The organism is Kitasatospora sp. NPDC088391, assembly GCF_044753345.1.
Lineage (GTDB): Bacteria > Actinomycetota > Actinomycetes > Streptomycetales > Streptomycetaceae > Kitasatospora.
Genome location: NZ_JBIVNB010000001.1, coordinates 847,718 through 897,729, shown reverse-complemented (window position 1 = coordinate 897,729; position 50,012 = coordinate 847,718). Strand labels below are relative to the sequence as shown.

The 50,012-nt window shown below is 76.0% G+C and carries 40 protein-coding genes (1 of these 40 cut by a window edge); 23 read left to right on the top strand and 17 right to left on the bottom strand.

What is annotated here, in order from left to right; all coding sequences use genetic code 11:
• Nucleotides 1-143 precede the first annotated feature (143 nt).
• Complete coding sequence (locus ACIQBJ_RS03830) at nucleotides 144-1,781, bottom strand: ABC transporter substrate-binding protein (protein WP_400703489.1); 1,638 nt, start codon at nucleotides 1,779-1,781, stop codon at nucleotides 144-146.
• A 202-nt stretch (nucleotides 1,782-1,983) separates the two neighbouring features.
• Here ACIQBJ_RS03830 and ACIQBJ_RS03825 point away from each other — a divergent pair, with 202 nt between their 5' ends.
• Both ACIQBJ_RS03825 and ACIQBJ_RS03820 read left to right on the top strand, forming a co-directional pair.
• A complete protein-coding gene (locus tag ACIQBJ_RS03825) occupies nucleotides 1,984-2,844 on the top strand; it encodes a FadR/GntR family transcriptional regulator (protein ID WP_400702902.1) in 861 nt (286 codons plus the stop codon).
• A 46-nt stretch (nucleotides 2,845-2,890) separates the two neighbouring features.
• Entirely contained in the window at nucleotides 2,891-3,862 is a 972-nt protein-coding gene (locus ACIQBJ_RS03820; protein ID WP_400702899.1) for an acetylxylan esterase, read from the top strand.
• Between the two features lie 76 nt (nucleotides 3,863-3,938).
• Here ACIQBJ_RS03820 and ACIQBJ_RS03815 read toward each other — a convergent pair whose 3' ends face one another.
• On the bottom strand, nucleotides 3,939-6,773 hold the full coding sequence (locus tag ACIQBJ_RS03815; protein WP_400702896.1) for a cellulose binding domain-containing protein: 2,835 nt from the start codon (nucleotides 6,771-6,773) through the stop codon (nucleotides 3,939-3,941).
• Between the two features lie 754 nt (nucleotides 6,774-7,527).
• A complete protein-coding gene (locus ACIQBJ_RS03810) occupies nucleotides 7,528-8,586 on the bottom strand; it encodes a LacI family DNA-binding transcriptional regulator (protein ID WP_400702893.1) in 1,059 nt (352 codons plus the stop codon).
• 483 nt (nucleotides 8,587-9,069) lie between these two features.
• Between ACIQBJ_RS03810 and ACIQBJ_RS03805 the strand changes: the two genes are divergently transcribed.
• Nucleotides 9,070-10,650, top strand: a complete 1,581-nt coding sequence (locus ACIQBJ_RS03805) for an MFS transporter (RefSeq protein WP_400702890.1) — start codon at nucleotides 9,070-9,072, stop codon at nucleotides 10,648-10,650.
• A 135-nt stretch (nucleotides 10,651-10,785) separates the two neighbouring features.
• Here ACIQBJ_RS03805 and ACIQBJ_RS03800 read toward each other — a convergent pair whose 3' ends face one another.
• From ACIQBJ_RS03800 to ACIQBJ_RS03790, 3 genes are all read right to left on the bottom strand, one after another.
• Nucleotides 10,786-14,157, bottom strand: coding sequence for an AfsR/SARP family transcriptional regulator (locus ACIQBJ_RS03800; RefSeq protein WP_400702887.1), 3,372 nt, complete (start codon nucleotides 14,155-14,157; stop codon nucleotides 10,786-10,788).
• A 185-nt stretch (nucleotides 14,158-14,342) separates the two neighbouring features.
• Nucleotides 14,343-16,913, bottom strand: a complete 2,571-nt coding sequence (locus ACIQBJ_RS03795) for an ATP-binding protein (RefSeq protein WP_400702884.1) — start codon at nucleotides 16,911-16,913, stop codon at nucleotides 14,343-14,345.
• 166 nt (nucleotides 16,914-17,079) lie between these two features.
• Nucleotides 17,080-18,036, bottom strand: coding sequence for a helix-turn-helix transcriptional regulator (locus tag ACIQBJ_RS03790; protein ID WP_400702881.1), 957 nt, complete (start codon nucleotides 18,034-18,036; stop codon nucleotides 17,080-17,082).
• Nucleotides 18,037-18,085: 49 nt separating this feature from the next.
• On the opposite strand from ACIQBJ_RS03790, the gene ACIQBJ_RS03785 reads away from it, so the two are divergent.
• Together ACIQBJ_RS03785 and ACIQBJ_RS03780 are read left to right on the top strand one after the other, a co-directional pair.
• Nucleotides 18,086-18,859, top strand: a complete 774-nt coding sequence (locus ACIQBJ_RS03785; RefSeq protein WP_400702878.1) for an SDR family NAD(P)-dependent oxidoreductase — start codon at nucleotides 18,086-18,088, stop codon at nucleotides 18,857-18,859.
• A 192-nt stretch (nucleotides 18,860-19,051) separates the two neighbouring features.
• Nucleotides 19,052-20,884: a SpoIIE family protein phosphatase gene (locus ACIQBJ_RS03780; protein WP_400702875.1), complete on the top strand. Its 1,833-nt coding sequence runs from the start codon at nucleotides 19,052-19,054 to the stop codon at nucleotides 20,882-20,884.
• A 24-nt stretch (nucleotides 20,885-20,908) separates the two neighbouring features.
• On the opposite strand, the gene ACIQBJ_RS03775 is transcribed toward ACIQBJ_RS03780, so the two are convergent.
• Nucleotides 20,909-21,481, bottom strand: coding sequence for a DUF4240 domain-containing protein (locus ACIQBJ_RS03775; RefSeq protein WP_400702873.1), 573 nt, complete (start codon nucleotides 21,479-21,481; stop codon nucleotides 20,909-20,911).
• A gap of 94 nt (nucleotides 21,482-21,575) precedes the next feature.
• Entirely contained in the window at nucleotides 21,576-22,439 is an 864-nt protein-coding gene (locus tag ACIQBJ_RS03770) for a universal stress protein (RefSeq protein ID WP_400702870.1), read from the bottom strand.
• A 230-nt stretch (nucleotides 22,440-22,669) separates the two neighbouring features.
• Between ACIQBJ_RS03770 and ACIQBJ_RS03765 the strand changes: the two genes are divergently transcribed.
• The 7 genes from ACIQBJ_RS03765 to ACIQBJ_RS03735 all read left to right on the top strand — a co-directional run bounded on the left by ACIQBJ_RS03765 (nucleotide 22,670) and on the right by ACIQBJ_RS03735 (nucleotide 30,592).
• Nucleotides 22,670-23,473 (top strand): pyridoxamine 5'-phosphate oxidase family protein, encoded by an 804-nt coding sequence (locus tag ACIQBJ_RS03765; protein ID WP_400702867.1) that lies wholly within the window; start codon nucleotides 22,670-22,672, stop codon nucleotides 23,471-23,473.
• Nucleotides 23,474-23,857: 384 nt separating this feature from the next.
• The gene (locus tag ACIQBJ_RS03760) at nucleotides 23,858-25,372 is read left to right on the top strand and encodes an SDR family oxidoreductase (RefSeq protein ID WP_400702864.1); all 1,515 of its coding nucleotides are present in this window, start codon (nucleotides 23,858-23,860) and stop codon (nucleotides 25,370-25,372) included.
• A 298-nt stretch (nucleotides 25,373-25,670) separates the two neighbouring features.
• Nucleotides 25,671-26,165, top strand: coding sequence for a hypothetical protein (locus ACIQBJ_RS03755; protein WP_400702861.1), 495 nt, complete (start codon nucleotides 25,671-25,673; stop codon nucleotides 26,163-26,165).
• Nucleotides 26,166-26,362: 197 nt separating this feature from the next.
• Complete coding sequence (locus tag ACIQBJ_RS03750) at nucleotides 26,363-28,582, top strand: NADP-dependent isocitrate dehydrogenase (RefSeq protein ID WP_400702858.1); 2,220 nt, start codon at nucleotides 26,363-26,365, stop codon at nucleotides 28,580-28,582.
• A gap of 174 nt (nucleotides 28,583-28,756) precedes the next feature.
• A complete protein-coding gene (locus ACIQBJ_RS03745; protein ID WP_400702855.1) occupies nucleotides 28,757-29,227 on the top strand; it encodes an NUDIX hydrolase in 471 nt (156 codons plus the stop codon).
• A 59-nt stretch (nucleotides 29,228-29,286) separates the two neighbouring features.
• Complete coding sequence (locus tag ACIQBJ_RS03740) at nucleotides 29,287-30,252, top strand: CehA/McbA family metallohydrolase (RefSeq protein WP_400702852.1); 966 nt, start codon at nucleotides 29,287-29,289, stop codon at nucleotides 30,250-30,252.
• Nucleotides 30,253-30,304: 52 nt separating this feature from the next.
• Nucleotides 30,305-30,592, top strand: coding sequence for a hypothetical protein (locus ACIQBJ_RS03735; protein ID WP_400702849.1), 288 nt, complete (start codon nucleotides 30,305-30,307; stop codon nucleotides 30,590-30,592).
• A 63-nt stretch (nucleotides 30,593-30,655) separates the two neighbouring features.
• Here the strand turns inward: ACIQBJ_RS03735 and ACIQBJ_RS03730 are convergent, their stop codons facing one another.
• Entirely contained in the window at nucleotides 30,656-32,413 is a 1,758-nt protein-coding gene (locus tag ACIQBJ_RS03730; protein ID WP_400702846.1) for a cation:proton antiporter, read from the bottom strand.
• Between the two features lie 186 nt (nucleotides 32,414-32,599).
• On the opposite strand from ACIQBJ_RS03730, the gene ACIQBJ_RS03725 reads away from it, so the two are divergent.
• Entirely contained in the window at nucleotides 32,600-33,943 is a 1,344-nt protein-coding gene (locus ACIQBJ_RS03725) for an NAD(P)/FAD-dependent oxidoreductase (protein WP_400702843.1), read from the top strand.
• Nucleotides 33,944-34,073: 130 nt separating this feature from the next.
• Nucleotides 34,074-34,733 (top strand): zinc ribbon domain-containing protein, encoded by a 660-nt coding sequence (locus tag ACIQBJ_RS03720; protein WP_400702840.1) that lies wholly within the window; start codon nucleotides 34,074-34,076, stop codon nucleotides 34,731-34,733.
• 72 nt (nucleotides 34,734-34,805) lie between these two features.
• Here the strand turns inward: ACIQBJ_RS03720 and ACIQBJ_RS03715 are convergent, their stop codons facing one another.
• Entirely contained in the window at nucleotides 34,806-35,258 is a 453-nt protein-coding gene (locus ACIQBJ_RS03715; protein ID WP_400702837.1) for a hypothetical protein, read from the bottom strand.
• Between the two features lie 194 nt (nucleotides 35,259-35,452).
• On the opposite strand from ACIQBJ_RS03715, the gene ACIQBJ_RS03710 reads away from it, so the two are divergent.
• Entirely contained in the window at nucleotides 35,453-37,885 is a 2,433-nt protein-coding gene (locus tag ACIQBJ_RS03710; RefSeq protein ID WP_400702834.1) for an ATP-binding protein, read from the top strand.
• Here the strand turns inward: ACIQBJ_RS03710 and ACIQBJ_RS03705 are convergent.
• Nucleotides 37,842-38,663, bottom strand: a complete 822-nt coding sequence (locus tag ACIQBJ_RS03705) for a hypothetical protein (protein WP_400702831.1) — start codon at nucleotides 38,661-38,663, stop codon at nucleotides 37,842-37,844. The two genes, ACIQBJ_RS03710 and ACIQBJ_RS03705, sit on opposite strands and share 44 nt — an antisense overlap.
• Nucleotides 38,664-38,772: 109 nt before the next feature.
• Here ACIQBJ_RS03705 and ACIQBJ_RS03700 point away from each other — a divergent pair, with 109 nt between their 5' ends.
• Nucleotides 38,773-38,994, top strand: a complete 222-nt coding sequence (locus tag ACIQBJ_RS03700; RefSeq protein ID WP_400702828.1) for a hypothetical protein — start codon at nucleotides 38,773-38,775, stop codon at nucleotides 38,992-38,994.
• Between the two features lie 19 nt (nucleotides 38,995-39,013).
• Here the strand turns inward: ACIQBJ_RS03700 and ACIQBJ_RS03695 are convergent, their stop codons facing one another.
• On the bottom strand, nucleotides 39,014-39,265 hold the full coding sequence (locus tag ACIQBJ_RS03695; protein WP_400702825.1) for a hypothetical protein: 252 nt from the start codon (nucleotides 39,263-39,265) through the stop codon (nucleotides 39,014-39,016).
• Nucleotides 39,266-39,539: 274 nt separating this feature from the next.
• Between ACIQBJ_RS03695 and ACIQBJ_RS03690 the strand changes: the two genes are divergently transcribed.
• The 5 genes from ACIQBJ_RS03690 (at nucleotide 39,540) to ACIQBJ_RS03670 (ending at nucleotide 43,791) form a co-directional block, all read left to right on the top strand.
• Nucleotides 39,540-40,205 carry a helix-turn-helix transcriptional regulator gene (locus ACIQBJ_RS03690; protein ID WP_400703486.1) on the top strand — a complete coding sequence of 222 codons (666 nt, stop codon included), beginning with the start codon at nucleotides 39,540-39,542 and terminating at the stop codon, nucleotides 40,203-40,205.
• Between the two features lie 32 nt (nucleotides 40,206-40,237).
• Nucleotides 40,238-40,711 carry a DUF3291 domain-containing protein gene (locus ACIQBJ_RS03685; protein WP_400702823.1) on the top strand — a complete coding sequence of 158 codons (474 nt, stop codon included), beginning with the start codon at nucleotides 40,238-40,240 and terminating at the stop codon, nucleotides 40,709-40,711.
• 108 nt (nucleotides 40,712-40,819) lie between these two features.
• Nucleotides 40,820-41,572: a phosphotransferase gene (locus ACIQBJ_RS03680; protein ID WP_400702821.1), complete on the top strand. Its 753-nt coding sequence runs from the start codon at nucleotides 40,820-40,822 to the stop codon at nucleotides 41,570-41,572.
• Nucleotides 41,573-41,616: 44 nt separating this feature from the next.
• Nucleotides 41,617-42,558, top strand: a complete 942-nt coding sequence (locus tag ACIQBJ_RS03675; RefSeq protein ID WP_400702818.1) for a serine hydrolase — start codon at nucleotides 41,617-41,619, stop codon at nucleotides 42,556-42,558.
• 225 nt (nucleotides 42,559-42,783) lie between these two features.
• Nucleotides 42,784-43,791: an NADP-dependent oxidoreductase gene (locus tag ACIQBJ_RS03670; RefSeq protein WP_400702815.1), complete on the top strand. Its 1,008-nt coding sequence runs from the start codon at nucleotides 42,784-42,786 to the stop codon at nucleotides 43,789-43,791.
• Between the two features lie 13 nt (nucleotides 43,792-43,804).
• On the opposite strand, the gene ACIQBJ_RS03665 is transcribed toward ACIQBJ_RS03670, so the two are convergent.
• Complete coding sequence (locus ACIQBJ_RS03665) at nucleotides 43,805-45,682, bottom strand: hypothetical protein (protein WP_400702812.1); 1,878 nt, start codon at nucleotides 45,680-45,682, stop codon at nucleotides 43,805-43,807.
• Nucleotides 45,683-45,869: 187 nt separating this feature from the next.
• On the opposite strand from ACIQBJ_RS03665, the gene ACIQBJ_RS03660 reads away from it, so the two are divergent.
• Nucleotides 45,870-46,184 carry a hypothetical protein gene (locus tag ACIQBJ_RS03660; RefSeq protein WP_400702809.1) on the top strand — a complete coding sequence of 105 codons (315 nt, stop codon included), beginning with the start codon at nucleotides 45,870-45,872 and terminating at the stop codon, nucleotides 46,182-46,184.
• 30 nt (nucleotides 46,185-46,214) lie between these two features.
• On the opposite strand, the gene ACIQBJ_RS03655 is transcribed toward ACIQBJ_RS03660, so the two are convergent.
• From ACIQBJ_RS03655 to ACIQBJ_RS03640, 4 genes are all read right to left on the bottom strand, one after another.
• Nucleotides 46,215-46,886 carry a hypothetical protein gene (locus ACIQBJ_RS03655; protein WP_400702806.1) on the bottom strand — a complete coding sequence of 224 codons (672 nt, stop codon included), beginning with the start codon at nucleotides 46,884-46,886 and terminating at the stop codon, nucleotides 46,215-46,217.
• 39 nt (nucleotides 46,887-46,925) lie between these two features.
• Nucleotides 46,926-47,585, bottom strand: coding sequence for a class I SAM-dependent DNA methyltransferase (locus tag ACIQBJ_RS03650; RefSeq protein WP_400702803.1), 660 nt, complete (start codon nucleotides 47,583-47,585; stop codon nucleotides 46,926-46,928).
• 29 nt (nucleotides 47,586-47,614) lie between these two features.
• Nucleotides 47,615-48,211 carry an SMI1/KNR4 family protein gene (locus ACIQBJ_RS03645; RefSeq protein ID WP_400702800.1) on the bottom strand — a complete coding sequence of 199 codons (597 nt, stop codon included), beginning with the start codon at nucleotides 48,209-48,211 and terminating at the stop codon, nucleotides 47,615-47,617.
• Between the two features lie 97 nt (nucleotides 48,212-48,308).
• A complete protein-coding gene (locus ACIQBJ_RS03640; RefSeq protein ID WP_400702797.1) occupies nucleotides 48,309-49,253 on the bottom strand; it encodes a serine/threonine dehydratase in 945 nt (314 codons plus the stop codon).
• Nucleotides 49,254-49,514: 261 nt separating this feature from the next.
• On the opposite strand from ACIQBJ_RS03640, the gene ACIQBJ_RS03635 reads away from it, so the two are divergent.
• On the top strand, nucleotides 49,515-50,012 hold the beginning of the coding sequence (locus ACIQBJ_RS03635) for a cryptochrome/photolyase family protein (RefSeq protein WP_400702795.1). Its footprint extends 873 nt past the window's final position; 498 of the gene's 1,371 nt are visible here — the first part of the coding sequence; the start codon lies at nucleotides 49,515-49,517; its stop codon lies off the right edge, out of view.

Genomic DNA, 50,012 nt, shown 5'->3' with positions numbered 1-50,012 from the left:
CCGCGGGTTCCGGCGGCGCACCACCCCGGGCACCCGCGCGCGCCGCCGCCGGGCGCGCGGGAGTTAACGGCCATTGCGGTGCCCCACCCCGGGGGGGGGGGGGGGGGCCCGGGCCCCCGACGCCGGTCGAGCGGGCCGGTCGGCTAGGCGGCGGAGACGCCGAGGAAGGACAGGCCGGTGGTCGGCAGCGGCGTGAAGCCGGCCAGCTTCTGGTCGTTCCACGCGGTGGGCAGCTTGCGGTGCACCACCGGGTACAGCACGGCCTGCTCGGCGACCAGGTCGATGGCCTGGTTCCACAGCGCGGACCGGGCCGCCGGGTCCGCGCTCCGCGCGGCCCGGTCGAGCAGGTCGCGGACCTGCTGGTCCTCGGGCGAACCCGCCCAGCGGAAGCGCTTGGTGCTCCACACGCCCGCGCCGTAGAACCAGCGCAGCAGCAGGTCGACGTCGTTGCCGAACACCGACGGGTCGCCGGGCGCCGCCATCACGCCGAAGTCGCCCGCGTCGACCTTCTTGTACTGGCCGGAGGAGTCGCCGATGTCCAGCGTGGTCCTCACGCCGACCGCGTCCCAGCTCTCCTTGATCAGCGGCGCGATGTCGTTGACCCAGCCGGTGTTGGTGGTCAGCAGGGTGACGGCCAGTCCGCCCGCCCCGGCCTCCGCGAGCAGCGCCCTGGCCTTCTCCGGGTCGTGCCCGTAGACGGTGGCGGCCTTGTGGTAGTCGGGGTGGCTGGGCTGCAGGTAGGAGGTGGAGGGGATGCCGTTGCCGTACATCGCGGTGGCGACGATCTTCTCCACGTCCAGCGCGTAGTGCAGCGCCTGCCGGACCCGCTTGTCGTCGAACGGCTTGCGGGCGAAGTTGAACATCAGGAACAGGTTGCCGAAGCTCTCCACCGACCGGGTGACGGCCTTGCCCTTCAGCCCGGCCACGTCGACGTACGGCACGTCCTCGATCGCCTGCACCCGGCCCGACACCAGCGAGGACACCCGCGCGGTCGGGTCCGAGGTCAGCCGCCACACCATCGCCGCGGCCTTCGCCGGGCGCGGCCCGTTGTAGGCGTCGTGCCGCTGGAAGGCGATCTTGTCCTGCCGGGTCGCCTCGACCACCTTGTACGGGCCCGAGCCGGTCGGCTTGGCGTCGAACGCCTTCTGGTCCGCCTCGACGATCTTCTTCGGGACGACCTTCACCACCGAGATCCGGCTCGCGAACAGCGGGAACGCGTACTTCAGCCCGAACTCCACGGTGTTCGCGTCCACCGCCGTCACCTTGTCCAGGAACGGCAGGAACTGCACGATCAGCGAGGAGTTCGCCGGGTCGAGGACCCGGGCGAAGGAGAACACCACGTCCTCGGCGGTGACCGGCGAGCCGTCGTGGAAGGTCGCACCGGAGCGCAGCTGCGCCCGCCAGGTGGTGTCGTCGACCTGCTGCGGCATCGCGGTGGCGAGCGCCGCGTACGGCTGCCGGGTGGCCGGGTCGAGGTCGACCAGGCCCTCGAAGACGTGCAGGTTGGCGGCGACCGGGGTGGCGCCCGAGGAGGTCATCGGGTCGAAGCCGGTGGACAGCGCGTAGGAGATGCCGGCCTCGATGGTGCCGTCGCTCCCCCCGGCGGCGCCGCCGGCGGAGCCCGCCGCGGTGGAGGACGGGCCGCCGCAGGCGGCGACCGAGCCGGCGATCGCGGTGGCGGCGCCGAGCGCGCCGACCAGCCGCAGGAAGCCGCGGCGGTCGACCGCCGCGGCCGTGCGCGGCACTGCGGACTCCTGGGCTGCGGGGGACTCCTGGGACATCCGTTCCAGCACGGGAACTCCTTGTGGGGGAAGGCGGAGTGAGGGGGTGTCAGCACGCGGACCGGTCGGGCGGGCCGCGCGGGGTGCCGGGGTCGGAGGCCCGGACGGTGAGGCAGAAGAGTGGCAGTTCATCCGTCGTCAGACGTCTGATGTCTGCTGTTAGGGTGTGAACGTAGCCGCCACCGCAGGGGAGGGTCAAGGGATGACGACCACCGCAGGTTCACGATTCGGCAACGGACCCGAACGGCGCTCCGGCCCGCCGACCTGGGCATTCCGCCCCGGGCCCGCGCCCGCCCGGCCCTCGGTGGTCGAGCAGATCAAGGCGCTGATCCTGCACCACCGCCTCCGCCCCGGCGACCCGCTGCCCAGCGAGGCCGAACTCTGCGAGACCTTCGGCGCCGGGCGCTCCAGCGTCCGCGAGGCGATCAAGGTGCTGGACGCGCTCGACATCGTCCAGGTCCGGCACGGCCACGGCACCTTCGTCGGCCGGCTCAGCCTCTCCGCCCTGGTGGAGAGCCTGAGCTTCCGCGGCCTGCTCAGCCCCGACGACGACTTCCGGGTGCTCGCCGACCTGGTCGACGTCCGGGAGCTGTTCGAACGCGCCATGGCGGGCCGGATCATCGACGCCCTGCTGCCCGTCCACCTGGAGCAACTCGCCGAACTGGTGGGCGAGATGGAGCTCCAGCTGCAGCACGGCCGGGACATCGTGGCGGCCGACCGGAGCTTCCACGCGCTGCTGCTGCAACCCCTGGCCAACGAGCTGGTCGCCCAACTCTCCTCGGCCTGCTGGGAGGTGCACGCCGTGGTCGCCCCGCACCTGAACATCGTCACCGCGCAGGACGAGGCCGACACCGTCGAGGCCCACCGCGCCATGGTCGAGGCGCTGCGGATCGGTGACCCGCACCGCTTCACCGAGGCCGTCCGGCGGCACTACGTCCCGGTCCGCCGCCGGATCGCCGCCGCCCGCGCGGAGGGGGTCGCCGCCCGGGTGGGGGGCGTCGTGGAGGGTGCCACCGCCCGGGATCGGGCCGCTTCCTCGGGTCGACAGACATCTGATGTCTGACCTACGATCCGGGGGCTTCCACCCCCGCGCCCCCACGGAGACACCCGTGCCGCTGACCGACCTCACCCTCGACGAGTGCCTCGCCTACCGCCCCCACCTCCCCGAACCCGCCGACCTGGACGCCTTCTGGCGGCGCACCCTCGCCGAGGCCGGCCCCGCCGTCGAACGCCCCGCCCTCACCCCCGTCCCCAGCGGCCTCACCCTGGTCGACACCTACGACCTCACCGTCCCCGGCTTCGGCGGCCACCCCGTCCACGGCCGCCTCCACCTCCCCGCCCGAGCGGACGGCCCGCTCGGCTGCGTCGTCGAGTACCTCGGCTACGGCCGCGGCACCGGACTCCCGCACGAGAACCTCACCTACGCCTGCGCCGGCTACGCCCACCTGGTCATGGACACCCGCGGCCAGGGCTGGTCCGCCGCCCCCGGCCGCACCCACGACCCCGCGCCCCAACGCGCGGGCACCGTCCCCGGGTTCCTCACCCGCGGCCTCGACCACCCCGACGACCACTACTACCGCCGGGTCTACACCGACGCCGTCCGCTTCCTGGCCGCCGCCCGCACCCTCCCGCAGGTCGACCCCGCCCGGATCGCCGCCACCGGCATCAGCCAGGGCGGCGGCATCGCCCTCGCTGCGGCGGCGCTCACCGACGGCCCGCTCGCCGGCGTCCTGCCCGACGTCCCGTTCCTGTGCGACTTCCCGCGCGGCGTCCGCACCGCCTCCCGGCCCCCGTTCACCGAGATCGCCGAGTACCTGCGCCTGCACCGCGACCGCACCACCAGCGCCTTCGCCACCCTCGCCTACTTCGACGCCGCCCTGCTCGCCGGCCGGGTCCGGGCCCCCGCCCTGTTCTCCATCGCCATGATGGACCCGATCTGCCCGCCCTCCGGCCCGTTCGCCGCCTACCACGCCCACCCCGGCGAAAAGGCCCTCCGCGTCTACGAGTTCAACGGCCACGAGGGCGGCGGCGAAGTCCACCTGGCCGCCAAGCTCGCCTGGCTGCGCGAACGGATCGGCTGACGGCACCGAACGAGGCACCCGCCACCCGCACGCACGGGGGCGACGACGGGGGCGGGTGCCGGGAGCTGTCGGTCCGTCAGCCGGTCCTCACCGTGCACGCGGTGCCGTTCAGGGTGAACGCGGTCGGTGCCGTGTTGGCCGCGCTCCAGCTGCCGTTGAAGCCGAAGGAGGTCGAACTCCCGGGGGCGATGGCCTTGTTGTAGCCCGCGTCGGTGACGGTGACCTGTGCGCCGCTCTGGGTGACGCTGCCGTTCCAGAGCGAGGTGACGGTCTGCCCGCTCGGGAAGGCCCACTTCACCGTCCAGCCGTTGACCGCCGCGGTGCCCTTGTTCGCGACCGTCACGTTGGCGCCGAAGCCGCCGCCCCACTGGCTGCTCACCGCGTAGGTGATCTCGCAGGAGGAGGAGCCACCGGGGGAGGACGAAGCCGAAGCCGAAGCCGAGGGCGAGGGCGAGGACGAGGTCGAAGCGGACGGGGAGGGGGACGGGGACGGCGAGTTGGAGGCCGAGGCGCTCGTGCTCGGGGAGGGCGAGGCGCCGCCCGCGACGTCGCCGTACAGGATGCCGCGGCCGTTGGTGCCGACGTACACCCGGCCGTAGATCCGCGGGTCGCCGGTGATCGCGCCGCCGGTCCAACCCCACTGGTGCGCGTCGTCGTTGATCCGGACCCAGCTCGCGCCCGCGTCGTCCGAGCGGAACAGGCCGCGCACGCCGCCGATCTTCGCGGAGGTGTACATCGCCGGGTAGCTCTTGCCGGGGGCGGCCTTGCCGAAGCCGATGTTGTCGGCCTGGTCGACGCCCGCCTGCTTGCCGAAGGTCGCGCCGCCGTCGGTCGAGTGCCAGAGGCCGTACGAGGTGGTGGCGGTGCCGCCGGCCAGCCAGACGTCGCCCTTCACGCCCGGGACGGCCTTGAAGCGGACCGACTCGGTGGGCAGGCCGCCGGCCTTCGCGGTGAAGGTGGCACCCGCGTCGGTGGACACGTAGAAGGTGCCGCCGGACCAGCCGTAGAAGGTCTTCGGGTCGACCCGGTCGGCCTGCACGCCCGCGCCCGCCGGGAGGCCGGCGGCCGCCGTCCAGGAGCTGCCCGTCCCGGCCGAGCGGTACACGCCGGTGCCCTTCGGGCTCCACACCGTGGCCGAGCCGTCGGCCGCGATCGCGACCTGCCCGCCGCCGGTCACCCCGGCCGGCTCGGCCGAGGCCGCGAACCAGTTGGCGCCGCCGTCCGTCGAGTAGCCGATGTGCTTCTCGGTCGAGCCCGACGCCGTCTCGCCGACCCGCACCATGGTGGCGGGCGCGGCCTGCGCGAAGTCCATCGAGGTGCCGGAGGTCAGGTTCGGCTGCGAGAAGATCTTCGCCGGGACCTTCGTCGGGTCGTCGTGCCGGAACCCGCCGAGGTCGCCCAGCGAGCTGAGCAGCGGCGCGCCGGTCGGCGGCGAGACCAGGTCGTTGACCGCGGTCTCCTCCAGCCCCTTGACCACGGGGGCGATCGAGACCTTGGCGCCCTTGTCGAAGTCGGTCAGGTTCGAGGAGCCGTACAGCGTCGCGCCGGTGCCGTACATCATCCGGTTCGAGTCGAACGGGTCGATCTCCAGCGACTCGGTCATCCAGCCGAGCTTCGGCGACTCCTCCGGCGCGGACACGTTCGCGTGGAAGGTCAGCCACGGCACCGAGGAGATGTCGATCGAATACCGGTCGGCCCGGGTCGGGTACCCGTTGTACGACCAGAACGGCTTCCAGGTCGCGCCCGAGTCGGTCGACCGCCAGATCTGGGTGTCCGGCCACCACGAGCTGTAGCCCGTCACCATCAGCACGTTCGGGTGCTCGCGGTCGATCGTCAGACCCGAGTAGCCGAAGAAGTTGTTGCCGCCGTCCGAGGACGGCACCGGGCTGACGTTCGTCCAACTCCCGGTGCCCGTCGCGTACTTCCACACGTCGCCGTGCGCGCCGTCGTACGGGCCGCCGGTGTCCGAGTACGAGACGAACAGGTTGCCGCCGGACGCGTCCAGCACCGCCTTGTGCGGGACGAAGCCGGTCGGCTGCCCGCCGATCCGGGTCCAGGTCGAACCGCCGTCGTCCGAGCGGTAGACGCTGTTCTGCTTGTCCGCGACGCCGACGTACATCGTCTTCGTCACGCCGTTGACGGTGCCGCCGCCCTGGTCGAACACCTCCCACAGCACGCCCAGCGGGTCGCTCTGGTAGCCCGAGCTGTCGGACGGGTCCGGCGCGTACGTGCCGGTCACCGGGAAAGCGCTTACCTGCGACCAGGTCACGCCGTAGTCGGCGCTCCGCCACAGGCCCTTGCCGCTCGGGGCGCCGAACCAGAGCACCGCGCTGTTGTTCGGGTCGATGGTCAGCCGCTCGCCCATGCCCCGGCCCGGCATGTTCCCGCCGACCTTGAACGGCAGGGTGGTGCGCTGCCACGTCCGACCCTGGTCGGCGGAGCGCAGGATCGCCCCGTTCGCCGGGTCCCAGCTGTTGGTGTACGTGCCCGCCGCCAGGTACACCCGGTTCGGGTTCTTCGCGTCGGTGGCCACACTGGCCACCCCGGTCAGCCCCCAGTCGTCCCAGCCCAGCGAGTCCAGCAGCGGAATCCACTGCTTGGTCGCCGGGTCCTGCCGGTACGCGCCGCCGATGTCCGTCCGGGCGTACACCAGCCCCTGCTGCCCCTGGTTGAAGACGATCCCCGGAACGAACCCGCCGCCACCGATCTGCGCGTTGCTCCAGCTGTACGGCTGCGACGCGACGGCCGGCGCGGCCACCGACTCCGCCGCACTGGCGCTCAGCTGGGGCAGCACGACGCTCGCGGCACAGGCCGCCAGGGCAGCCGCGGCGGCCACCGCCGCCAGCACCGGCCGACGCCGCCGCTCCGGCGGCCGCGCCGCGACCCGGCGCTCGAAGGGCACAGGGGACATGGGGACTCTCCTAGCTCACAGGTGGGGAGCACCAGCTAGCGGGCGCTCCCCGCCGAGCGACAACGAACACGTTCGACAACCCGGGAACCCCCAGCTCAAGCCCCGAAAGCCGATGAAACTTACACCCCGCCCACCCCCCGTTCGACCGCCATTCGACAGTCCGCCGCCCCGGCGTCCGCGCCGCCTTCCCGGTCGCACTCGACGGCTGCCCGCCGAGCGACAGCGAGAGGTGCGGCCCGGACAACCCCGCCCCCTGCAATCCTGTTTTCGGCCCGTGGGGGGAGAGAGGAACTTCATGGACTGGGAGCAGCGCGCCGCCGCCCTGGCGGGACGCGTCACCGACCCGGACTCGCGGTGGCGCGACGCCGTGGCGGGTCTCCCCCGGCACACGCTCGTCCCGAACCGGTGGGAGCAGGGCCCCGAGGGCCGGACGCTGCGCCGTGGTCGAGGGCGGCCTGCCGCTGTACGGGTGCGACGCCGCGGTGAGCCCGGACGGCACGATCCACCTGTCGCGCGGACGGTGGGCAGCCGCACTCACCTGATCGGCGACCTGGGGCGGAGTACCGGGCCTGTCCCGCCCGGGCGCCCGCTGCAGCGCTTCCCGTCAGTCCTGGCCGTACGCGAAACGCCCCGCCCGGGACCTCTCCGGCGGGACGTTTCCGCTGTTCGAAGGGCATGTGCAGAAGGAGTGTCAAGGGTGCGGGGTCCATTCCCGGGCCCCTGAACGCCCACGCGGGTGCCTGCCTCCCGACTGTCAGCAGGACTCGCGGACGACCAGGTGGGTCGGCAGGACCACGGAGCGGGACGGGGACGGGTCGCGGAGGAGTTCGACGGCGCGGGCGCCCAGGTCCTCGACGGGTTGGCGGACGGTGGTGAGGCCCGGGCGGGCGGTCGCGGCGGCGGGGGAGTCGTCGAAGCCGATGACGGCGACGTCCTCGGGAACCCGGCGGCCGAGCCGTCTGAGGGCGCGGAGGGCGCCGACCGCCATCGCGTCGGAGGCGGCGAACACCGCGTCCACGTCCGGGTGCTGGCCCAGGAGCTTGAGCATCGCGTGCTCGCCCGAACGCGACCCGAAGTCGCCGTAGGCGACCGCGCAGCGGGTCGGGTCGGCGTGGTCCGCGAGGGCCCGCCGGTACCCGGCCAGCCGGTCCGCGCCCGCGGCGGTGTCGGGCGGGCCCGCGATGGTGGCGATCCGGCGCCGCCCGGCCCGGTGCAGCAGGTGGACGGCGGCCCGGGCCCCGCTCAGGTTGTCGGCGTCCACGTGCGCGAGCCGCTGGGGCTGCGGCGGCCGTCCGAGCGAGACCACCGGTACGCCCGCGGCCTGCAGCAGGCCGGGCAGTGCCGGGTCGCCCCAGCGTCCGACCAGCAGCACCCCGTCGACGTGCCCGCCGCACAGGTAGCGCACCAGGGACGGCCGGGCCGGTCCGGGGCCGGCCGTGAGCACCACCAGTTCCCGGTCCGGGGCGAAGCGTTGGGCGCCCGCGAGGAGCCGGACGGGGAACGGGTCGGCATGGAAGCGCAGCACGTCGGCGAAGGCCACCACGGCGATCGCCCCGGTGTCGCGGGCGGCCGCGGCGGGGGCCCGGCGGCGCACGTAGCGGAGTTCGCGGGCGGCGCACTCGACCCGCGCGGCAATCTCGGCGGAGACCGGCGCGGAGCGGTTCAGCACCCGGGACGCGGTGGCGCTGGAGACGCCCGCGCGGGCGGCTACCTGGGCGAGCGTCGGTCCGGGCGCGGACTCCGCCGACTCGCCGGACGCGGGCGCGTGGACGGCCCCGGGAACGGGCGCCGGGACGGAGGCGGACGCGGGCACGTGGACGGGACCGCCGGGCTCTCGGGCGGTGCCGCTCGGGTGGGGGAGCGGGTGAACGGGCAACGCGGTCGCCCTTCCTGGCGCGGGGTGGGGGAGGCCGTGGCCACCCGCCCGGGGCCGTCGGCTCCCGCACCGTAGGTGCGTCGTCGGTGGACCGTCAAGGGGCGCGACGGCACGGATTTCCCGGCCGACCCGAACCGTCCGCCACCGTCCTTGCGGGCGGCGGAGGTTGGCGCAAGCACCGCTGACGGGCCGTCGGACGGCCCCGCCCCGGCCGACCGGAGGCCGCCGCCGTACGGAAGCCGCGCCGGAGCCCTGCCGGAGGCCGCGCCGGAGCCGTACCAGCGCGGTGCCAGGGCGGTGCCAGCGCCGTGCGGGTGCCGCCCGCGAGCCTGGGGCGGTCGGGGACGCCGGCGGGCGGTCCGCCCCCGGTGCCGGAGCCCCGCGCACCCCTGTCGTCCCCGACCGCCTGGAGGCCGTCCCGTGACAACCCCCGTACTCCCGCCCCGCCGCTGGTGGGCGCTCGGCGCCCTGGTCCTGAGCGTGCTGGTGGTCGGCCTGGACGGCACGATCGTCAATGTCGCCCTGCCCACCCTGGCCGGTGAGTTGGGCGCCGACAGCGGCCAACTCCTGTGGATCGGCGGCGGTTACCTGCTCGCGTTCAGCGTGGCGATGCTCCCCGTCGGCCGGATCGGCGACCGCCGCGGCCACCGCAGGCTGCTGCTCGCCGGGCTCGCCCTGTTCGGACTGGCCTCGCTGGCCGGGGCGTTCGTCGACAGCCCCGGCGCGGTGATCGCGGTCCGGGCGGTGCTCGGCCTCGGGGCCGCACTGATCATGCCGATCTCGATGGCCCTGCTGCCGCGGATCTTCCCCGCCGGGGAACTCTCCCGGGCGCTCGCCGTCTGGACCGCGGCCGCGGCCCTCGGCATGCCCGCCGGGCCGGTGATCGGCGGCTGGCTGCTCGACCACTTCTGGTGGGGCTCGGTGTTCCTGTTCAACGTCCCCGTGGTGGCGCTCGCCCTGCTCGCCGCCGGCCTGCTGCTGCCCGCCGACCCGACGCCCGCCGACCGGGCCGCCGACCGGCCCGCCGCCGAACTCGCCGCCCCCGCCGCCCCGTTCGACCTCCGGGGCACGGTGCTGAGCACGGTCGGCATCACCGCGCTGGTGCACGGCGCGATCCTGGTGCCCACCGAGGGCTGGGGCGATCCCGTCGTGCTGCTCACCCTGGGCGCCGGGGCGGTCCTGCTCGCGGTCTTCGTCCGGCAGCAGCGCCGCACCCCCGGCGCGCTGGTGGACCTGCGGCTGTTCGCCGACCGCGGCTTCGCCTGGGGCACCCTGACCGCGGTCTTCGGCAACTTCACGATCATGGGCATCCTGTTCTTGGTGCCGCAGTACCTGGAGTCGGTGCAGGGCTTCGACGCGTTCGGCACCGGCCTGCGGGTGCTCCCGCTGATCGGCGGGCTGATGCTGTCCGCCGCCGCCGGGGAGGCCCTGCTGCCCCGGCTCGGCGCCCGGACGGTGGTGCCGGCCGGCCTGCTGGTGCTGGCCGCCGGCGTGCTGCTCGGCGCGGACGCCGGGCCCGGCACCGGCTACGGGTACACGGCGCTCTGGCTGTCCGTCGTCGGCGTCGGCTTCGGCCTGGCGATCGTGCCGTCCACCGGCCTGGTGCTCGCCACCCTGCCCAAGGACGACGCCGGGGCGGGCACCAGCGTGCTGGAGACCCTCCAGCAGGTCGGCGGCGTCCTCGGCGTGGCCGGACTCGGCAGCATCCTCGGCGCGGGCTACCTGGCCCGGATCGACACCTCCGGCCTGCCCGCCCCGGCCGCCGCCGCGGCCCGCGACTCGATCGCCGCCGCGGACGCCCTCGCCCGCCAACTCCCCGACCCGGCCCTGCTGTCCTCCGCCCACAACGCCTTCGTCCACGGCATGAGCACCGTCCTCACCGTCTGCGGCGCGATCGCCGTCCTGGCCGCCGCCCTCGCCGCGCTCTTCCTCCCGAGCCGCCCGAAGCCCGACCGAGCCGCCGCCGTCGAACCCGAGCACCCGGCAGAGGCGTTGATCTGATGCCGCATCGGTTGCCGCAGGAGCCCGCTGGCCCGCGGGGCGGGGCAGCGATGCGCAGGGGTGGGCACCCACCTGCGGCAGCGACCTGATGCCGCGTCAATTCCGTTGGGGAAAAGGGGTATCCGGGCGCGCGGGTCAGGGCAGCAGCGCGTACGGGTGGGCGCCGTAGGGGGCCGCGTGGCCCCGCTCGTACGCGGCGGCGAAGGCCGCCGGGCCGAGGGCGGCGGTGGCGGCGGTGGCCGCCCGGGCCGCCTCCGGGGTGGAGGTGGCCGGGTGGCCGCGCAATCCGCTTGCCGCGCCGAGGAGTTCGGCGGCCCGGACCGGTTCGTCGCGGGCGGCGCAGAGCGCGGCCAGGCCCTCCGCGACGGTCGCCAGGACGGCGCGGTCGGTGATCCGGTGCTCGCGCACCGCGGACAGCGCCCGGCCGTGCCGGTCGTCCGCCGCGGCCAGGTCGCCGCCCTGTTCGGCGAGCACGCCGAGCCCGCTGTGGGCCAGGGCCGTCAGGCGGCGCCGGTCGGCCCGGTCCGGCATGGCGGCGAGGAGGTCCAGGGCCCGCCGCAGCTCCTCGCACGATCCCGCCGGATCGCCCGTCCGCCGGGCCAGTTCGGCCAGGGCCAGCCGGGCGGCGACGGCGTTCGCGGGCTCGCCGAGGCGTTCGGCCTCCGCCACCGCGCGCCGCAGGTCCGCCCGGCCGCCGTCCGAGTCGCCCGCCTCGATCCGGGCCCGGCCCAACTGCACCAGCAGCAGGGCGCACTGCTCCAGCCCGGCCCCGGCGGTCGCCGCGCCGTACGCCTCCTCGCCGAGCCGGACGGCCTCCCGGCCGTCGCCCCGGAGCAGGGCCAGTTCCAACAGCCCGCCGATCGCCGCGTTCCGCCCCCACCGCTCGCCCAGCAGGCCGAACTCCCGGTAGCCGGAGTCGAGACGACCGGCCGCCTGCTCCCACCGCCCGTCCGCCAGGTCGAGTCGGCCGAGCCCGGTGCGGGCCGCCGCCCGCACCCACGGGTCCTCGTGCCCGGCCAGCGCCAGCAGCCCGCGCCGGGCGGCCGCCGCCTCGCCCAGCAGCAGCGCACAGGCCGGGCCCGCGAGCAACAGCGCCGGGTGGCGCGGCCGTTCGGGCACGCACGCCAGCGCTTCCGCCACCGCCCGCCGCACCGCGTCCCCGCCACTGTCCCCGCCACTGTCCCCGACACCGTCCCCGGTGCCGTCCTCGCTCAGCGCGGGCACCAGCACCGCCAGGAACGTGCACAGCGCGTAGGCGTCCTCCTGGCCCGCCGGGGCCCGTCCGTCGACGAGCCGGTGCACCGCGACCGCCCAGCCGCCCGCCTCGGTCGCGTGGTCGCCGAGCAGCCAGAACCAGACCAGCGCCCCCAGCAGGCGCAGCGCCGCGACCCGGTCGCCGCACTCGACCAGGTGCCCCAACGCCGCGCCCAGGTTGCCGCGTTCGGCCTCCAGTCGGGCCGCCCAGCGCAGCTGGTCCCGGCGGCGCAGCTCGGGCTCGGCCCGCTCGGCGAGGGCGAGGAACGCGGCGGCGTGCGCGTCCCGGACCCGTCGCGTCTCGCCGGACTCCGCCAACTTCTCGGCCGCGTAGGCCCGGACGGTCTCCAGCAGCTGGTACCGCACCCCGCCGTCACCCGCGCCGGCGCCGTCGCCCGCGCCCGCGCCGCCGCCCGCGCCGCCTCCACCGGTGTCGCCGCTCCGGCCCGCGTCGTCGCCCTCCGTGCGGGACGCCGCCACCAGCGACTTGTCGATCAGCGCGGCGATGACGTCCACCACCTCGTCCGGGTCGACCCGGACTCCGCCGCCGTCCGGACCGGCATCGCCCTCACCACCCGACGCGCAGACCTGTTCGGCGAGTTCGGGCGTCGCGCCGCCCGCGAACACGGCGAGCCGGCGCAGCACCGCGCGCTCCGGGCCGGTCAGCAGCTCCCAGCTCCAGTCGACGACCGCCCGCAGGGTCCGGTGGCGGGGGAGCGCCGTCCGGTCGCCGCCGCGGCCGAGCAGGCGGAAGCGGTCGTCCAGGCGGGCCGCGATCTGCCGGAGCGTCAGCGCCCGGGTGCGGGCGGCCGCGAGTTCGATCGCCAGCGGAATGCCGTCCAGCGCACGGCAGATGGCCACCACCGGGCCGGTGGAGGCCGCGTCCAGCCGGAAGCCGGGGCGGACCGCGGCCGCCCGTTCGACGAACAGCCGGACCGCGCCGTGCGCCAGGGCCTCGTCCGGGCCCGGGGTTCCGTCCGCGGCGGGCAGCGGCAGCGAGGGCACCGGGCAGAGCGCCTCGCCGGTGACGCCGAGCGGCTCGCGGCTGGTGGCCAGCACCCGGACCTGCGGCGCCCCGGCCAGCACCCGGACCGTCAACTCGGCCACCGCGTCCAGCAGATGCTCGCAGTTGTCCAGGACGAGCAGCAGCCGCCGGTGCTCCAGCGCCTCCACCAGCCGTTCGGCGGCCGGTCGCAGCACGCCGCCCGGCTCGCCCGTCCGCAGCACCTCGGAGACCCCGACCGCGGCCAGCACCGCCTGCGGGACGTCCGCGCCCGCGCCGACGGCCGCCAGCGGCACCAGCCACACGCCGTCCGGGTGACGGTCCGCCGACTCGCGCCCGAGCTCCACCGCCAGCCGGGTCTTGCCCGCCCCGCCGGGCCCGGTCAGCGTCACCAGCCGTCCGGTGCGCAGCAGTTCGCCGACCGCCGCGCGCTCCTCCTCCCGCCCGACGAAACTGCTCAGCGCGTTCGGCAGGTTGCCGCGCCGGACGCCGGAAGGGCCTCCCGCCGGAGCCGTCACGGGTGCCAGCTCGCCGCGCAGGAGCGCGAGATGGAGCGCGGCCAGCTCCGCCGACGGGTCCGCGCCGAGGTGCTCGGCGAGCGCGCGGCGGGTGCGCTCGTACGCCGCCAGGGCGTCGGCCGGGCGGCCCGCCGCGGCCAGGGCGCGGACCAGCTGCCCGCGCAGCCGCTCGCGGAGCGGGTGCGCCGCCGCCAGTTCCTCCAACTCGGCGACCAGGTGCGGCCCTTCGCCGAGCGCCAGCTCGGCCTCGACCCGCTGCTCCACGGCCGTCAGCCGCAGCTCCTCCAACCGGCCGGCCGCACCGCCCGCGAAGGCGGCACCGGACACCTCGGCGAGCGCCGGGCCGCGCCACAGCGCGAGCGCCCGCCGCAGCACCCCCGCCCGCTCCGCCGGGTCGGCCGCCGCCCGGGCCGCCGCCAGCAGCCGCTCGAACTCCACCGCGTCGATCGCCTCCGGCGCCACCCCCAGCCGGTACCCGCCGCCCGCGACCGCCGCCACCAACTCCCGCCCGCCCAGCGCCCGCAGACGTGACACCAGGGTCTGCAGCGCATTGCCGGGCACGGCCGGCGGGTCCGCCCCCCACAGGTCCTCGACCAGCCGCTCCGCGGCGACCGGCCGCCCCTCGGCGAGCGCCAACCGCACCACCAGCGACCGCAGCCGCCCCCCACTCACCTCGACGGCCCGTCCCGCACCGTCCCGCAGTTCCAGCGGCCCGAGGATGCCGATCCGCACGTCACCCAACCTCCGCCCGCCATTCTGCCAGGCCCGCCCCGCTCTCGACGGCGCGTGCCCGGCCCGCCCTCAACGGGCTGCGGCCGCAAGGGACTCCACCACACTGCCGAGCACCCGGGACCTCGACCGCGTGCGGCGGCGCAGCCTGAGCAGGACCACGGCGGCGAGGACCGGTCGGCGGTCGGCTACCGGTCGGCTTTCGCCAGCGCCTCCTCGGCCTCGCTGTCGGCCCCGGTGGCCCGGTAGGCGGCCGCGGAGGCTTCGCGGGTGGCGTGCACCTGGTCGGCGGGATGTCCGGCGGCCAGGAGGGTGTCGGCGAGTTCGTCGAGCGCCTGGCCCTCCCGGTAGGAGTCGTTCAGCTCGCGGAAGACGGCGGTGGCGCGCTCGCCGGCTTCCACCGCCCGCTCGTACGTTCCCGTGCCGCGCCAACCGGTGCCGAGGTTGTTCCACGCCATGCCTTCGTGGTAGCGGTCGCCGAGGTCGTGGTGGATGTCGAGGGCGTGTCGGTGCGCCTGGAGGGCTTCGTCGAAGCGGCGCAGTTTTTGCAGGGCGATGCCGAGGTTGTTCCAGACGGTGCCCTCGATGCGGCGGTCGCCGAGGTCGTGGTGGATGTCGAGGGCGTGTCGGTGCGCCTGGAGGGCTTCGTCGAAGCGGCGCAGTTCGTGGAGGGTGAGGCCGAGGTTGTTCCAGGCGAGGCCCTCGCCGCGGCGGTCGCCGAGGTCGCGGCAGATGTCGAGGGCGCGTTGGTGGGCCTGGAGGGCTTCGTCGAAGCGGCGCAGCTCCTTGAGGGCGTTGCCCAGGTTGTTCCAGGCGAGGCCCTCGCCGCGGCGGTCGCCGAGGCCGCGGCAGATGTCGAGGCTCTGTTGGTGGGCGTGGTGGGCTTCGTCGAAGCGGCGCAGTTGGTGGAGGACGGTGCCGAGGTTGCTCCAGGCGCTGTTTTCACCGAGGCGGTCGCCGTGCGAGGTGGCCGTCTCGTGGGCGAGCACGGCGATGTCGAACGCGTCCTGCAGGTACCGGCGGGAGAGCAGGTAGTCCCGGAGGTAGTGCGCCAGTTCCATGGTCGTCTCGTGCCGGCCGGTGCTGTGGGCGTGCTGGACGGCGGCGAGGAGGTTGGCGCGTTCGGCGTCGAGCCACGCGAAGGCCGAATCCCGGTCGGGAAAACGTTTCCGGTCGCCGACGGTGGTGGGGTCGAAATGGATGTCGGCGGCCTGGGTGGTGCGGATGTAGTGCTGGTGGAGGCGGGTGAGGGCCAGGGCGCTCTGCGGGTGTCGGTCGGCCTGTTCGGTGGCGTAGGCGCGGACGAGGTCGTGCATGCGCCAGCGTCCGGTGTCGGGGTCCTCGCGGACGAGGCTGGCGTCGGCGAGGGCCTCCAGCCGTTTGCGGACGTCGCGGAGTTTGCTCACGCCGGTGAGGGCGGCGGCGGTCTCGGTGGACAGGTCGGCCCCGGGATGCACCCCGAGCGCGCGGAACAGTTCCGCGTGGGTGGGCGCCAGGCGCCGGTAGGAGCCGGCCAGGACGGTGCGCACCGCGGCGTCGCGGCCCTCCAGCACGTCCAGGCGTTCGGCGAGGTTCTCCAACTCCTCGGCGAGCTGGGCGGGTTTGAGGTTGCGGCCGAGTTGGGCGGCGGCGATGCGCAGGGCGAGCGGGAGGTGTCCGCAGAGTTCGGCGACGCGGGCGGAGCCGGCGGGGTCGGCGGTGATCCGTGCGTCGGCGGGGCGGACCACGCGCAGGGCGGCGTCCATCAGGGCGACGGCGCGTTCGGGGGTGAGGACGTCGAGGTCGAGGAGGCGGGCGCCGAGGTCGGGGGCGAGGTTGTCGCGGGAGGTGACCAGCATCCGGTGCGGGCCGTCCCCGGAAGGCAGCAGGTGGTCGACCTGTCCGCTGTCGGAGGCGTTGTCGGCCAGGACCAGGACGCGTTCGCCGGCCCGTGCGCGGGCGGCGAGTTGGGCGCGGTAGAGGGCGGCGCGCTGGTCGGTCTCCGGCGGGATCTGCTCGGCCTCGGTGCCCAGGTTGCGCAGCGCGGTGTCCAGGGCGCGGTCGGCGTCGACGGGCGTCTCGTCGTAGCCGTGCAGGTCCAGGAACAGCACACCCGTGAACAGTCCGCGCTTGAGCGCGGTGTGGGCGGCGGCCAGGGCGAGCGTGGTCTTGCCCATCCCGCCCATCCCCAGCACCGACGCCACCACCACCGCGTGCTCGACCCCGTTGTCGGAACCCGCGGCGGGGGCCAGGAAGCCGAGCAGCTCCTCCAGGTCCTCGTCCCGGCCGGTGAACCCGGGAGGAAGCGACCGGGGAGGGGCGAGGGGCTTCAACTCCGGCGCGGAGGGCGCATGTTGATGGACCTCGCCGATCCACATCGCCGCCACCGACTGCTGCCCGCTCGCGTCGAGCTCGGCCCGCTGCACCCCGCCGGGCAGAGGCGGCGGGGCGTAGGGCCCCGGCGGACTGGTCGGGCCGCCCTGCGCGACCGGCCCGCCCTGCGCGACCGGCCCGTCCTGCGTGCCCTGTGCGGCGGTCCGCTGCAGCGACAGCAGCCGTTCGTCCGGCAGGCCCAGGGCCTCGGCCAGGGCGGCGACGGTCGCGGCGCTCGGGACTCTCCCGCCGTCCTGGAGGGCCTCGTGGACGGTGGTGCCGCTCAGCCGGGCACGGACGGCGAGTTGGTCCTCCGTCAGCCGCCTGCGGGCCGACTCGTCCTTCAACAGCCCGCGCAGTTCGGTGAGCGCCGCCGCCCCGCCGTTGCCGCCGTTCTCCCCGCCCACCTGAACCCCTGACCTGCTGCACACCCGCACACCCGCATGCTCGACGGTGTTCATCTTCGTTCATCCTCGCCCGGTCGGACCACGGGGGACACCGTTTCGGGATCTTCGGCCACGTCCGCGTTCCCGTTTCGCTTGCCCGGCCGCCGCCGTCGCGGGTGCGATCGGCTCAGCTCCGCCGAACCCGGCCGCCTTCCTCCGCCTCCGCCGCCGCCTCCTCTGCGGGCAGGTGGCGGAAGGCGGTCGGGGTGCGGCCGTGGTGGGTGCGGAAGGTGCGGGTGAGGTGGGGGTGGTCGGTGAAGCCCGCGGCGGCGGCGATCTCGTGGACGGGGAGGTCGGTGCGGCGCAGCAGGTGGCCGGCGGTGGCGACGCGGACGCGGGTCAGTTCGGCCTGGAAGGTGGTGCCGGCGGCGGTGAGGGCGCGCTGCAGGGTGCGGGGGGAGAGGCCGAGTTCGGTGGCGGCGCGGGCCAGGCGCCACGGCGCGGTCGGGTCGAGGGCGATGCGGGCGCGCAGTTCGCCGACCAGCGGGCGGACGGGTGCCGGGCCGGGCGGCGGGGCGTCCCAGCGCAGGCGCCAGCCGGTCAGCGGCGGAGCGGCGGAGCCGGTGGGCGGCAGGGCCCGGCCGTCGGCGGTGAGCAGGCGGACGTCCGGGGTGCGGCCGGTGACGGCGGTGACCGCGGCCAGATGGATCGCGCAGACGAACAGGCTCTCGGCGGGCCGCGGACGGTGCCCCAGGTGCCCGAGGTGGCGGACCGTCAGTTCACCCGGCCGCAGCACCTCCCGGGTGGTGTGCCCGATGTACAGCCACGGTTCGGCGAGCCGGGCCCGGGCCAGCAGGTCGGGGACGTCGGCGGCGGCCACCAGCGAACGCAGCAGCGGATCGCGCGGCCGGGAGAACAGCCGCTCCCCGGCCGCGCGGACGGTGGGCCAGCCGTGCCGGTGCAGAAGCGCCAGCAGTTCGCGGTGCACCTGCTCCGGGACGGGGCCGCCCGCGGCGAGCAGACGCCGGGCGAGCACCACCGGGGACGGCTCCGCGCCGGACGGCGGAAGGGCGTGCAGCACCGCGCCGGTCAGCTCCGGGTGCACGGTCCGCCCGCCGGACGGGGAGGAAGCAGCCGCAGACATGGCGCGATCGTACAAGCGGGGCGTGCCCGGCCGCTCCAGGGTGGCGGGCATGGAACTGAACGGTAAGCGGGTGCTGGTCACCGGCGGGACGAGCGGGATCGGCGACGCCCTGGCCGGGGCCTTGACGGCGGTCGGCGCGCGGGTGGTGACCTGCGGACGGCGGAACGTGCCCGGAGTGCCCGAACCGGCCGACGGGGCAGGGGAGTTCGGGACGGCGGGACGAGTCGCGGTGGTCGCCGACCTCGCGGTGGCGGGCGAAGCCGCGCGGGTGGTGCGACTGGCGGCCGCACACCTCGGCGGGCTCGACGTGGTGGTCGCCAATGCCGGGGTGCAGCACCTGCTGCCGCTGACCGGCGGCCCCGACGCCGCAGTACTGGCCCGGGCCGGGCAGGAGATCGACGTCAACTTCCGCTCCGTGGTGGAACTCGCCGCCGCGAGCTGGCCGCACCTCGCGGCGGCGGGCGGACCGGCCGCCTTCGTCGCGGTGACGTCCGGACTGGCGTACGCGCCCAAACGCACCGCGCCCGTCTACTGCGCCACCAAGGCGGCCGTGCACGTCCTCGCGCAGTCGCTGCGCTACCAGGCGGAGCGGGAGACGCCCGCGGTACGGGTGCAGGAGATGGTGATGCCGCTGGTCGACACCGCGATGACGGCGGACCGGGAGGGCGCGGTCCGCAAACTGTCACCCGCCGACGCCGCCCGGGCCGTCCTCCGAGGCATCGAACGCGGCCGCCCGGTCGTCCCGATCGGCGCCTCCCGCGCCCTGCTCGCCCTGCTGCGCGTCCACCCGCCCCTCGCGCACCGGGTGCTCCGGGACGGGTGACCGGCAGGGGCGGGGGCAGGGCGAGGAGAGAGGGGAGAAGCGGGGCGGAGGAGGGGAAGGAGGAAGCGGGAGGACGGGCAGGCGGGTGACGGGTCGTCAGGGTGGGGCTCACCCGCGCGGGCGGTTCGGGTCGACGGTCGCGGGGCGGGGCGGAAAGGTGGTGGGGAGGGTCGAGCGGAGAGGGGCGCGGCGGTGGACGGGCGCGGCGAGCAGCGGGACCCGGGGGAGACCCTGCGCCGTACCGTCCGGCAGTTGCGCGAGCAGCAGCGCGAGTCCGCCCCGGCCGACGCGCCGGCACCGCCGAAGACGTCCGCGCCGCCGGAGCCGCCCCAGGACCCGGAGGACGACCTGCGCCGACTGCTGGACGCCCTGCCCCAGGCCGCCGTGCTCGCGGAGCCGGTGCGGGACAGGACGGGCGCGCTCCGCGACCTGGCCGTCCTGGTCGTCAACGAGGCCGCCGCCCGGCACCCGCACCACCCCGACCGGGTCGGGGCCGACGGCGGATGCTCGCTCCGGGAGGCGTACCCGGGCCTGTGGAGCGAAGCGTTCGCGGACCTGGCGGCCGAGGTGCTCCGCACCGGCCTCGCGGCCCGGGCCGTCCCGGTGCGCCGGGAAGTGGCGGCCTCCGACGACAGCGGCGCCCGGGGCGGTCGGGAAGGGGGCAACCGGGAGCGCGGCAGCCAGGAACAGGGCGACCTGGAAGAGAGCGTTCGAGAGTGGGGCGATCGGGAACGGGGTGACCGGCAACAGAGCGTTCGGGAGCAGGACAGCCAGGAGCGGGACGGCCGGGCCCAGGGGCGCCAGGAACAGCCCAGCCGTGAGCGGGTGACCGCGCACCGGCTGGGGCGCCGTCTGCTGCTGGTGTGGGCCGACGACCGGGCCGAGGAGTTGGCCCGGGCCGCGCAGCGGATCGCTCGGGTGGGCTGGGTCGAGTGGAGCGTGCGGGACGGGCGGCTGGAGGTCTCGCCGGGGCTGGCCGTACTGCTCGGGCTGGAGCCGGACGTGTCGACGGTTCCGGTCGGGCGGGCTCTCGGGCGGATCACCGAGACCGGTCGGCCCGCGCTGTACCGGGCCCTGGACCGGCTGCTCAGCACCGGTGAGGACATCGACCTGCTGGTCGAGACGTACGGCGACGGGCGGCGGCGGCGCATCCGGCTGGTCGGGGAGGCGGTCCGGGAGGGCGGCGGACCGGTCGAGGGTCTGCGGGCCGTGCTGCAGGACGTCACCGAACTCGCCGAGAGCCGACGGCTGTTGCGGGCCCAGGAGGCGGAGACGGAGCGGCAGGCCCGGCGGGCCGATGCCGAGCACCGGGTGGTCCAGCGCTTGCAGGACGCCCTGCAGCCGCGCTCCGCCGCCCTCGACGGGCTCGGCGTCAGTACCGCCGTCGCCTACCGCCCGGCCGAGGCGCAGGTCGGCGGCGACTGGTTCAAGGTGCGTCAACTCCCGGACGGGCAGGTGCTGTTGGCGGTCGGCGACGCGCGCGGCCACGGGCTGGACGCGGTCGCGCTGATGTCGATGCTGCGGCACGCGCTGGCCGGGCTGGCGTTCACCGGGGGGCTGGTGGAGTCGCTCGGCGGCTGGCTGAACCGGATCGCCTACGACGAGGGCGACGAGGCCACCGCCACCGCGATCGTCTCCCGCTACTACCCCGACCGGCGCCTGCTGCGCTGGATCTGCGCCGGCCACCCCCCGCCGGTGCTGCTTCGGGACGGCCGCGCCACCGTCCTGACCCCCGACACCGGGCCGCCGTTCGGCGTGCTGCCGGACATCGGCTACGGCGCGGTCGAGACGCGGGTCCGCCCCGGCGACACCGTGCTGCTGTACACCGACGGCCTGGTCGAGCGCCGCGACCAGGACATCGACGACCGGCTGGACGCGCTCCGCGCCACCGTCGAACGGCTCGCCGCCGAGGACTCCTCCACCGGCCCCGACCTGCAGGAACTCGTGGACGCCGTGGTCTGGGAGATGTCCGGCCCGCTCTCCGAGGACGACGCGACGCTGCTGGCCTTCCGCTTCGACCGCTGACGCGGCAGAGGCGTCCGGCGGGGATCAGAGGTAGAGCGCGGCCAGGCCGGGCAGACGGCGGGTCATCTCGTCGTCGTCGTCGAAGTCGAACTCCTCGCCCATCTCCTCCGCCGGGACGGCCCGCGCGACGGGGTCGAGGCCCAGCGCGGCCCGCTGCCGCCGGTACTCCTCGTGGTACCGGTCGTGGTCGCCGTCGCCGGTGCGGCGCCGGAACGCCTGCGAGGCCGCGTAGTTGACGTCCTCGTAGAACAGCTCCTCGGCCTCGTCCGGGCTCCCGCCCGTCGCGTACGGGTGCTCGGCCAGCGCGTCCGGCGCGGCGAGGACCCGCCCGTACCAGGCCCGGCCCTCGGCGATCACGCCCGCCCGGAAGTCCATGAAGGCGTCGTCCGAGCAGCCGCCGCCGATCAGGTACGCCGCCGCCCACACGTCCCAGCGGTACAGCGCCCGGTGCGCCTCGTCGAACCGGACGTCGAAGGCGGCGATCTCCGCCTCCGGCCGGACCGCCAACAGGGCCACCAGCGCCTCGTCGAACGGCGTGCCGCCGTCGCTCGCGGCCCGCGCGGCCTCGACCACCTGCCAGAACTCCTCGATGTCCATGCCGTCACTGTGCCGCACCGGTACGACAGCACCGGTACGGCAGCAGTGGACGGGTACGGCGGGGCAGCTACGGCGGTCGGACGGTGACGGCCCGTCAGGGGTGCGGGACGACCGCGACCGGGGCCTGCGCGTGGTGGATCACCGCGTGGGTGACGCCGCCCAGCCGGGTACCCAGCGGCATCGGGCGGGTCCGGCGGCCGACCACCACCAGGTCCGACTTGGCCGAGGCCTCGACCAGCGCCGCCGCGCCGCCCCCGGTCCGGACGTCCTCCAGCACCAGCGTCCGCGGGTACTTCTCCCGCCACGGGGCGACCGCCTCGGCGACCATCGTCTCCGCCAGCGAACCCAGCTCGGTCCGCTCCGTCTCCACCGGGACCCACCCCGCGTAGCCGTACACCGGCGGCAGCTCCCAGCCGTGCACCACCCGCACCCGGGCACCGCGCAGCTGCGCCGCCTCGAACGCGAACTCCAGGACCGCGTCCGCCGGTTCGAGCGCGTCGAAGCCGACCGTGACCTCCGGCTCGTGCGACTCGGGCTCCGGCCGGCCCTCCCGGACCAGCACCACCGGACTGGTCGAGCGGCCCGCCACGCCGAGGCTCACCGAGCCCACCAGCAGCCCGTGGAACCCGCCCAGGCCGCGGGTGCCGATCACCAGCAGCTGACCCTGCCCGGCCGTCTCCACCAGACCGTCGATCGCCGCGTCCGGCACCAGCTCGGAACCCACCTCCAGGCCCGGGTAGGCGGCCGTCAGCTCCTGGGCGACCTCGTCCAGCATGCTGCGGGCGCCCGCCTCCAGGTCGTCGAGGGCCACCAGGTCGTTCGCCTTCCGCCCGAGGAACGGCCGGGCGTGCAGCAGCCGCAGCGGCGCTTCCCGCCGGCCCGCCTCCTGGGCGGCCCAGTGCGCGGCGGCCCGGCTGCGGACGGACGCGTCGACTGCGGCGAGAACGGGACGAGTCATGGCAGTGCCTTCCCTGTGCGAATCCCCGCGGGCCTCGGTCGCCCGCACCGGGGGTCGCCGCCCACTCTCCTCCCGCCCCTCGCCCGGGTACCAGGGCCGCCGGACCCGGCCGGGGAGGGCCGTTGGTCCCGGCCCGGAACACCGGGCGCGGGAGCATCCTGGAGGAGGGAGGCCCGGCCGTCCCGGTCCGCCGCCGACCCTCCGCCGATTCCCCACGGGAGGTGACCGAGATGACCACCGAACACGCCCCCGCGACCACCCCCGGGGCCGCCCCCGAAGCCGGTTCCGCCGCCGGTTCCGCGCCCGCCCCCGCGACGGCGCTCGCGCAGCGCTTCGCCGACCGCCTCGCCGACCTCGGGCTCAGCGAGGCGCAGGCCGCCGCGAAAGCCGGCATGTCGACCGCCTACCTGCACCGGGTCCTGGAACTCGACCGCGCCTTCGACCCGCCCGCGCTGCTGCGGCTGGCCGCCGTCCTCGGCCTGGAGTACCGGGAACTGGTGACCGGACACCCCGCCGACCGGACCGGCCCCCCGGCCGGCCGCACCGCGGGCCGCGCCACCGACCGGGCCACCGACCGGGCCACCGACCGCGCCGCGGGCCCGGCGGGAGACCCCACGAACGCCCCCGTGGCGGCCGGACCGCCCGTGCTCGGCGAGCTGACCACCGACGAGTGCTGGCAGCGCCTGGGCAGCAACGGCCTCGGCCGGATCGCCCGCAACGGCCCCGACGGCCCCCTGGTGCGCCCCGTCGGCTACCTCGTGCACGACCGCACCGTGCTCTACCGCACCGACGCGGACGGCCCGCTCGCGCCCCGCGCCGACGACGGCACCCCGTCCCGCACCGTCGCGTTCGAGGTGGACCGCGCCGACCGGGACCTCGACCAGGGCTGGAGCGTCCTGCTGGTCGGCCCGCTGGAGTACGTCACCGAGCCCGCGCTGCTCGCCGAACTGCCGCAACCCCCGGCCCACGGCCGCTGGGTCCGGCTGACCCCGGCCACCGTCACCGGGCGCAGCATCCGGTCCGGCAGGCGCTGAACGGCCCGGCCCGGCACGGCTCCGCCCGGGGCGACCACGGGGTGACCACGGGGCTGCCACGTGGCGGCGCCGGGCCGGGCCGCCTCTCGGGGAAGTGACGGCCGGGCCCGGCGGCCACCGTGCGGACGGACCCGGCGATCCGTCGCGTGGCCCCCGCGCACCCGACGGTTCCGTCCCGCCCACACGGGGACGACCTCCGCCGGTCGGAGCCGGCGTTCCCGCCGTGCCTCCCGGTCCGCGGGGGGAGCCCCCGTGCCGACCACGCTATGCGGCCCGCCCGGCGCCGAGTTGGCGCTCCGTCGACAGCGGTCAGGCAATCCGTGCACCGGGCGCCCGGCGTCGGGGGCGGGCATCCGGGACGATCCGTTCCGGCGCGGGCGACGAATGACCCGGGAGGGGGTGACGGGGGTACGCGGAGGAGGTCGTGGCGTGCGATGTCTGGTGACCGGGGCGACCGGGTACCTGGGCGGCCGGCTGGTGCCGGAACTGCTGGCGTCCGGGCACCGGGTGCGCTGCCTGGCCCGCGACCCGGCCCGGCTGCGGGACCACCCCTGGCGGGCGTCCGTCGAGGCCGTCCGCGGCGACGTGACCCGCCCCGACAGCCTGGACGGGGCCTTCGAGGACGTGGACGTGGCCTACTACCTGGTCCACTCGCTCGGCGGAGCCGACTTCGAGACCGTCGACCGGGACGCCGCCCGCGCCTTCGGACGGGCCGCCGCCGCGGCCGGCGTCCGGCGGATCGTCTACCTCGGCGGCCTCGTCCCGCCCGACGTCCCGGAAGGCGCGCTCTCCCCGCACCTGCGCTCCCGGGTCGCCACCGGACGGGCACTGCGCGAGGGCGGCACCCCCGTCACCGAACTGCGGGCCGCCGTGGTGATCGGCTCCGGCTCCGCCTCCTTCGAGATGCTGCGCCACCTCACCGAGCGACTGCCCGTCATGGTCACCCCGCGCTGGGTCGACACCCGCATCCAGCCGATCGCCGTCCGTGACGTGCTGCGCCTGCTGGTCGCCGCCGCCACCCTGCCCGACACCCCCGCCACCGACCGGGCCTTCGACATCGGCGGGCCCGAGGTGCTCACCTACCGCGCCATGATGCAGCGCTACGCCCGGCTGGCCGGCCTGCACCGGCGGCTGCTCCTCGCCGTGCCGGTGCTCACCCCCGGGCTGTCCTCGCACTGGGTCGGCCTGGTCACCCCCGTGCCGAGCGGCCTGGCCCGGCCGCTGGTCGAGTCGCTGCGGTACGAAGTGGTCTGCTCCGAACAGGACTTGAAGCAGTGGGTGCCCGACCCGCCGGGCGGCCCGATCGGCTTCGACGACGCCGTCTCGCTCGCGCTGCGCCGGGTCCGCGACGACGAGGTGGCCACCCGCTGGTCCTCCGCCGCACTGCCCGGCGCGCCCAGCGACCCGCTGCCCACCGACCCCGACTGGGCCGGCGGCAGCCTCTACCGGGACGTCCGCGAACGCCGGGTCGACGCGCCACCGCAGGCGCTGTGGCGAGTGGTCGAGGGCATCGGCGGCACCAACGGCTGGTACTCCTTCCCGCTGGCCTGGGCCGTTCGCGGCGCCCTCGACCGGGTGGCCGGCGGGGTCGGACTGCGCCGCGGCCGCCGCTCGCCGGGACGGCTCCGGGTCGGCGACTCGCTCGACTTCTGGCGGGTCGAGGAGATCGAACCGGGCCGGCTGCTGCGACTGCGCGCCGAGATGCGGCTGCCCGGCCTGGCCTGGCTGGAACTCACCGTCACCCCCGACGGCACCGGTTCCCGCTACCGGCAGCGCGCCCTGTTCCACCCGCACGGCCTGGCCGGGCAGCTCTACTGGTGGTCGGTGGCCCCGTTCCACGCGATCGTCTTCGGCGGCATGGCCCGCAACATCGCGGCCCGCGCGGAGCAGGGCGGTTGATCCATTCCGTGCGGCGGGCCGGAAAGCGCTTTCCGGCCCGCCGCCCGTGCTGAGGAGGGCAGTTGATGCGCTCGACTGACGGGTTGGAATGCGCTTTCCCGCTGCCTCCCCGCACGGAGCAGCGCGGCTGACCTTCTCTGCGCGGCGGTCCGGAATGCGCTTTCCCGGCGCTTCCCACGCAGAGCAGAGCGGCTGACCCGCCCCGCCGGGCGGTCCGGAATGCGCTTTCCCGGTGCCGCCCCGAACTGGCAGAATCCGGCGGTCGATCCTGCACGACCGTTTCAAGGGGACCTTGTTCATGGCCAGATCCGGCCTGCCCGCCTTCCTGTGCACCGCCGCGCTCACCGCTCTGCTGGCGGCCTCCGCTGTCGGTTGCACCTCCGGTTCCGCCGCGTCCGGGGCGACGGCGGCCCCCGCCGATTCGCCCAAGCAGGTGCTGCCCGTCGCGCCCTCGGTCACCGACCCGGCGCTGCCGTCGCCGGAGCCGAAGTCGACCAAGGTGCCGAAGCGCGACGAGGAGACGTACCTGGCCGTGGTGCGTGCCTCCGACCCGGAGCAGAAGGAGTTCGAGGGGCGCTCCGACCAGCAGTTGCTGGCCGTCGGCGACGGCTGGTGCGGGCGGGCCGCGCCCGGTGCGGCGATGGCCGACAGCGCCCAGTGGGTCGTCGGTCAGGGCTACACGACCCGGGGGGCGCTGGCGATCCTCTCGACGGCGACCGTCAACCTCTGCGGCGCGAAGTACGACACGACGATGCAGTGGCTCAAGGACGGCATCCCCGGGTTCGCCGTCTAGCACTTCGGCGGCACTCGGGCGGTACTCCGGCGGTACTCCGGTGGCACTTCGGGCCTCCGGACCCGTCCCTCCCGGTGCTCCCGGACCCCGGGCCGGGGTCGTTCGGCGGACGGCGCGCGGGGGGTTGGTTGCGGAGATGCCCCCGGGACGAGATATCTTGACGTCAAGACGTTGCAGACGTGGAAGCTGGAGCTACGGTGACTGACTCGACCATCATCTACACCCACACGGACGAGGCCCCGGCCCTCGCCACGTACTCGTTCCTGCCGGTCGTCCAGGCCTACGCCTCGACCGCCGGTGTGCGCGTGGAGACCCGCGACATCTCGCTGGCCGGTCGGATCATCGCCGTCTTCCCGGAGTACCTCCAGGAGGACCAGCGCATCGCGGACGCCCTCGCCGAGCTGGGCGAGCTGGCCAAGACCCCCGGCGCCAACATCATCAAGCTGCCGAACATCTCGGCCTCCGTCCCGCAGCTCAAGGCCGCGATCGCCGAGCTGCAGGCCCAGGGCTACGCCCTGCCCGAGTACCCGGACGAGCCGCAGACCGACGAGGAGCGCGACGTCCGCGCCCGCTACGACAAGGTCAAGGGCTCCGCCGTCAACCCGGTGCTGCGCGAGGGCAACTCCGACCGCCGCGCCCCGCTGTCGGTCAAGAACTACGCCAAGACCCACCCGCACCGGATGGGCGCCTGGTCGGCCGACTCCAAGACCAACGTCGCCACCATGGGCGTCAACGACTTCCGCTCCACCGAGAAGTCGACCGTGATCGCCGCCGACGGCGCGCTGCGCATCGAGCTGGTCGCCGAGGACGGCACCGTCACCGTGCTGCGCGAGAAGGTCCCGGTGCTGGCCGGCGAGGTCGTCGACGCCTCCGTGATGCGCGCCGCCGCCCTGAACGAGTTCCTGGCCGCGCAGGTCGCCCGCGCCAAGGCCGAGGGCGTGCTGTTCTCGGTGCACCTCAAGGCCACCATGATGAAGGTCTCCGACCCGATCCTGTTCGGCCACGTGGTCCGCGCCTTCTTCCCGAAGACCTTCGCCGCGTTCGGCGCCGACCTGGCCGCGGCCGGTCTCAACCCGAACAACGGCCTCGGCGGCATCCTGGCCGGCCTGGACGCGCTCCCCAACGGCGCCGAGATCAAGGCGTCCTTCGACGCCGAGCTCGCCGACGGCCCGGCCCTGGCCATGGTCGACTCCGACAAGGGCATCACCAACCTGCACGTCCCCAGCGACGTCATCGTCGACGCCTCGATGCCGGCCATGATCCGCACCTCCGGCCACATGTGGGGCCCGGACGGCAACGAGGCCGACACCCTCGCCGTCATCCCGGACAGCTCCTACGCGGGCGTCTACCAGGCCACCATCGACGACTGCCGCGCCAACGGCGCCCTCGACCCGGCCACCATCGGCTCCGTCCCGAACGTCGGCCTGATGGCCCAGGCCGCCGAGGAGTACGGCAGCCACGACAAGACCTTCGAGATCGCCGCCGCCGGCACCGTCCGCCTGGTCGACGCGAACGGCGAGACCGTCCTGGAGCAGGCCGTCGCCCCCGGCGACGTCTTCCGCGCCTGCCAGACCAAGGACCTGCCGATCCAGGACTGGGTCAAGCTCGCCGTCACCCGCGCCCGCGCCACCGGCGACCCGGCCGTGTTCTGGCTGGACGCCGAGCGCGCCCACGACGCCGTGCTGATCGAGAAGGTCGACAAGTACCTGCCCGAGCACGACACCGAGGGCCTGGACATCCGGGTCCTCACCCCGGTCGAGGCCACCAAGCTCTCGCTGGAGCGCATCCGCCGCGGTGAGAACACCATCTCCGTCACCGGCAACGTGCTGCGCGACTACCTGACCGACCTGTTCCCGATCCTGGAGCTGGGCACCAGCGCCAAGATGCTGTCGGTCGTCCCGCTGATGGCGGGCGGCGGCCTCTTCGAGACCGGCGCCGGCGGCTCCGCTCCCAAGCACGTCCAGCAGCTGGTCAAGGAGAACTACCTGCGCTGGGACTCGCTCGGCGAGTTCTTCGCGCTGGCCGCCTCCTTCGAGCACCTCGCCACCACCACCGGCAACGGCGGCGCCCAGGTCCTCGCCGACACCCTGGACCGCGCCACCGGCACCTTCCTCAACGAGGACAAGTCGCCCTCGCGCCGCCTCGGCGGCATCGACAACCGCGGCAGCCACTTCTACCTGGCCCTGTACTGGGCCCAGGAGCTGGCCGCCCAGACCGAGGACGCCGCGCTCGCCGCCGCGTTCGCCCCGCTCGCCGCCACCCTGGCCGAGCAGGAGCAGGCCATCGTCGACGAGCTGATCGCCGTCCAGGGCCAGCCCGCCGAGCTCGGCGGCTACTACCAGCCCGACCCGGCCAAGGCCGCCGCCGTGATGCGCCCGTCGAAGACCCTCAACGACGCCATCGCCACGCTGGCCTGACGCACCGTCGGCTGACGGAGTGACGTGACGCCGCCGCGGGCCCCTCCGGGGGTTCCCGCGGCGGCGTTCCGCGTTCCCCCTCCCGGGGGCGCGGCGGGCCCGGACCCGGGCCCGGGGCGGACACGGGCCCGCGGGTTGTTGATCGCCGCGCCCGCCGCTGCCTAGGCTGCCGGTATGCCCACGCCGCAATTCATCCTGGACCTGCGCGAGCACGTCGGCCACGACCCGCTCTGGCTTTCCGGCGTCACCGCGGTGGTGCTCGACGACGACCGCCTGCTGCTCAACCGCCGCTCCGACAGCGGGCGTTGGGCGCTGCTGCACGGGGTGCTGGAGCCCGGCGAGCAGCCCGCCGACGCGGTCGCGCGCGAGGTGGAGGAGGAGACGGGCGTCCGGGTCCGGCCCGAGCGGATCACCAGCGTGGTCACCCTGCCGCCCATGGTCTGCGCCAACGGCGACCGGGCCCAGTACCTGAACATCGCCTTCCGCTGCCGCCCGCTCGGCGGCGAGGCCCGCGTCAACGACGACGAGTCGCTGGCCGTCGCCTGGTGGCCGCTGGACGCGCTGCCCCCGCTCTCCGCCAACGACACCCTGCTGCTGGAGAAGGCCCTCGCCGACACTCCGTCCCCCTGGTTCGCCCTCGGCTGACCCCCGACCGGAACCACCCTGCCACGCCCGGCCGTTGACGGACCGGGAGGTGGTGGCGGGTGACGGAGCGCTGGTACCGGGGCGACTTGCACGCGCACACGGCGCGCTCCAGTGGCGGGGAGCTGACGCCGGAGCAGTTGGTGGCGGAGGCGCGGGCCGCCGGGCTGGACTTCCTCGCCGTCACCGAGCACAACCTGCCCTTCGAAGCGGCGAGTTGGCGTGACACCGGCGGTCTGCTGATCGTCCCCGGGCAGGAGGTGGTCACCCGCGCCGGCCACTGGCTGGTGCTCGGGGCTGCTGCCGACCGGGTCGGCCCGGTGGGGCCGGAGTCCTTCGACCGGGCGCTGCGCGAGGCCCGGGCGGCGGGCGGGCTGTGCGTCGCCGCGCATCCCCATGCGCCTTACGCCGGTGGGGAGTTGATGTTCCCACTGGAGGCGTTCGACGCGGTCGAGGTGTGGAACGGGCCGTGGGGTGCCGCACTGCCGTGGAGCGCCGACAACGGGGCCGCGCTCGCCGAGTGGAGCCGCCGCCTCGGCGCCGCCGTCCGCACGGGCGCGGGCCGCTGGCAGCCCGCCGTCGGCAGCAGCGACGCCCACCTGGCCGGGCAGCTGGGCACCCCGCAGACCGTGGTCCGGGCGGCGGGTCCGAGCCCCGCCGAGATCCTCGCCGCCGTCCGGGCCGGGCGCAGCTGGATCGCCGAATCCGCCGCCGTGGAGCTGGAGTTCACCGCCACGGCGGCCGGCCGGACCGCCCTGGTCGGCGACCGCCTGGCCACCGGCGGACACCCCGTCGACCTGGCTGTCCGCGTTTTCGGCGTCTCCGGCGTCTCCGGCGTCTCCGGCGTCGCCGACCCGCTGGTCCGCTTCCACACCGTGCGCGGCCGCGCCCACGCGGCCCCCGCCCCGGCGGGCGGTACGGTCCGGTGGACCACGGACGCCCGCGAGAGCGCCTTCGTCCGGGTCGAGGTCCGCCGCCCGGACGGCCGGCCCGCCGCGCTCACCAACCCGATCCTGCTGGCCGACTGACCTCGGGTCGAAGTGGTTGCGGTACGCACGAACACTGCGCTTGAATGCCCGCATGGACTTCGAGGGCGACCGCCGCGCACCGAACCCGTGGACGCTCCCGGCCCTGGCCCTCGGCGCGGGCATCCTGCTCGCCAGCCTGTTCCCCGGCAGCTGGCTCCGGGCGCTCACCCTCCCCTTCGCCCTGCTCGGCCTGGCCCTCTCCCTCGCCGCCGTCCGCCACGCCCACCGGACCGGCGGCCGCCGCACCGCACCCTGGTTGGCCGTCCCCCTCACCCTGACCGCGAGCCTGACCTGCCTGGCCGCCCTCGGCGACGTCCTCTCCTCCTACGACGGCCTGTAGCCGCCACCCCGCGCACCCCGCCGGGGCCGCCGCGCGGCCGCGGCGGCGTCGGGTGGGGCGGGGTCAGGACGGGGACGGGCCGAGGACGATGCGTTCGGTGGTGTCGGCGGGGGTGGCGGGGGTGCCGTCGGCGGTGGCGGGGCGGAGGTGGCCGGTGCGGTCGAGGGTGAACAGGAGGTCGTGGCCGGGCGGGAGTTCGCCGTCGGCGGGGCGGCGCAGGACGGGGGCGCCGGCGGCGTGCCGGCGGGCGAGTTCGGGGCCGGTGAGGCCGGCGGGCAGCAGCATGGTCGCGGGGGCGGCGCCGACCACGCCGGGGCCGGGCGCGGCGGCGGGCAGCCGGTACACGGGGACGTCGGACTCGTCGTGCAGGACGGCCGCGGCCAGCGCGTTGAACTCGTCCTCGGCGGTGAGCAGGTAGACGGCGGTGATGCCCTCCTGCTCGGCGCCCTCGCCGAGCGCGGTGGCGAGGAGTTCGCCGTCGGCGAGTTCGAGCCCGGCGGCGGCGATCCGTTCGCGCTGCTCGTCGCGGCCCGCCCAGAGCAGCACGTCCAGGCCGGCCGAGCGGAGCACCCCGGCGAGTTCGACCGTCCAGGGTTCGCCGCCGACCAGCAGCGGGCGGGACCGCGCCGGGCGGGTCACCTTCAGCAGCCGGGCGACGGGGACGGCGGTCAGGCCGTACAGGGTGACGGTGGCGACGATCACCAGGAAGGTGACGGGCAGGATCTTCTCCGCGCCGTCGAAGCCCGCCTCGGCCAGGCCCGTCGAGAAGGTCGCGGCGGTGGACGCGGCGACGATGCCGCGCGGCGCCATCCAGCCGAGGAAGGCCCGTTCGCCCTCGGCCAGGCCGGTGCGGACCGTGGACAGCGCCGCCACCAGCGGCCGGACCGCCAGCACCAGCACGGCGACCAGTCCGAGCGAGGGCAGCAGCACCGGCTGCACCGAGGCCCAGGTGACGGTGGAGGAGATCGACACGAACAGCACGCCGACGATCAGCGAGACCAGCGTCTCGAAGAAGGTGCGGCGGGCCGGCAGGTCGAAGGCGGGCACGGTGGCGACCACCACGCCCATCACGATCGCGGCGATCAGCCCGGTGTCGTCGCGGACCGCGTCGCAGACCGCCGCGACCCCCACCACGGCCGCCAACTGGGCGCTGGTGCCCAGCACTTCGCCGAGCCGGACCCGCACCAGCAGCCACCACAGGACCAGCGCCCCGAGCGCGCCGCCGGCCAGCCCGACCGCGACGCTGGCCGCGAACTCCAGCAGGCCGAGGCCGAACTCCCGGTGCCGCTCCTCGATCAGCGCGTGGAACACCAGCGCGCCGAGGATGCCGCCGACGGCGTCGATCAGCGAGCCCTCCCAGACCAGCACCCGCTGCACCCGCTCGGTCGGCCGGACGAAGTTCAGCAGCGGCCCGACCACGGTCGGCCCCGACACCACCAGGATCGCGCCGAGCATCGCCGCGGCCGCCCCCGACATGCCGAGCAGCGGCGCGGCGGTGAACCCGGCCGCCGGCGCGGTCAGCACGGTGCCGATCCACACCAGCCGGACCACCGTCCGCCGGGTGTCGCCGGTGAGCCGGCGCAGGTCCAGGCCGAGCCCGGCGTCGTACAGGATGACCGCGACGGCGAGCGAGACCAGCGGCGAGAAGGACGGGCCGATCAGCCGGTCCGGATGGATGTCGTCGGTGATCGCGCCCGCCGCGAAGCCCACCGGCAGCAGCACGATGATCGCGGGGACGCGCACCCGGGCGGCCAGCAGTTGGGAGGCGACGGCGAGCACCACCGTCAGCCCGGCCCCGATCAGGATCTGCTCAGAGGTCATGCGCCCATCCCATGACGGGAACCCGGCCCCCGGTCCGCCACGCGCCCGCCAGGTCCCCCGGACGGCCCAGCCCCGCCGCCGACCGCCCCCTCCGCGCCGGACGCGCCCCCGCCGTGCCGCCGGAACACCGTGCCGGAGTACGGCGTTCCGGTGACGGTGCGCGCCCGGTCCGTTACCGTTCGGGTCATGACTTCTCAGGGGCGGGCGGTCGAGGACCGTGGTACGGCAGTGGTGATCGGCGGCGGGATCGCGGGCTGCCTGGCGGCCTGGGCGCTGCGCGGCACGGCGCGCAGGATCGTGCTGGTCGAACGCGACCGGTACCCGGACGGCCCGGAGTTCCGGTCCGGCGTCCCGCAGGCCCGGCACGGGCACCTGCTGCTGGAGGCCGGGCACCGCGTCCTGGAGGAGCTGATGCCCGGCACCCGGGAGGAACTCCTCGCGGCCGGCGCCACCCGGGTGCCGACCGGCGACGCGCTGGACTGGGTCACCGCCGCGGGCCGGCTCGCCGCCTGCCCCAGCGACCTGGCGTTCATCAGCTGCACCAGGACGGTGCTCGACCACCTGGTGCTGGGCCGGGTCCGCGCCGAACCCTCGATCGAGATCCTGGAGGGCACGGAGGCGGTCGGCCTGCTCGGCGGCCGGCACGCCGTCACCGGCGTCCGGGTCCGGGCCCGCGGCAGCGCCGACGCCGAGGTCCGCGACCTGCCCGCCCGGCTGGTCGTCGACGCCACCGGCCGCGGCACCCGGGCCGAGCGCTGGCTCGGCGAACTGGGCGCCCCCGCCGTCCCCACCGAGCAGGTCGACGCCGGGGTCGCCTACGCCTCCCGCTTCTACCGCCGCCCCGCCGGGCACCCGGGCCGCCCGCTCGCCCTCTACGTCCAGACCCGCGCCCCCGAGCACGGCCGCTTCGCCGTCGTGCTGCCCGTCGAGGACGACCGCTGGCTGCTCAGCGTCGGCGGCATGCGCGGCTTCGAACCCACGCTCCAGGGCGAGGAGTTCGAGCAGCAGCTCGGCCTGCTCCGGGACCCGGCGCTCGCCGCCGCGCTCGACGGCGCCGTCCCCGTCGGCCCGGCCCGCGGCTTCCTCCCCGGCCCCGGCGTGTGGCGGCACTACGAACGCTCCGCCCCCGCCGGCTTCCTGGCCCTCGGCGACGCCTCCTGCACCTTCAACCCCGTGTACGGGCAGGGCCTCACCGTCGCCGCGCTCGGCGCCCGCGCCCTGCGCGACGCCGTCCGCCGGCACGGCGACCTCGGCCCCGCCGCCGTCCGCGCCTGCCGGCAGGAGGTCGCCGCCGCCACCCGCACCCCCTGGACGATGGCCGCCGCCGAGGACGTCCGCTTCCCCGCCACCACCGGCGGCCCCTCCGGCGCGCTGGTCCGGGTCCAGCACCGCTTCCTCGACCGGGTGCTGGCCCGCGCCACCACCGACGGGCAGGTCGCCGGGGCGTTCCAACGGGTCGCCGCGATGGTGGAACCGCCCACCGCGCTGTTCCGTCCCTCCGTCCTGGGACCGGTCCTGTTCGGCGGCTGACCGGCCCCCGCCCCGGCGGCCGACGCTCCGTGCACCGTGGGAAAAACTGCCCGGCCCCCGTACCGGACTACTACACGCGTGTGGCAGCCTGTGCGACGAGACCGCAGAGATTCAGTAGGGGTTGGGCACCGTGAACGAGATCTACTTCAGCAACAACTACCGGGACCTGTGCGAGCAGCACGGCACCGGCGCGGGCTTCCAGTTCGAGTTCTCCTGCTCGCGCTGCTACGACACCTGGCGCTCCGAGTTCGAGCCCTTCCGCACCGGACAGGCCGCGAGCTGGATCAACAAGGGCGTCAACGCCGCCTGGAGCCTGCTCGGCGGCAGCGCCACCAACGGCATCAGCAACGCCGCCGACGGCCTGGCCGGCGCCAGCTGGGGCGGCGGCCGCGACGCCGCCTTCCAGCGCGCCATCGCCAACGCCCAGCAGCACTTCCACCGCTGCGCCCGCTGCACCCACTACGTCTGCGGCCGCTGCTGGAACGCCGCCCAGGGCCTCTGCCTCGGCTGCGCCCCCGACACCGCCGCCGAGGCCCAGGCCGCCCAGCAGCGCGGCCTCAACGACGCCGTCACCCAGAACGCCTACCAGCACGGCCAGAACCAGGCCCAGACCTTCGACGTCACCGCCCCGCGCCAACTCGTCTGCCCGCAGTGCAACGCCGAGACCCACGGCACCCCGTTCTGCCCCGGCTGCGGCTTCCGCCTCGCCCGGCCCCCGCAGTGCACCTCCTGCCACGCCGAGGTGCCCGCGGAATCCGCCTTCTGCCCCTCCTGCGGCACCAGGCGCTGACGCCCCGTCACCCGGCCGCGGCCCGTCCCGTCCCCTGCGCGGGGCGGGCCGCGACCGCGGCCGGGAACGGCCCTAGGGCGCCAGGACGACGACCCGGCTGGTGCCCAGCGACGCCTCGGTGATCCAGGCCTTCACCATCGGTGAGCAGCCGGGGTTCAGGTACTGCGACCCGTTGGTGTACACCCGGGTGGTGCCCGGCCAGACGTGCGCGTTGGGGTCGTTGATGCCCCAGTACTTGGTGCCGCAGTTCTGCCCCGTGACCACGTGCACCCGGACGTCGGTGGTGCCGCCGGTGGCCAGCGCGCCGCCGGTCATGTAGCTGCCGCCGTAGACGCACAGCTGGAGGTTGTAGCCCGCCAGGACGTTGGTGAACGTCCCGCTGTACGAGGCCCCGCTGGCGCACCAGCCGTCCGCGTGCGCCTGGCCGGTGCCGCCCGCGACGGTGAGTCCGCCGGCCAGGGCGGCCACGGCGGCGGCCGTCGCGGCGGAGCGGCGGAACCGGAACGCTTTCCCTACTGCTGACAAGGTCTTCCCCCATCCGGTATGGCTGCCCGGCCGCCTCCGGGGGCCCCGGGGCGCGGCAGCACGACCAGACTGTCCGGACGGCCCGGCGAAGTCCCGTTTCCCGTACGAGTCCGCACACTCCGCTCGTAGGATGCGACCGTCGGGCGCGCGTGCGGACGCACGGGCGCGTGGGCGCACGGACCCGCGGGGGCGTTGTGGGGGAACTGCCGGACGGTCCGCCGGACCCGGACCTGGCCGTGGGGCTGGCGGAGTTCGTCGGCCTGCTGGGCGACCTGCGGACCTGGGCCGGGCGGCCCTCCTACCGGGTGCTCGCCAGACGGGTCGGCCCCCTGATGCGGCCCGCCCGCACGGTGCCGGTGTCCACCGTCGTGGACGTCTTCCGGACGGGGCGGCGGCGCCTGGACCTGGACCTGGTGCTCGGGATCGTCCGCGCCCTGGGGGTCGACGAGGCGGACACGGACCGCTGGCGCCGGTCCTGCCTCCGGGCGCACGGCCCGACGGAGGACGGCAGCCGGCTCGGGAACGGCCCGGCCGGGGTGCTCGCCCAACTCCCGCCGGACCTCGCCACGTTCACCGGACGGGAGGAGGTGCTCGCCCGGCTGCTCGCCGACGCTGCCGCGCCCCGGCCCGAGGGCGTGCGGGCGGCGGCGCTCTGCGCGATCGAGGGCATGGCCGGGGTGGGGAAGACCCAGCTGGCGATCCGCCTGGCCCACCGCCTGGTCGCCGCAGGCCGCTTCGCGGACGCCCGACTCCACGTCAACCTGCGCGGGTTCGACCCCGACCGGCCGCCCGCCGACCCGTCGGCCGTGCTGGAGACCTTCCTGCGGCAGCTCGGCGTCCCCGCGGAGCGGATACCCGTCGACGGCGACGAACGGGCGGCGATGTTCCGGGACCGGCTGGACGGCCGCGACGCGCTCGTCCTGCTGGACAACGCGGCCGACGAGCACCAGGTCCGCCCGCTCGTCCCGACCGGCCCGCGCTGCCTGGTCCTGGTCACCTCGCGGCGCACCATGGCCGGCCTCGACGGCGCCGCCGTCCACCGCCTCGACGTCCTCGACCCCGCCGAGGCGGTCGACCTGCTGGCCGCCGTGGCCGGCCGGGAGCGGATCGCCGCCGACCCGGCCACCGCCACCGCCACCGCCCGGGCCTGCGGCCACCTCCCACTGGCCCTGACGATGGCCGCGGCCCGCCTGAAAGCCCGTCAGAACTGGTCCACCGCCGACCTGTTGGACCACCTGCGGCAGGGCGGGATCGACGCGGTCGCCGTCGGCCGCCGCTCCCTGCGCCCCGTGCTCGACCTCTCGCTCGCGGCCCTCACCGGCCGCGCCCGGACGCTGTTCCTGCTGCTGGGCGTCCAGCCCGGCGCCGACACCACCCCGCACGCGGCCGCCGCCCTGGCGGGCACCACGCCCGGCGCGGCCCGGTCCGCCCTGGAGGGCCTGTGCGACGAGTACCTGCTGCTGTCGCGCTCGCCCGGGCGCTTCGAACTCCACGACCTGCTCCGCGCCTACGCGGCCGACACCGCCGCCGGACGGATCGACGCCGCCGCCCGGGCCGCCGCCCTGGACCGCCAACTGGCCTGGTACGCCTGCACGGTGGAGCAGGCGGCGACCACCCTGCTGCCCTCGCTGGGGATGCCGCCGACCCTGCTGCGCCGCCCGCCCGGGACGGTGCTCGACTTCTCCGACCGGAGCCGGGCGGTCGCCTGGCTGGAGGCGGAGCACGGCAACCTGCTCGCCGCCGCCGCGGCGGCCGCCGTCGCCGCCCCGGGGGCCGGGGTCGCGGCCGAGGCCGCGTGGCGCATCCCGGCCGCCGCCTCGGTGCTGCGTGCCGTGAGCGGGCGCTGGCCCGAGTGCGAGGCCCTGCTCACCACCGCGCTGTCCCGGGTGCGCGGCCCGGACCTGGCCGCGCGGGCCTGGATCGAGAACCGGCTCGGCGCCACCGCCACCGAACTCGGGCAGCAGGACCGGGCCGAGGAACTGTTCACCCGCGTCCTCGCCAAGCGGCTGCTGCTCGGCGACCACGACGGCGAGGCCGCGGTCCGCAACAACCTGGTCATCTTCTACGGCCGCACCGGACGCCCCGACCTCGGCCTCGCGCACGCCGCCGCCGCGCTCGACCTGGTCCGCCGGGGCGCCAACACCGACCGCGAGGCGTCCGCGCTCAGCGCCAAGTCCGCCTGCCTGGCCCAACTGGGCCGCAGCGCCGAGGCCCTGGAGCTGATCCGGGAGGCGGTGGCGATCCGGGAGGCCCGCGGGGACGGCCACCGGCTGGCGCTGGCGTACATCCACACCGCCTCGCGCCACCGCGAACTGGGCCAGTACGCCGAGGCGGAGTCCTACGGCCTCAAGGGCGAGCGCGCCGCCCGCCTGAGCGGGGACCGGTTCGGCGAGGGCGAGGCGCTCCTGGGCCGGGCCAAGGACCTGATCGGGCAGCGGCGCCGGACGGCGGCGGCCGACTGCCTGGCCGGTGCGGCCGCGATCTTCGAGCGGCTCGACGCGCCCGCCTTCCTGGCCGAGACCCGGCAGTTGCAGGCGGAGTGCGCCGATCCCGCTTCCGGCCCCGGCCCCGGCCCGTCTGATCTCAGCGCAGTGCGTGCGCCCGGTCCTGGACCAGCAGGCAGGTGAAGCCGACGCCCCACTCCTCGCGGTCGTCGCAGCGCAGCGCGCGGTCGCAGAACGCCTCGACCAGGCCGTCCGGCGGGACCACCGTGAAGCCGTCGCTGTCGGGCACCGCGAAGTGCTGGACCTCGATCAGCCCCGCGCGGGCGAACCGCTCCAGGACGGCGGTCTCGGCCGCCACGTGCGCCCGCAGCTCCGCGCCCGCCAACTCCGGCGGCAGGTCCGGGTAGTGGCCGAACGGTCCGGTCAGCCAGCCGCTCGACTCCAGCGCGCAGACCCGGATCTCCCGCTCCTCCTCGTCCACGAGCTCCAGCTCCAGGAAGGACGGCGGCCCGTCCGGCGGGTACGCCCGGGCCTCCCAGCGCTCCCGCCCGGCCCCGGTGGCCCGCAGCACCGCGGCGGACCCGCTCGCCCGCGACCACAGCCAGGTCGCCGGGTCCGCCGCCAGCCGCGCCAGCTCCGGCCCGGTCACCTCCGGATCGTCCTCGGACGGGAAGCCCCCGCCGCCCCGACGCACCGTCAGCCACCCGGCCCCGACCAGCCGCAGCAGCGCCGCCCCCAGCTCCGGCACCCACCGCGCCTGCTCGGCGGCCGTCACGCCGCGCAGCGCCGGCACTTCCGGCGACCCCGACCAGCGCAGCACCGCCGCCAGGTGCTGCGGCACCCCGGCCGTCCGGTACCCGCTCACGGCCCGGCGCACCAGCACCTGCTCGGCGAGGGACAGCCCGTCCCACTCCTCCGGCCCGGCGTTCGCGGCGTTCACGGCATCTGCGGCGTTCTCCATGGCCATGGATCTTCGCACACGGATCGCGGCGGGGCGGAAGGGGTTTGCGCGCGGCGCACCGGGCCTGCTGGACCACGGTCGTCGAACAGACGAGCAGGGGGAGAGTGCCGTGCAGAAGTCCGTGGTCGTACCGGCCGGGTCCGTGGTGTCCGTCGGGGGCGCGGTCGCGCTGCTGTCCGGGCCGGTGGCGTTCCTGACCCGGGAGTCGGCCGGGGCCGTCGGGATCACCGCCGCGGTGGTCGGCCCGGCCGCGCTCGGCGCCGCCCTGGCGGGCATGGTCGCCGCGGCCCGGGAGCGGGCGGAGGCCGTCCCCGAGGCCCGGCGGGACTGACGGGGGAGCCGGCGCGCCGTCAGGTGCCGACGGTGGGGAGGAGCAGGATCTGCTCCGGGTCGTACCGGTACCAGCGGGGCTCGGTGGTGGTGCCGAGCAGGCGCAGGCGGCACCAGGGGCGGCCGTCGGGGTCGTGCCACCAGGCGTTGATCCGCCCCAGGGCCCAGGTGTCGGGCGCCTCCAGGAGGACCTCGACCGGCTGGTAGGCGGGGCGGACGTCGTCCTCCGGAGGGGACCAGGCGGTGTCGGTCGGCAGTTGCGGAGGGATCACTGCGGGCCTCCTTCGAGTCCGGTCGGCGGGTGGCGGGCAGGCTCACTCTACAGAGGTGTAGAAACTAATGACGGGTAATCGGCCGGTGTGGCGCAAGAGCGCCCCCGGGCGGCTCGTTCGCGCCGCCCCGCAGCGCGCCACGTCACGTGGTCGCCCGCGTCGTGCCGCTCCACGGTGGGCCGGTCGGCTCGGGGGCGGCTCGTAGACTCGCCGGATGAATGCTGAGGACGCGGACCGGGTCGACGGGGCGGACGGGATCGACGGGGCGGACGGGATCGAGGGGGCGGACGGGGCGCTCGACGCCCTCGGGGCGCTGGCCGATCCGGTGCGGCGCCGGATCTACCGCCAGGTGGCGGCGGCCGGGGTCGAGCTGGGCCGGGACGCGGTGGCGGAGGCCGCCGGGATCTCCCGCTCGCTGGCGGCGTTCCACCTGGACAAGCTGGTCGCGGCCGGGCTGCTCGCCGTGGAGTACCGGCGGCTGTCCGGGCGGACCGGCCCCGGCGCGGGGCGTCCGGCGAAGCTCTACCGGCGGGCGGCGGGCGAGTTCGCGGTCTCGGTGCCGCCGCGCGGCTACGACGGCGCTGGCCGGCTGCTCGCCGAGGTGGTCGAACGGGCCGGACTGGACCGGGAGTTGCAGGCGGCGGCGCGGGCCGCGGGCGCGGCGGAGGCGGTGGGGGCGGACGGCGACCTGGTGCGGGAGCTGCGCGGGCGCGGGTACGAGCCGTTCCTGGACGAGAAGGACGAGGCGGACGGCGGGGGCGGGGCGGTGGTGCGGCTGCGGAACTGCCCGTTCCACGCGTTGGCGGAGGAGTTCCCGGCGCTGGTGTGCGGGATGAACCTGGCGCTGCTGGCGGGCCTGGCGGGGGAGGGCTGGACGGCGGAGATGAGCCCGTGCGCGGGCGGTTGCTGCGTCGCGCTCTCTAAAAACAATATGGATTGACTATAGAAGGTCGGCCAGGCCATGCTGGGCCCATGACTGGCTTTCACCTCGCCCAGGTCAACATCGGCCGCCTCGCCGCACCCCTGGACAGCCCGCAGCTCGCCGGCTTCGTCGACCAACTCGCCGAGATCAACGCCCTCGCCGACCGCAGCCCCGGATTCGTCTGGCGCCTGGTCGACGAGAACGGCGCCGACGCCACCGGGTTCCGCCCGGACGACACCGACGACCGGCTGATGGTCAACTGCTCGGTCTGGGAGTCCGTCGACGCCCTCTGGGACTACGCCTACCGCAGCGACCACCTGCGCCTCCTCGCCCGCCGCCGCGAGTGGTTCGAACGCCCCGACGGCCCGCACCAGGCCCTCTGGTGGGTGCCGGCCGGCCACCGCCCGGACGTCGCCGAGGCGATGGACCGGATCGCCCTGATCCGCACCAATGGCTCCGGCCCGGACGCCTTCACCTTCCGCGACCGCCACCCGGCCCCGGCCTCGGCCTCGGCCGGACGGTAGGTTGGTTAACCTTCCTGTCCACCACGCGGCCTGACGACAGGTCAGCTCCATTGCCGCAGGTGACAAACCTGGCGACGCCGCAGGCCCGACCCGGGATACTGGTCGGTCATGGATGAGGTCGAGATCGTCGTGGCCCACGCCGAACGCGCCACGCTGCGCGTCGGGGACGTTTTCCTGAAGGTGGACGTCGACCGGGCGCGGGCGGAGGCCGAGGCCGAGGCGATGGCCCTCGTGCCGGTGCCGACCCCGCGCATTCTGTGGCACCGGCCGCCCGTGCTCGCCGTGGCCGCACTTCCGGGAGCCACCCTCGGGCGCCTCGGCGGCCCCGTCACCGGATCGCCGACCGCCTGGGCCGCGGCGGGCGCCGCCATCCGGCAGCTGCACGACGCACCGCTGCCGTCCCGGACCGGCCGGGCCGGGCGGAGCGTCGCCGAGGTGGTCGCCGAACTCGACCGCGAGTGCGCCGCGCTGGTGGCGGAGGGCATCCTGCCCGCCGACCTGGTCGCCCGCAACCGCCGGGTCGCCGAGACCGCACTCCGGCCCTGGACGCCCGCGTTCACCCACGGCGACCTGCAGATCGCGCACCTCTTCCTCGACGGCGACCGGGTCACCGGCATCATCGACTGGTCCGAGGCGGGCCGCGGCGACCCGCTGTACGACCTCGCCACCTTCACCCTCGGGCACGAGGAGCACCTCGGCGACGTCCTCGCCGGCTACGGCCCCGGCCGGGACGTCGACCTCGACGTGATCCGCGCCTGGTGGTCGCTGCGCAGCCTGGTCGCGATCCGCTGGCTGGCCACGCACGGCTTCGACCCGCACGCGCCGGGCTGCGAGGTCGACGTCCTGCGGGCCCGGATGTGAAGCCCGGGGCGCCGCCCCACTGAGCCGTCCGGCAGGATCGTTCCATGACGAACGTATTCGACGGGATCTTCGAATCGGCGGGCTGCGAAGGCGCGTTGTGCGTCCGCGCCCTGGACGGCGCGGAGCGCGGCACCGAGGTCGCGGTGCGCGCGGACACTGCGATGGCGCCCGCCTCGGTGCTGAAGGTGCAGATCGCACTGGAGGTGGAAAGCGCTTTCACGGACGGCCGGCTGGACCCGCGCGAACGGCTGCTGCTGCGCGCGGGGGAGCGGACCCCGGGCCCGGTCGGACTGTCGCTGTTCGAGGACGACACCGAACTCTCGCTGCGCGACGCCGCCGTGCTGATGCTGACGATCAGCGACAACGCCACCACCGACGCCCTGCTGCGCCTGGTCGGCGTCGACGCGGTGAACGCCACCGCCGCCCGGCTCGGCCTGACCGGCACCCACCTGGCCGGCGACCTGCAGTCCCTGCTCGACACCCTCGGCCGGGACCTCGGCCGCGCCGACTGGTCCGACGCGCTGGCCTGGACCGCCACCGCGAGCGAGGACGAACTCGCCGACGCCGACGGCAGGTTGTTCACCGGCCGGGCCCTGGACCCGCTGCGCTCCACCCGCACCACCGCCCGCGACATGGCCGAACTGCTGGACGCGATCTGGACCGACCGGGCCGGTCCGCCCGCCGCCTGCGCCCGGATGCGGACGATGATGGGCCGTCAGCTGACCCGGCACCGCCTCGCCGCCGGGTTCCGCCCGCCGGTGCGGGTCGCCGCCAAGAGCGGCAGCCTGGTCGGCGTGGTCCGCAACGAGGTCGGCGTCGTCACCCACCCCGACGGGCGGCGGTACGCGGCCGCCGTGTTCACCCGCTCCCGTCCGGGCTCCGACGACGCGGCGATCAACCGGGCCATCGGCACCGCGGCGTCCCGCGCCGTCGCCCTGCTGCGAGGCGAGCGGCAGTCGGAGGAGCGGCAGCCGGACGGCCGGTAGCCGGGCGGCGGGTGGCTGGGCGACCGGACGGCCGGGGGCCCCGGGCAACGGGCAGCCGGACGGCCGGTGGCCGGGCGGCCTTCGCGGCACCGGCCTAGCCAGCTGACTGAGCGCTTGCTTAGACTCGGTCGGGTCGGGGGGGGGGGGCCGGGGCCCCCCCCCCCCCCCCGCCCGGGCGCCCCCCCACCGCAGCCCTGGTGAACGCCGTCCCGCAGGAGAGCCCCCATGCAGGCCACGAACCGTCAGATCCGCCTCGCCCGCCGCCCCGTCGGCCCCGTCCGGCCGGAGGACTGGTCCCTCGTCGAGGAGCCGGTCGGCGCGCTGCCGGAGGGCTCCTTCCTCGGCCGGACCCGCTTCCTGTCGCTGGACCCGGCGATGCGCGGCTGGCTGGACGACCGCCCCTCCTACCTGCCGCCGGTCGGCCTCGGCCAGGTGATGCGGGCCGGGTCCGTGGTCGAGGTCGTCGAGTCCGCCCACCCGGACTTCCGGGTCGGCGAGTTCGTCACCGGCACCTTCGGCGTCCAGGAGTACGCGGTCTCGGACGGCCGCGGCACCCACAAGGTCGACCCGGCGCTCGCCCCGCTGCCGACCTACCTCGGCGCGCTCGGCATGCCCGGCATGACCGCCTACTTCGGCCTGCTGGAGGTCGGCGCGCTCCGCGAAGGCGAGACCGTGGTGGTCTCCGGCGCGGCCGGGGCGGTCGGCAGCCTGGTCGGCCAGATCGCCCGGATCAAGGGCTGCCGGGTGGTCGGCATCGCCGGCGGGCCCGACAAGTGCGCCTGGCTGACGGACGAGCTGGGCTTCGACGCGGCCATCGACTACCGCACCGAGGACGTCCGCCGGGCGCTGCGCGCGCACGCCCCCGACGGCATCGACGTCTACTTCGACAACGTCGGCGGCGAGATCCTGGACGCCGCGCTGACCAGGCTCGCCCTGCACGCCCGGGTGGTGGTCTGCGGCGCGATCAGCCAGTACAACAACGAGCAGTCCGTGCAGGGCCCCGCCAACTACCTGTCGCTGCTGGTCCGTCGGGCCCGGATGGAGGGCTTCGTGGTGTTCGACCACGCCGCCCGCTACCGGGAGGCCGCCAAGGAGATGGCCGGCTGGATCGCCGAGGGCCGGCTCACCGCCCGCGAACACCTGGTGCGCGCCGGCATCGAAGCCTTCCCCGAGACCCTGCAGATGCTGTTCAGCGGCGCCAACACCGGCAAGCTGGTGCTCGAACTCCCCTGACCGGCAGGGCCGTTCACCCGATCGGACGCAGCCGGGTGCCCATGGCGGTGACCGCCTCGACGGTGGTCGCCCCCGGCCCCGGGTTGTCCAGGGCGAGGGTGCGGGTGGGCGGGGCGGCCTGGTCGATCCGGCGCCTGGCGGTGCCGACGGTGAGCCGGGCGACCCGGCGGCTCGCCGCGACCAGCAGGAACTCGGTGCCGTTCGGCGCCCGCCAGCGGTACTGGGCGACGGTGTCCTGCTCGTAGCGGCTGCACGCCCGCCCCTCCGCCCGGCCCAGCCGCACCGCCCGGCCCCCGTTCGGCGGCAGCACCGCCGCGGCCGCGCTCCCCGACCCGTCCCAGTGGTCGGCCCGCAGACAGACCCAGGCCAGCTCGCCCGCGTTCTGCGGCAGCGCCTGGTCGGCGAACTCCCACAGGTTCAACTGCCGTACGCCCGGCCCCGCTTCGGGCACCTCGCAGGCCCCTGCGGCCCACCGCCGCAGCGCCTGCGCACCCACCGCCTCGCGCGGCGGGCGCGCCGGGGCCGAGGCGTCCGGCGGCGGCGTCCAGGTCAGATGGGCGGGCGTCAGGCCGCCCAGGTCGGCCAGCAGGAAGGCGTGCTGCTCCGCCACCACCGGGTCGGACCGCAATTGCAGCACCGGCCCCGCGCAGCCCGCCGCCGCCGGGCCCGGCACCGGGTCGGTCACCCCCGCCGCGGTACCGAGCGGCCGCTCCGCGTCGTCGGGGCGGTCCAGCCGCCGGGTCGCCGCCGCCGCGACCCACGGCGCGAGCAGGTACCGCGCGCCGCCCGGGCCGCGCCGCAGCACCACCGCCGCGCCCGCCGTCACGTCGCTGTCCTCCGCCGGGCCCAGCGCGAGCGCCGGGCCGCCGCCGTCCTCGGTGTACCGGGCCAGGGTCCGGCCGTCCGTCAGCAGCACCGTGCCCGCGCCGTCCACCCCTCCGGCGTACAGGAGCTGGGTCGCCCCGGCGGGCCCGGCGGCGGCGCTGCCCGGCTCCGCCGAGACCCCGGGGACGCCCGGCGCGGCCCGCTGCCACGCCGTCAGGGCGCGCTCCAGCAGCGGCGCGTCGTCCACCCGGTCGCCGCGGGCCGGCCAGACCGCCAGGTCCAGCCGGGCGGTGTGCCGCCACAGGTCGTCGGCACGGCGCTCGGGCGGGGCGGGGGTGGTGACGGTCGCGGAACTTCTTTGCTCGCCAGGTCGGTCGACTGCCGGTACGACCGTCGCGGAGAGGGCGGCGGCCGTGGCGGCGGCCACCAGCAGGACGGTCCGGCGACGGCGGCGCAGCAGGTCGCCGGGGCGCAGGTGCACCGAGCAGGCGTCGTAGCCGGGCGGCAGGTCGCCCTCGGGGCGGTCCAAGGTGCCGACCAGGGCGAGGAGTTCGGCCCCGGCCCGGGCCGAGGCGACCGGTTCCGCCGCCCCGGCCCAGGCCAGCACCTCGGCGGTGGCCGCGGCGTCCAGCCCGTCCAGCGCCTGCACGGCGAAACCGGCCCGTACCTCGGCGGTCAACTCGGCCAGCCGGGCGTCCAGTTCGGCGTCCTCGTCGTCCGGTGGCGTGAACAGGCGCAGCCCCCAGACCCGGGGCAGGGGAGGGCCGATCCGGCGTCGCCGCAGCGCGGCCCGCAGGACCCGGACCCGGGCCGCCGGGTACCCGTCGTCCTCCGGTTCCGCCGCCCCGGTCGGGCCGCCGCTTCCGAACAGCGGCAGTGAGCGCTGCACCGCCGCGTGCGCGGCCGCCACCCGGGCGTGCCGCCCCCGGTCGGCGGGCAGCGTCAGGTACGCCAGGCACACCAGTCGCCGGTAGTGCCGTACCAACGCGGCTTCTGCGAAGCCGAGTTGGCCTTTTCCGGGGCCCGGTGCGGCGAGCCGCGGCCGGGGCAGAGTGCTGAGATCCATCGACCGCTCCAAACCACGGGTCGGACTGCCCTGCGTGTCGGCCGGATCAACGAGCGGCTCATCGGATGGTTGCGCCATCCGCGTGAACGCCCCGGCCCTGCGCCCCCTCTGCGCGCCGACCCCGGCTCGGCCCGTTCGGCCGAAAACCGTTCGAACGCGGGCGGTTCGGGGCACTATCGTCCGGCCCGTGAGCACGGAACATCCCCTGGTGGGCGAGGAGTTTCCCGAACTGGTGGCCGAACTGGCCGCCCTGTTGGCGGCGGAGGGCGAGGGCGCACTGGCCGAACAGCTGCCCGGGCTGCGCCTGGTGGCGAAGTGCGGGTGCGGCGACGACTTCTGCCGGAGCTTCGCCACGGCGGTCCACCCGCCCGGAACCCCGTACGGCCCCGGGCACCGCTGCGTGCCGCTGCTGCCCGCGCGGGGCATGCTGGTGCTGGACGTGGTGGACGGGCGGATCGTGTACGTCGAGGTGCTGGACCGGCCGCCGCTGCGCGGGACGTAGAGCGGGGCGCAGGGCGGGGCCGGTGCGGGGTCAGTCGATGCGGTCGTCGCTGGACAGGGTGAGCGTGACGGCGGGTCCGGCGGTGGTGGGCAGGTCGAGGCAGACGGTGCGGACGTCGAGCAGGGCGCCGGTGCGGCGGCAGGCGTGCCAGCCGTCGCGGTCCCGGGCGAGCGGCCAGCCGGTGGCGGTCAGGTGGGCGCGGAGCCGGTCCGGGGTGTCCGGGGGGCCGTCGACGGTGAGTTCGCGGATGCAGTAGGTGGTGGAGCCGCCGCCGCACTCGGTGTCCCGGTCGGCGGTGATCCGCAGCCCGTCCGGCAGCGGCGCCACTTCGGCGGCGGCCGGGACGCGCAGCGGCGCCCCGAAGGAGGCCAGCAGGCCACCGCCGAACCAGGTCGCCGTGCCCAGCAGCAGGGCGCAGCCGACCGACAGGGCCGCGCCGGTCCCGCGCCGTTCGCCGTGCTCGCCCCGGTGCACCGGCCACACCAGCAGCAGCCCCAGCAGCAGCGCCGCCACGGCGGTGCCGCCCGCCGCGACCAGGGCCGTCCAGCGGACCCCGTCCGGCAGCACGTCCAGCACGGACCCGTACGCGGCCGCCGCGGCCGCCCCGAGCACGGCGGCGATCACGAGGCGGACCCGCCCGGGCGGGGCGGCGAGCAGCCAGCAGACCAACGGCACGACCGGCACCAGCAGTTCGAAGATCACGGGGAACACTCTGCCGTCCGGCGGGCCCGGTGCGGAAGGTCAGTGCACCCCCGAATTCCCGGCGCGGGGCGGGCGGGCGAACAGGAGCGCGCCCGGCGTGGCCCCGTCGGGGTCGGTCAGCAGGTGCGCCTCGACGGTGAAACCGGCCTCGCGCAGCAGGGCCGCAACCTGTTCGGGGCGGCGGCGGTGGACGCGCACCTTCATCGGGTGGCCGCCGTAGCCCTCGGCCTTCACCCGGGAGCCGTCGCCGACGTGGAACCCGAGCAGCAGCGGCCCGCCCGGGCGCAGCACCCGCCGGAACTCCCCCAGGGCGGTGGGGAGTTCGGCGTCCGGGAGGTGGATCAGCGACCAGAAGGCGAGCAGGCCGGCGACCGACCCGTCCGGGAGGTCGAGCGCCGTCATGGTGCCGACCTCGAACCGTAGCCCGGGGTGGTCGCGCCGGGCCACCGCGACCATGCCGGGCGACAGGTCGACGCCGAACGCGTCCAGGCCCAGCCCGTGCAGGTGCGCGGTGACGTGCCCGGGCCCGCAGCCCACGTCCGCCACCGGCCCGCCGCCCGCCTCCCGCACCAGCTCGGCGAAGAGCCCCAGCGCGGCCCGCAGGTAGGGCGCCCCGGCCAGCACGCCGCGGATCAGGTCCGCATAGTCGGCCGCCACCGTGTCGTAGGAACTCCGGGTGTCCGCGAGCCAGTCGTCCATGCCCCCACCGTATCCGCCGTCCCGCGCGGTCAGAACGGCTCGAAACCCGGCTGCACCGGGCCGATCTCGCCGCTCGCCGCCAACTCCGCCAGGTCCTCCGGTTCCAGGAACTCCAGGGCCGCCGGGTCGACGCCGTGGTACCCGTCGACGTCGCGCAGGCATGCGACGAACGACAGGACGAAGTCGGTGAAGGGCCCGGCGAAGGTCTCGCAGCCCTCCTCGTGGGCCATGGTGACGATCTCCCAGCGGTCGGGGTCGGCCCCGGTCGGCAGGAAGAAGTGCTCGTCGCCGCTGGGGTCGTGGCCCCAGAAGACCAGTCCGCCCGGCTCGGGGTGGACCGGGTACGGGTGGTGCTCGATCCCGCCGTGCGCCGCCGCCCTCCGGCGCCGGTCGGCCTGCCGCTCGTGGACCTCGCGCATCCGCGGCAGGAGCGGGCTCGAACCGAGCGGGTGGAGGACCACGAGCTCCCCGGAGATGACCCCGGTGCCGTAGGCGTCCATGAACTCCTTGTAGTCGCCGGGCAGCGGCGAGCCGACGTGGCGCTCGACCTCGGCCCAGTCGGAAGGCCGCGGCCGCCGCCGGGGCGGCGGGCCCAACAGCGCCGTCAGCTCGCTCAGTCGTGACACGGGGTGCTCCGTTCGCTTCCGGGGCCGGGGCCGGGGCCGGGGCCGGGGCGGGGGCCGTGGCGGGCCGGGGCCGCCGCAGTCCGTTCTCGGCCCGTTCTCAGTCCGCCAGGGTGGCCGGGTCGGTGTTGGCGCCGCACAGGACCACGCAGACCGTTTCGTCCGGGGCCGGGCGGTAGGCGGTGCCGAGGGCGGCGAAGGCGGTGGCGGCGGCGTGTTCGACGGCGAGGCGGTGGCCGTCCCAGAGTGCGCGGCGGGCCCGGACGATCGCCTCGTCGGGGACCAGGACGGAGTGCACGTCGCCCTCCTGCGCCGCGTGCAGCGCGGTCATCGAGGCCCGGCGGGCGCCCAGCGAGTCGGCGGCCACCGAGTCCACGGGCACGTCCACCGGGTGCCCGGCCGCCAGCGCCGCGTTCAGCGCCCGGCAGTGCTCCGGCTCGACCGCGACGGTCCGCACCCCGTGCTCCCGCGCCGCCGTCGCCACCCCCGCGAACAGGCCGCCGCCGCCCACCGACACCACCACCGTGTCCAGCTCCGGCACCTGACGGCGGATCTCCGCCAGCAGGGTGCCCGCGCCCGCCGCGATCAGCGGATGGTCGTACGCGTGCGAGGCCAGCGCGCCGCTGTCCGCCGCGAACTCCTCGCACGCCGCCAGCGCCTCCGCGTACTCGCGGCCCACCGACCGGACCTCCGCGCCGTAGCCGCGCAGCCGCGCCACCTTCACCGCCGGGGCGTTCTCGGGCAGGAACACCGTCGCCCGCACCCCCGCCTCCCGGGCCGCCCACGCGCAGGCCAGCCCCGCGTTGCCGCCCGAGGCGATGGTCACCCCCGCCGCCGGCAGCGTCCCCGCCTCCCGGTGCGCCCGGACGAAGTTCTGCGCGCCCCGAGCCTTGAACGACCCGGTGTGCTGCAGCAGTTCGAGAGCCAGCCGGGCCCCGCCGCCGCCGGCCGGGGTCACGGCGACGGGACGGACCCGCCCGGCGATCCGGTCGGCGGCCGCCGCGACGTCGGCGGGGGTCAGCACGGGAACGGGCAGCAGGTGCACGGCAACACTCCGGCGGGTCGACGGACGGGACGGACGGGGCAACGGGACGGCGAGATGAGGTGACAGGACGGCGAGGTGAGGGGACGGACGGGGCCGAGCGTACTCGTCCGGCCGGTGGACGGCCGGTCCGGCTCCCATCCGTTCCGGCTCCGGCGCCGAAGGACGGGCAGGGGGCGCCCGCCCCCCGGACCGCCCCGCCCGGTGCGGCGACCTCGTCGGACCGACGCGCCGCCTGGCCCGAGCACAGGAACGTGCGCCACCATGACCCTCGCCGTCGTCCTGTTCACCCAGGACCTGCGCCTGCACGACAACCCCGCCCTGCACGCCGCCCGGGCCGGAGCCGACCAGGTGGTGCCGCTGTTCGTCGCCGACCCGGCGGTCGCCCGGGCCGGCTTCGACGCCCCCAACCGGGCCGCGTTCCTGGCCGGCTGCCTGGCCGACCTGGACGCCGGGCTGCGCCGGATCGGCGGAAGCCTGCTGGTGCGCGAGGGCGACACCGCCGAGCAGGCCGCGAAGCTCGCCGCCGAACTCGGCGCGGCGAGCGTGCACGTCGCCGCCGGGGTCAGCGCCTACGCGCGGCGGCGCGAGCAGCGGCTGCGCCGGGCGCTGGGCGGGCGGCTGCACGTCCACGAGGGCTCGCTGACGGCCGTCCCGCCGGGCGCCGTCACCCCGGCCGGGCGCGACCACTACGCGGTGTTCACGCCGTACCACCGGGCCTGGCAGGAGGTCCGCCGCCGCACCCCGCTGCCCGCGCCCCGC

What these genes read in the sequence shown, in the direction of transcription:
- ACIQBJ_RS03670 (WP_400702815.1), top strand. Translation starts at nt 42,784, where the DNA reads ATGCAGGCCACGAACCGTCAGATCCGCCTCGCCCGCCGCCCCGTCGGC.
- ACIQBJ_RS03730 (WP_400702846.1), bottom strand. Translation starts at nt 32,413, where the DNA reads ATGACCTCTGAGCAGATCCTGATCGGGGCCGGGCTGACGGTGGTGCTC.
- ACIQBJ_RS03650 (WP_400702803.1), bottom strand. Translation starts at nt 47,585, where the DNA reads ATGGACGACTGGCTCGCGGACACCCGGAGTTCCTACGACACGGTGGCG.
- ACIQBJ_RS03725 (WP_400702843.1), top strand. Translation starts at nt 32,600, where the DNA reads ATGACTTCTCAGGGGCGGGCGGTCGAGGACCGTGGTACGGCAGTGGTG.
- ACIQBJ_RS03765 (WP_400702867.1), top strand. Translation starts at nt 22,670, where the DNA reads ATGACCACCGAACACGCCCCCGCGACCACCCCCGGGGCCGCCCCCGAA.
- ACIQBJ_RS03745 (WP_400702855.1), top strand. Translation starts at nt 28,757, where the DNA reads ATGCCCACGCCGCAATTCATCCTGGACCTGCGCGAGCACGTCGGCCAC.
- ACIQBJ_RS03825 (WP_400702902.1), top strand. Translation starts at nt 1,984, where the DNA reads ATGACGACCACCGCAGGTTCACGATTCGGCAACGGACCCGAACGGCGC.
- ACIQBJ_RS03755 (WP_400702861.1), top strand. Translation starts at nt 25,671, where the DNA reads ATGGCCAGATCCGGCCTGCCCGCCTTCCTGTGCACCGCCGCGCTCACC.
- ACIQBJ_RS03735 (WP_400702849.1), top strand. Translation starts at nt 30,305, where the DNA reads ATGGACTTCGAGGGCGACCGCCGCGCACCGAACCCGTGGACGCTCCCG.
- ACIQBJ_RS03760 (WP_400702864.1), top strand. Translation starts at nt 23,858, where the DNA reads ATGACCCGGGAGGGGGTGACGGGGGTACGCGGAGGAGGTCGTGGCGTG.
- ACIQBJ_RS03675 (WP_400702818.1), top strand. Translation starts at nt 41,617, where the DNA reads ATGACGAACGTATTCGACGGGATCTTCGAATCGGCGGGCTGCGAAGGC.
- ACIQBJ_RS03785 (WP_400702878.1), top strand. Translation starts at nt 18,086, where the DNA reads ATGGAACTGAACGGTAAGCGGGTGCTGGTCACCGGCGGGACGAGCGGG.
- ACIQBJ_RS03685 (WP_400702823.1), top strand. Translation starts at nt 40,238, where the DNA reads ATGACTGGCTTTCACCTCGCCCAGGTCAACATCGGCCGCCTCGCCGCA.
- ACIQBJ_RS03705 (WP_400702831.1), bottom strand. Translation starts at nt 38,663, where the DNA reads ATGGAGAACGCCGCAGATGCCGTGAACGCCGCGAACGCCGGGCCGGAG.
- ACIQBJ_RS03680 (WP_400702821.1), top strand. Translation starts at nt 40,820, where the DNA reads ATGGATGAGGTCGAGATCGTCGTGGCCCACGCCGAACGCGCCACGCTG.
- ACIQBJ_RS03830 (WP_400703489.1), bottom strand. Translation starts at nt 1,781, where the DNA reads ATGTCCCAGGAGTCCCCCGCAGCCCAGGAGTCCGCAGTGCCGCGCACG.
- ACIQBJ_RS03815 (WP_400702896.1), bottom strand. Translation starts at nt 6,773, where the DNA reads ATGTCCCCTGTGCCCTTCGAGCGCCGGGTCGCGGCGCGGCCGCCGGAG.
- ACIQBJ_RS03665 (WP_400702812.1), bottom strand. Translation starts at nt 45,682, where the DNA reads ATGGATCTCAGCACTCTGCCCCGGCCGCGGCTCGCCGCACCGGGCCCC.
- ACIQBJ_RS03775 (WP_400702873.1), bottom strand. Translation starts at nt 21,481, where the DNA reads ATGGACATCGAGGAGTTCTGGCAGGTGGTCGAGGCCGCGCGGGCCGCG.
- ACIQBJ_RS03770 (WP_400702870.1), bottom strand. Translation starts at nt 22,439, where the DNA reads ATGACTCGTCCCGTTCTCGCCGCAGTCGACGCGTCCGTCCGCAGCCGG.
- ACIQBJ_RS03790 (WP_400702881.1), bottom strand. Translation starts at nt 18,036, where the DNA reads ATGTCTGCGGCTGCTTCCTCCCCGTCCGGCGGGCGGACCGTGCACCCG.